Raw genomic sequence first — 55,850 nt, 5'->3', positions numbered from 1 at the left:
CCGCACAGGCTGGAAGTACATCAGCACGTCCGTCGAAGGAACCGTCGCCGTCGGCCCGATCACCGTCCCGCGAGTATGTTTCACGCAACGCCGCGCCGCGCCCCCGCCGACGTCTGACCGGTCGCCTCGGTCCCGCTGACCGCGACGGCCGCCAACGTACTGACACTCCTGATCCTGCCCACCCGGGACCGCGCTCTGCCGGGACGTCGTGCTCGCGCCGCGACAGCTCGACCGCGGCGATTCGGCTCGCCCCCGGAGGAAGAAGTCATCTCCTCATGCACCTTGTGTCACCAGTGATCGTCGGCATCATCTACTGCCTGCTGATGTCCCTGATCAAAGAACCGCACCGACGCCACTTCAACGCGATCATGGTGGGCGGAGCCGGCGCCGCCTACCTGAGCGGAGGCGGCTTCGGCCCGTGGGAGCTCCCATTCGTCGCACTCATGGCCTACGTCGCCTACCGCGGCCTGGACTCCTGGGCCTTCATCGGCGTCGGCTGGCTGCTCCACACGGCCTGGGACATGGCCCACCACCTCAAGGGCAATCCGATTCTGCCGTTCTACCACGACGCATCTCTGGCCTGCGCCATCTGTGATCCGGTCATCGCCCTGTGGTGCTTCCGCGGAGGACCTTCTCTGATCGCACTCGGTCGCCGCCGCTTCCGGCCCGGCCGGACAGCAGACCACGCGCGCGATCACGTCTCCGCCCCCTCCTGACAGGACCGCACCGACACCCGGCGGTCGGCCTTTGGGGGTGCACTGGCTGTAAGGACCGTCATAGATGACCTCGGCAGCCATCAGCGCCGCCGGGTCCACGGTGAAATAGCGGAACGCCGTGGCGGCCGAGGCGGTGTGCTGGCTCTGGCCGCCCGCGTACGCCCAAGTGGCTGCCGACAACCGGTAGACGCTGCCTGTGGAGAGAGTACGGTCGGTTCGGCGAGCAGGACGCGTTGGTCCGCTGCACCGCTCTGGGATTCCCGCGCTTCAGGCTGCGTACCGACGAGGACGGTTCGCGCTTCCGGGACGCGGAGCATGTGCGGGCGAGCTGCGCAGCCTTGCCCACACTGGCAAGCCGGAGTTCACGCGCGTCACCTGCTGGACAGCCGCTTCGGCCCGCTCCTGCGGCGCGGGGGCACCCTCCCGAAGGGACCGTCCGGGGACAGCACGGACCTTGTCACGAGCGACCGCGGTTGCGTCCTGGCCCACGAGACCCTGCTCGCGGTGGCCCGGCGGAAGTTCGGCCAGGACCTCGCGCTCCGCCGGGAACGGCTGCACAGCTGGCGGCTGGATACCCGGCAGGGGTGGCCGGCTACCACCCCGGCATACCTGCTGCAGCCCTACGGCCGCATGGCCGCGACGCTGACCCGTCCTGCGATGTGCACCGTGCCGTCGCGCTCGCCACGGACCCCGCGCGGCATGCGCGGCTGCAGGCGGCGACACGGAACGATGCGGCGTGCCTAGCCGAGATCGCCGCGGTCCACGACAACGTGCGCCGGTCAGGCACGGAGGACCTGTCCTCGCTGACGGCGCTGGCGGTGACGGGCGACCTGGTGGCCCGCCACAACGAGGTACTGCACCTGGACGTACCGGCGGTCCACGGACGACTGGGCAGGACCCGGTTCCGCGACAGGGCTGGCGCGCAGCGACTTCCACCCGCTGAACCGAGGCATCGCCCTGGCGACACTCGCCCGTGTCGTGGCCGAGTCGGGTGACCGGCGTGCGGTGGGTCTGGCGGAGGAAGCCGTACGGCTGATCGACGGGGAACGCGGCGGCCTCCACCCCGGTGCGGCAACGCACTCGTGGTGGAGGGCGAAGCGCATGGAGGCCGGCGCGCTCGCGGCGACCGGTCAGGAGGAGCGGGCTGTCCTCCTGCTCTCGGAACTGCCCCGCCCCTCGACCTCCGCCGAGGCGAAGGGTCTGGTCATGGCTGTGACCCTCGCAGCCGAACTCGACTGCGCCAGTCGCACGACCCGTCGATAGGCGGTGGCGATAACGGCTGGTACGCCATGCCGTGAGCACGGCTGAGGGGATTCGACACAGCAGTCGACGGCGTCGTCGGCCTCCGTCGGAGTACTGAGCAGACGGCATCCCGTGCAGAAGGTCGCGCCTCACCGCCCCAGGGCGGCCAGGTCTATGGCGTCGGCCATGGCCTGGTATCCGGCGGGATTGGGGTGGATGTTGTCGCCCGTGTGGAGGTCTTTCCTGATGCTGCCGGTGCCGTCGGGGTCCAGGGCGCACGCGAAGTCGACGACGGTGTCGTACTCGCCGCTGGTTCTCATCCACTGATTGACCTGGGCGCGGATCACCTCGCCCGCGGCGGACCAGCCGGCCGCGCCCCGGTAGGGGATGAGTGTGGCGCCGATGGCCCTGACGCCGCCGGCGTGGGCGGCGCGGATCAGTGTGCGGTGCCCGTCGATCAGCTGCTGCGCTGTGACCGGCGTGGCCTCATGGCCGGGGCCGGGCGCCGGGGCTTCGGTCTGCTGGATGTCGTTGACGCCCATCAGGACGATCACCGCGCCGACATTGGGTTGGTCGAGGACGTCCCGCGTGAAACGCGCGATTCCGGCATCACCGCCGAGAGCCGAGTCGGACAGCAGCTTGTTGGAGCCGATGCCGGCGTTCAGGACCGGGCGGGGTCGGCCGGCGGCGAGCAGGCGTTGGGCGAGGATGTCGGGGTAGCGGTCGTCGCCGTCGATGGTGGCACCGAAGCCGTCGGTGAGGGAGTCGCCGAAGGTGACAACCGCGCGGGGCAGGCGGTGCTTGCCGGAGGTCTCGACGCCTTCGAGGTAGTACCAGGATCCGTAGGCGGGCTGGACCATGTCGGTGTAGGCGGTGGCCGACGGGTCGCGGTGGTGGTCACCGGCTGCTCGGTAGGTGGTGGTCATGGACAGCTGGTGGTAAGTGGCCGGGCCGGTGGCTTCTTTGAAGTAGAGGCTGACGGTGAGGCGTTCGAGCGGTTCGGTGGGCAGGGTGACCGGGTCGCTGACGATACGTCCCTTCGCGGGGACGGTGGTGGAGGTGGAGCCGGCGAAGCGCAGTGTGCGCATGGTGTCCGGGTGTACGGCTGCGGAGGTGGCGGTGCGGCCGATGGTGGCGCCGGTGAGGTGCAGGGGTGTGGGGCCGTAGGCATTGGACAGCCGAATCCTGACCTGGGTGCCGCCGGAGTGGACGCGGACGACCTGCCGGAGCGACTGGTCGGTGAAGCCCTGCTCGGCCCACGTCTCGAACCAGGGCGCGGCGGAGGGCCGCATGACGGGGGTGGTCCAGGCGCCCTGCCAGACGGCGGGGCCGGACGTCGGGAACATGGCCTCGGCGGTGGGGGCGGGCGTGACGTGTGCGAGTACGGGCGGGCTGGATGGGGTTGAACTCATGGCTGGACGCTTCTCTTTCTGGACTGGTCAGGTGAGAGGGGGCAGAGACGCGGGCGGGCCCGGCGGCGATCGGCCTTGGCGGCGTGCCGGGCCCGCGGGGGCCGTGCCCAGGGCTAGTCGGTCGAGGACGTACGCCACTGCTCGGCCATGGAGACGCCGGGCAGTGGCTTGCCGATCAGTGCGAGGGGGATGAAGAAGTTGACCTGTCCGATCGCCATGGCGAGGGTGGCCAGCGCGGTGGCGTCGTAGTGCTCGGCCGCCCGCGCGTACAGGGCGTCCGGGACCCGCTGGCCGTGCCCGCCAGGCATGAGCACGGCTTCCACCAGTTCCAGTGCCACCCGCTCGGCCGGGGTGAAGTAGGGGGCGTCCTTCCAGGAGGCGACGGCGGCGATCTTCTCCTCCGGTACTCCCGCCCGGCGCGCATTGGCCGTGTGCATCACCGTCAGGTAGGTGTTCTCGACGAGTTGCCCGGCGCGCAGGTGGACCAGGGTGACGGTGCTGCGGGAGACCGCCCCGTTGCCGATGATCTTGAACAGGGCGGTGCTCACATCGCCGAGTTCGGGGACCAACTGCTGAGGGTCCGAGAACCGGGAGGTGAGGGTGTCGAGGTTGTTGGTCATCGTGTTCACGGAGAGTGTCCCTTCGTCGGTGCGGGCTGTTCGCCGGTCGGCTCGATCGGCTCGTTCACTGCACTGACGACGCCCGGGCGGCGAAGGTGACCGGCCGACGCGGGTTTCTTCGGCCGGTTGCGAGGCCGGGGCGGCGTGCGCGTGAACGACACAGGCCCCCGCCGCGAGGACGCACGGTCATCGGGGCGGGGGCCGGCAGTGAAGGAGGTCAGTCCTCGGCGGACGCCAGGTCGAGCCGGGCGAGCCGTGCCGGGTCGGACAGGATGTCGATAGCGGCGATCCTGCCACCGGCGACGGTGAAACTCATGACGGACAGCGGCTGCCCGTCGAGGGTGTTCACCAGGCCGGCGAAGCCGTTGACCAGGGCCGGGCGTGTGGTGGCGGCGGCGGCCATCCGCTGGAAGGTGCCGAGCTGCCCGGCGACCGCGGCGGCACCGCGAATTGTCCGCAGGCCACCGGTGAGTGCTCCACCGTCCGCGCGCAGCACCACGTCCGGGTCGAGAAGCGCCAGCAGCGCGTCGAAGTCGCCGCCGCGGGCGGCGGTCAGGAACGCGTCCACCACACGCCGCCCGGCGGACCGGTCCGGATCCGGAGGCGGCGTCGCGCCGCGGATCCGCAGCCGGGCCCGGCTGGCCAGCTTCTTGGCCGTCGCGGGTGTGCGGTCGACGATCGGCGCGATCTCCTCGAACGGCAGCCCGAACAGGTCGTGCAGCACGAACGCCAGCCGCTCCGCCGGACTGAGCGACTCCAGCACCACCAGCAGAGCCAGCCCCACCGAGTCCGCCAGCAACGCCTGCTGCTCGGGGTCGGCCCCGCCCACACCGTCGCGGCTGATCACCGGATCGGGCAGTCGCTGCTCCAACGGCTCCTCACCGCGCCGCTTCCGCGCGCGAAGCATGTCCAGACAGACACGGCCGACCACAGTCGTCAGCCAACCGCCCAGATTGTCGATCCGGCGGTCCTCGGAACCCGACAACCGCAGCCACGTCTCCTGGATCGCGTCGTCCGCCTCAGCCAGGGAACCAAGCATGCGATACGCCACCGCACGAAGATGCGGCCGGTGCTCCTCGAACCGCACGGCCAGAAACTCAGGTGGATGCACGATCACAATCCCTTCCTCGACGGCGTCGACTCCCTGACGTACCGCACCCCCGAAAGGTGACGCCGCATCCACCGGTCTCGTTGCCCGGCGACACAGAAGGACGCGGAGGCGTCTACTCCCGGCGACAGACAGCGCGATGCCTCGGACCACCTCCGGAGATGGACCAGGCCCAAGCGAATCTGTACCGGTCCTGGGAGCACCTCAGCCGTCTCGCCCCGGCTGACCCCGCCGCCACGGCATCAGTGCCGTCACCTGCCATGGAACGAGAACGTGAGAACCTCGCGGCGCAGGACCGCGTCCACCGGACGCAAGCGGTCACTTCCCCACGGCCGGACGGACAGACAGGGCCCCGCGGTCACATCCGAGGGAATGCGACCTCCGGACGGTCGGCCGCGGGGCCATCGAGCAGAGGGCGTGCCATACCGCGCAGGTGTGTGTCGAAGAAGGCAGCCGTGTAGTCCCGTGTGAGCTGCCACGAGCGCTCGCCCGAGAGCGGCGCCGCTGGATCAAAGAGGCCCAGCCGGTCGGCCAGGACCGGCAGATCCGTGAAGCTGAAGTGCTCGGCCCCGGCAACCGTCAACCAGCGCTTCCACCCGTCCAGGCGGGTCCAGGCACCTTGCCAGTCGCTGTCCGGGGCGGTAGGCCCGTGGGCGGCGGAGGTGCCCATCATCATGAACGGCCGCCCTTCCATGCCCGCCCCGGCCAGCGGAGTGAAGAAGTTGCCGTCCAGGTTCACGCCGGCGCGCACACGCGGATCACGCCGCATGACCGCGGCGGCCGCCGCACCCCCGATGGAGTGCCCTGCCACCCCGATCCGCCGGGAATCGATCATGCGGGCAAAGGGGAAACCGCTGTGCCCGTGGATCGTGCCGGACGATGCCCGCAACGCTGTCAACCGGTCGATGACGAAGGAGAGGTCATGGGCCCGGCCGACGGCCACCCGCGCCCGCTCCTGGTCGGTGTCGACCCGCTCGCACGCGAGACAGGTGAGCACACGCCCGCCGGGGAAGGCCGTGCCGACGGACTCGTACGCGTGGTCCACGGCGGCGACGACATAGCCGCGGCTCGCCAGGTCGTTCGCCAGCGTGGTGAGCGTGCTGCGCGGCATCGAGAAGCCCGGCGAGAGCAGCACCATCGGGAAACGGCCGTACGCGGGACGGGCGTCCACCCGCGCGTGGGTCCGTACACCGCTGACGGTCTCGGCGGGCACGACACCGGCCAGGCCCCGCGCCTCCAGCAGCAGCCGGGCTTCCTCCCGCGTCATGTAGGCCGCCGCAGCACCTGTTCCGGCACGGGCGGGATAATGGACCGAGACCATCAGCTCCCTGTGGGCCGAGGGCACCCACGGGTCGCGGCGCCGAGGATCGGACAGGCGCAGAATCTGTACCCCGACCGCGTACCGGCCCGCAGGCCGCGGCAGTTCGATCCCCGCCTCCGAGGTGCTCCGGACTGACGGGACGGGCACAGGGGCGGCCGAGGCGATACCGGGGGTGCCGGGCACCAGGGCGAACGACAGGACGAGCAGGGTGAAAACGGTGGCACGACGTCGTAGCTTCATGAGACCGAACCGTAGGCGTCCGCGCACCACAACTCGTCATTCGCAAGCGGTAGTTGCGTGTACCGCTACAGAAGGGGGCGGATAGGCCCCAGGTCTCATGTTCGGGGCCATGCACACCGCGAGGGCGGGGCCCGGCAGGGCAGGGCAGGGCAGGGCAGGGCAGGGCAGACAAGCGCACACCCCATCGCGCATCACCACGCGCTCGGACCACGCCACGACTCCCCCGGGAAATTGACGCGCCCCGATCATGAAACGCCCTCTGCGGTGGCGAGTTCGACATGGGCGAGGCCCTGCCTTGGGCCTGCGTTGGGCCTGCGTTGTGCGTTGGAGGGCTCTCCCGGGTGCGACGGTGGGGCAGAGGGTTCAGCCGCAGCACCGGCGGGCCCTGGTCGCGCTGGTGTACCCGCGCAGACTCGAGTCCGAAGGACTCACGACCAGGCCGCCGCCAACCGCGATCCAGCGGGCCGCAACCGCGTTCGCCTCCGTCCTGACGCTCGCAGCAACCGTGACCGCGCCCCTCGCCGCCGTGCTCCGGTGACAGGGCTGGAGACGCGGTAACGCGCGCGGTGCGAGCCGCTCTGGAACCTCACCGACCCGGCCCCGGCCTTCCTGCCGTGCGCACCGTGGAGGTCCGGATCCTCGCCGACCGCAACGGCAAGTCTTCCTCGTGGACGGAAAGGGCCCCGGCGGCCGTGCCGCCGGGGCCCTTTCCGTCGCGCTACCCGGCCGTTATCCGCAGCACGCCCGTGGTGGTGCCCTGGAGGACCACTTCGCCGGGCGCGATCGAGCCGACCATCTGCAGGGTGTCGAAGACGAAGCCGCTGCCCAGCCACTTGGTACGGGTCACCGCGCCCGTCTGCGGGTCGATCTCCGCGTAGTGGTAGGGGTCGAGGGCCGACGTGGAGGTGGTCCCCGGGATCACCGGCTCCCGCAGCACCGTGCGCAGCTTGCCGTCCGCCGTGGAGAGCCGGGGCACCGCCGCCGAACGGACCCGGTTGTCCCACTTCAGGTCGCAGCCCGTTCCGTCCGCGCGCACGTCCACCCGCGACAGGCCGCCCGCGAAGGCCCCGGACGCGGGCACGCTCTCCCCGGCCCCCTCCGGCAGTTGCGGATAGGGGTACCCGTACGTCGAGGCGATGAAGACACTGTTCCCCACCGCCACCGGCGAGTTCTCGCTGCCGCTGCCGCCCGCTCTCAGGACCGGCACCGAGCAGACCAGGGAGCCGTCGTTCACCCGGTACACCAGCAGGTTCACGGTGGGCGCGGCGTTGTCGACGACGGTCAGGTACTCGGTGCCGCTGCCGGGGCCGAAGAAGGTGGGCGTCGAGCCGGTGCCCCAGCTGAGCTGCCCCGGCTTGCGGCCGGGTCCGCGCTCGTAGGTCTTCCGCCAGGAGATCCGCGGCGTGCCGTCGGATGCGGCGGTCAGCAGGTAGGTGGCGTGCGTGGTCGACACGGCGGTGCCCGCGGGCACCGTGGAGATCGAGTTGGCCACCTGCTCGCCCGCGGGCAGGGCCAGCGAGCGCACCGTGCCCGTCCGGTCGTCGGCGGTGCCCACCACGCCCTTGCCGGTGGCGAACCAGACCCGGCCGTCCCAGTCGGGCGCGACGCCGGTCACCGCGTCGCCGTCCGGCACCGCGCCGGCGAGCGACAGGCGGCTCGCCACGTACAGTTCCCAGCCGCCGGAGGCAGTCCGGCGGTGGGCGACCCGCAGCAGGTCCCGGTTGCCGTCGACCGCGACCAGCCGGTCCTGGTGGTCGAGGTAGGCGTAGACACCGCCGAGCAGCGAACCCTTGGTGAGCGCCAGTTCCGCGAGCGAGTCACCGGTGGCCGGGTCGAGCAGGTGGACGGTGGGGGTGCGGCCGAAGATGGTGGTGCACAGCGCGACCGGGTAGCCGTCCGCGCCCACCAGCACGGTCGGGCAGGCGGACTGCAGGGCGGTGCGGTGCGAGGACAGGGTGCCCGCGGCCGGCCCCGGCAGGGGGGTGGCGTCCGAGGAGGCCGTGTCGCCGTGCATGCTGGCCGTGCCCAGCGGTCCGGCGTACGGGTTGGCCGGAGGCAGCGGCCCGGTCGGCGACGCCGCCTGGGCGGAGGTGGCGGAGGTCAGGGCCAGCAGCGTCGACGCTGCGACGACGGCGGCACGGGAGAGAGGCGCGAGGCGCATGGGTCATCCGTCCAGGGGTGGGAGCGGGAACACGCGGACAGCGGCGCGCACTCCGCCCGGCGGGAGGGGAGAGACCCGGCACGGCCGGGCGGGGAAACACCGCCCTCAGAGGGCGCGGTGACACATCGCCGAGCACACGTAGGCGAGGTCGACGTCGAGTCGACGGCTCAGGTGTGCGTGGCGATCCATGCGCCGAGTGTGACCAACGATGACCCGGCCGCGCAACACGCGTCTCATCCACCGGTCGCGCTCAGCTGCTCCCACAGGTCCCAGACGAGGGTCTGCGCGGCCATGGCAACGACCACGTCACCCGCCTGCTGTGGAAGCCCTTGGCATGCGGGCGCGCGAGCTGGCGATGAAGTCCACGCGGCCGGTGACCTGGTCGGAGCGGATGCCGTACTCTCCAGCCCTTCGTCCGGCCGCTGGTCCGTTTCCGGGACCGCCCGGCGAGCGCGAGCCGGTGTGCCGAGGCTCTGGCGATCAGACCGCTGGTCCACCCGGTCCACCCCTGAACACGCGCTGCGTACAGGTGGCATCCCGTACCGGACCCCCACCTTGACAGTGCCGCGCCCATGGATCCCTCCCTCTCAAGGCCCAAGGCCCAAGGCCGACCACGGCGCACAATTATTGACCGAACGGTCCAGTTAAGGTTACGGTCTTCGACGTGGCCAGGACCAAGGAATTCGATCCGGACGCCGCGCTGCAGTCGGCCCTTGAGCTGTTCTGGCGGCGTGGCTACGAAGCGACCTCGATGGCAGATCTCGTCGATCACCTCGGCATCGGCCGCGCAAGCATCTACGCGACCTTCGGCAACAAGCACGAGCTGTACCTGAAGGCCATGGACCGGTACACCGAGACGCGCGACCAGCTCCTCCTGGCCGAGCTGTCCCAGCCGGGCCCCGCACTGCCCGCGGTGCGGGCGATGGTGCGTCGCATCGCCGCGGAAGCCGCCTCCCCGCAAGGGCGGATGAACGGCTGCTTCGTCACCAACACCGCGGCCGAACTGGCCCCCCACGATCCTGCGGCGGCCCGCCGGGTCGAGATCAGCTGGGAGCACGTCGAGACCCCCCTGCACTCCGCACTCGTACGGGCCCAGGCCCAGGGCGAGCTTCCCGGGGACCGCGATCCGCGCGCGCTGGCCCGGATGCTGCTCGTCCTGCTGCAGGGTGTACGCGTCGTCGGCAAGGCGTCGAACGACCCTGCCCGGGTGCGGGACGCGGTCGAACAGGCACTGACCCTGCTGGACTGAACCACGCCGAGCAGAGTCGCCGGGCCGCTTTCGCGTACCCGAATAATGAACCGATCGGTCAAATATCGGGGGGAACATGACCACCACGGGCTCCGACCGCGCCACCGCCATGCAACACCGACGCGCATTCGTCCTCCTCGGCAGCATCCAGACCGTGCTGATCTTCACGCTCGCCGCGATCGCCGTACCACTGCCCCGCATCGCTCGCGAACTCGGCCTCGAGCGCGCCGACCTGATCCTGCTCAGCGCCGCCTACGGACTGACCTTCGCCGGGCTGCTGCTCTTCGGCGGACGGCTCGCCGACCGCTACGGCGGGCGCCGTGTCCTCACCGCGGGCCTCGTCCTCTTCGCCGCCGCCTCGGCCGCCGCCCCGCTCGCCCCCGGCTTCGGAACCCTGCTCGCGGCGCGCTTCGCACAGGGCGCGGGTGCGGCCCTCGTCGCACCCGCCGCCATGGCCGTGCTGCGCTCCGTCTTCCCCTCCCCCACCGCGTACGGCAGGGCGATGGCCACCTGGGGCGGACTGTCGGTGCTCGGCGCGACCGCGGGCAACCTGCTCTCCGGCGTCATCTCGGCGTTGCTTTCGTGGCGTTGGACCTTCGCGGTACCGCTCGCGGTGGCGATCGCGGCCCTCGCCCTCACACCCCGGCTGCTGCCGGGCGCCGCACCGGACCGGGACAGGGCCCTCGACCTGCCGGGCGCTCTGCTCGCCACCGCCGGGATCACCCTCACCAGTTACGGGCTCGTCGTCACCGACTCCCGGCCTTGGTCGTCGGCCGACGTGCTCGTGCCGCTGCTCGCCGGGATCGCGCTGCTGGCCTCGTTCTGGCACACCGAGCGCCGGGCCCGCGACCCCCTGTTGCCGCCCCGCTTCCTGCTCGACCGGCGGCGGGCCCTCGCCCTCACGGCCATCGCGCTGAGTGCCTGCGGGACCGCGATGACGTTCGTGGTGCTCTCGCTGCACCTGCAACAGGCCCGCGGCTGGTCACCGTTGCAGACCTCGGCCGCCTTCGTGCCGTTCGCCGTCGCACTGATCGCCTCGGGCCGGGCGGCGGGACCGCTCATCGGCCGGTACGGGGCCGGAGCCGTCACGACCGCCGGGCTGGGCACGGGCGCGGCCGGGCTCGCCCTCCTCGCGTGCACCGGGCTCGACGCGCACCTCTGGTACGGGTACGGACTGCTGCCGGGCCTGGTGCTGCTGCCGGCCGGCGCCGCGTCCGCGTTCGCGGGAGCCGCCGTTCTCGCCGCCGAAGGCGTACCGCGGCAGCAGACCGGGCTCGCGGGTGGGGTGCTGAACACCGCGATGGAATGCGGCCCGACCGCCCTCTTCGCCTGCCTGCTCACGCTCGGCGGGGACACCTCGTCCCTGGCCGCGACGGGGGCCGCCCTCGCCGTACTGGCCCTCCTGAACCACCGCACCAAGTAGTCCATCACTCAAGGGAGTCACCAGAATGAACCGCTTCACCGGCAAGACGGTCCTCGTCACCGGCGCGGGCACCGGCCTCGGCCGCGCCATCGCGCTCGCCTTCGCCGCCGAGGGCGCGTCCGTGGTCGCCGCGGGACGCACGGCGGCCTTCCTGGACGAGACGGTCGGTCTCATCGAGGCCACCGGCGGCACGGCCGCCGCCGTCACCGCCGATGTCACCGACTCCGGCCGGGTCCAGAACCTCGTACGCGAGAGCGTCGACCGCTTCGGCGGGCTGGACATCGCGGTCAACAACGCCGGGATACTCCGGGGCACCGTACCCGTCGGCGAGGTGAGCGAGGAGGACTGGGACATGGTCCTGCGGACCAACGTCACCGGCGTCTGGCTGGCCATGAAGCACGAGATCGCGCACATGAAGGAGAACGGCGGCGGCGCCATCGTCAACGTCTCCTCCAACCTGGGCGCGCACCTGCGGATCCCGAACGCCGCCGCGTACATCACCTCGAAGGCGGCGGTCTCCGCGCTGACCCGCGCCGCCGCTCTCGACCACATCCACCAGGGCGTCCGCATCAACGCGGTCAGCCCCGGCGCCGCCGCCGCTCCCATGTCACTGCGGCCCGGGGAGACCGAGGCCGACCGGGCCGAGCGGGTGAAGACAGAGAACCCGCTGGGCCGGGTCGCGGAGGCCGACGAAGTGGCGGCCGCGGTGCTCTACCTCGCCTCACCCGCGGCCGGCGCGGTCGTCGGCACCGACCTGGTCATCGACAGCGGAGCATCGGCCTGACGGCTCGTAGGCCGGGGTGCCGACTCCCTCGGGCCGGAGGGGGATGTCGGCGTCGCCGAGTTCCTGGTAGGTCGACGTTCCCGGTGCGCATGTGCCAGATCACCCCGGCTCGCCGTCTCGCCGTCCTGCGCGACCGGCTCCCGCAGTGGGAAGAGGCCGGGCGCCCCGCCGTCTACGATCTCCGCGAAGTTCATGGTCGCCGGGGTGTGCGCACGCCAGAGACCGACGACCAGCCGCGCGGAAGCTACCGGGGAGCTGCGGCAGCGTCGTCATGTCGCGTGAGTCCGCCAGGCCCGTCTCCGTCTGCCTCCCGACGAGATGAAGCACCTGCTGCCGTAACCGGCGGACAAGGCCGGGTCGCTGGAGCAGGTGTGAATCGGTTCCTCACGCGTGTGTCGCCATAAGGCGTTGGCGCTGCCGCGGCTTCTGCCAACGTGCCCGCCGACTCCGGGATCAGGCGCTAGGAGCGCTGAAGGCTGGCGGATCCCTTGAGACGGCCGTCCGCCACGTACTTCAGGTCGCGGTTCTGGCCTCGGCGGTCGGGCCGGGCCGGCCTCCCGACCGGTTCGCCGGGGACCGGTCTGCCGGAGCGTACGGCGCCGCGTCCACGTGCACCGCCCGGCACGGGTCAGTGAGCGGGTCGTGCTCAGCGGCGCCGGGAGGACGGATGGGCCACGCTCCACGCGCGGCGCGGCAGTCGTACGCGGTGAGCGCGGGCGCGGTCGGTCACCGCGGTCCGGGCGCTGACGCGGTCCGGCCCACGTCGATGGCTTCCACTGCTGCGGCGGCCGCCGCACCCCGGACCGTGTCGGGTAGGGCCTCGTGGGCGGCGAGTTGGTGGGCCACGGTTCGGCGGGCCATCTGTTCGGCTTCGCTGACGCCGCTGGGCGTGAACGGGAAGGTGGCGGCCACATACACGGCGATGCTCGCGACGACCGCGTCGGCCAGTCCCCCACTTCCGTGCCCCGCGCTGACGTCCGTCGGCTCACCGCCCGGTTCGGGGACGGACGTCGCCGCACGTCCAGCACCGACCGCACCAGCCGTCACGACCCAGGCCAAGCCTGTTCGAGCCCTTGTGCGCATGGGTATGCCCCGTCTTGCCGACCGCACGTCAGGGCTCGGACCAGATCCGGCTGATGGGGGAATCGTGCGCACTCGCGTGTCCGGACTGGGCCTCGGTCCGATCCGAGGGGACTACACCGTCATGACCCCGTTCGCGGGCACCTTGCTGCAGATGTTTCGGGGATTCCTGCTGATCTTCTGGGTCGTCATGGCCGGTCTCACCATCTTCACCCCCGACCAGGTCGACGGGAACCTCGCCTGGACGACGGCGGTGGTGGTCGCGGTGTACACCGTGACGTTCGGATGGCGTCTGCTGACCGCTCGGCTCGGCACGAACCGGTGCTACCTCCTGACGGAGGGGGTGGCCGTGACCAACCGCTTCGGGCGAGTGGTCGATTGCGTGGTGTGGAGCGACGTGACCGGTGTCCAGCAGACAACGGTCGTGGAGCTCTACATGGGAGCGCACCGCATGGAGATCCACCGGAACCAGTCCGCCAAACCGCTCGTCGTCCTGGCACCGGGCGTGAAGTCGCAACTGGTGGAAGCGCTGATCGCCGAGGGCCGCCGCGCGGGAGCCCTGCAGTGACACGGGACTCCTCGGTGTGGCGTGCGTCCGGGTCGCCGGCCCGCCGAAGCGGCGCGCCTGGCGAGTCGACCGCACTCCGGGGCCTCGTCCGGCTCACCGCCGACGAAGTCGTCGTCGAGACCGATACCGCCACCATGCCGGTCGGCATCGACGGGGAGTACGTCGACCTGCCAGTCCCGTGGTGTTCCGCAGCGCATCTGGAGCCCTGCGGGTCCGCGTGCCGCGCCACCGGCCCGGTGGATCGAGGCCCCAGAGGCCGGCGGCCGACTGGCCGCGCGTAGCCCGACTGGCACTGGGCCGGCCCCTGCCCCGTCAGGAAGAACCGGGCCCCGGGCAGGAAGCGAGACCGGAGCCGGACCCGGCAGACGTGGTCCTCTCAGTGGCGCGATCCGTGCCCCAAGGGAACGCTGGACGTGGGGGCGATGAGATGGAGAGGAACACCTCATGACTCAGGCAAGCACAGACAAGGCGCACAGGTCGTTTCTTTCCCGCCCCGCTGTCCGCCGCCTCATACCCTTCATCCTGATCACCGCGATCGCTCTGATCTTCATCTTCGAGAACCGTTCGAGTGTCGAGATCCGGCTCCTCATTCCCATGGTGACCATGCCGCTGTGGGGTGCCCTCCTGATTTCCTGGGCCCTCGGCATCCTCGCCTGCGTCTTCACCGTGCGCCGACGGTCCAGCCGGCACTCACGACGACAGGGGTGACGCCTCGGCCTCGCCGAGCTGGGCCGCCTGGTGTCCCTCAGCCGGCCTGCGGTCGAGGAGCGCGTCCGGCGGGCCTGGCCGGACGGGGCGAGACCACCTGGGTCGTCCTCTCCGAGCCCGTACAGCCACGTGACGTGGACATCCCCATATTCATCCCGTCAGCGGCAGTCGCATGATCGTCAGGTCCAGCCACCGGCCGAACTTGGTACCGACCTCCGGCACCGTGCCGACGTGGCGGAATCCGAACCGTTCGTGCAGCCGGACCGACGCCGTGTTCTCGGCTTCGATACCGGCGATCATGACGTGGTGGCCGGCCTCACGTGCCGAGGCGATGAGGGCGGTCAGCAGCGCGGAGCCGACGCCGAGCCCGTGGCGGCCTTCGCGGACGTATACGGAGTCCTCCACTGTGTGGCGGAATCCGTCCAGCTCCCGCCACGGGCCGTAGACCGCGAACCCGACCACCTCGCCCTCCGCCTCGGCCACGAACGCCGAGCCTCGTGCCAGGTGGGCGGCCAGCCAGGCGACCCCCTCGGCGGGTGACTGCGGGGTCCGCGTCCACAGGGCAGTGGAGTGCTCGATCGCGCGGTTGCGGATCGCGCGGATGACCTCCACGTCGCCCGGGTGCGCCAAACGCACCGTCACCGTCCGACCTCTCTCGTATATTGGATTCATGTCCAACATAGTAGACTCGCTGGTGGGGCAGATCGCTTCCCGAGTCCGTACCGAACGGGAACGGCGTCGGTGGACCCTGGCCCAGCTCGCCGACGCCTCTGGCGTCTCCCAAGCCATGATCAGCAGGATCGAGCGCGGTGAGAGCAGTCCCACCGCCGTCGTCCTCGGCAAGCTGTCCGCCGCCTTCCAACTCAGCGTCGCCTCCCTGCTCGCCCTCGCCGAAGGAACGCAGGACGGCACGGACACGCCCGCAGGAGTGCGCCGCCGGGCCGACGCGGCCGAGTGGCGCGACCCCGCGACCGGCTACCGGCGCCGCCAGATCACCGGCCCGCACTTCCCGGCGGAGATCGCCGAGATCCGCCTTCCCGCCGGCGCCCAAGTACCGTATCCGGCCGCCGCCTTCGCCTTCGTACGACAGGTCGTCTGGGTCCTCGACGGCCACCTGACCTTCCATGACGGCGACACGGTCCACGAACTCAACGCGGGCGACACCATCGAACTCGGCGAGCCCACCGAGCGCCTCTTCGCCAACACCGCCGACACCGAGTGCCGCTACGCCGTCATCCTCACTCGCGGCGCACAGCCATGACCGGCCCCCTTCGCCGAGGCGGCACGTTCCTCCTCGCCTCGACAGCCGGAACGGCGATCGCGAACAACTACGCCATCCAGCCCGCGCTCACCTCGGTCGCCGCGGACCTGGGTGTCCCCCTCTCCGTGGTCGGCCTCGTCCCCACCGCCGCGCTCGCCGGCTGCATGACCGGCTTCGTCCTCCTGCTCCCCCTCACCGACCGGCTCGCCCCCAACCGCCTGGTGGCCGCACAGCTCACCGCCCTGGCCGCGGCCCTCGTCCTCGCCGCGGCAGCACCCGGCGCGGTCGTGCTCCTGGCCGCCTACCTGCTCATCGGCGCGGCCGCCGGCGTCGCCGCCCAGGCCGGCAACATCGCGGGCCGCCACGCCCCGCCCGGGCGTCGCGCGACCGGCGTCGCCACCGTGGCCGCCGGAATGTCGGCCGGCATCCTGCTCAGTCGCCTGGTGGGAGGATCACTCACCGACATCCTCGGCTGGCGGTTGATGCTCGTCGCCTTCGCCGCCCTCGTCCTGCTCGGCGCGATCGCCGCCGCCGCACTCCTGCCCCGGCAGCGGCCCCGCCCCGACCGCACCTACCGCGCCGCCCTCATCTCACTTCCCCCGCTGCTGCGTCAGTTCCCGCAGCTGCGCCGGGCGGTGGCCACCGGCGGGCTGTGGTACTTCGCCTTCAATCTCATCTGGGTCGCCCTCGCCCTCACCTTGGCCGCGCCGCCGCATTCCCTCGGCCCGACGACCATCGGCCTGTACAGCCTGGCCGGACTCCTCGGCTTCGCCGCACTCCCGCTCACCGGCCGCCTCGCCGACCGGTACACCCCCCACACCGTGATCACCGTCAGCATGCTGGGCGCCGCGGCCGGAGCCACCCTGCTGGCCACCGGCCTGAACACCCCGCCGGCCACTGCACTGGGACTCGCCCTCTTCGACGCCGGCTGCTTCGCCGCCCAGGCCGCGAACCAGAGCCGCATCATCGCCCTCGACCCCCAGCGGTCCGGCAGCCTCAGCAGCATCTACCTCGTGCTGTACTTCACGACCGGCGCCATCGGCAGCGCCCTCGCCGCACCCCTGCTCCACATCCTCGGCTGGCACGGCACCGCCCTCACCGCCCTCGCCGCGCTGCTCCTCGCCGCCGCCCTCGGACGCATCGGAGCCCGGCAGGTACGGCGCGGGCCCACCCGTGTCACAGCCCGTCGCCTCGCCGCACGCTCGCAGAGATGACTTCCGGAACGCAGAACCCTGCGGAACCGGGACGACGGTCCTTCTTCATCCTCCATGCGCTCAGCGAGCGGTCCGGGAGGCGGAGCGTCGAACGAGCGTCAGCGAACCGCTACCGACGGCCGTCGCGTGCGGGTAGCACCCACGCATCGACCCTGCGGGGAGCTGTTCAACGCCGGCTTGGCGCCCCATCCGCCCCGAAGCGGCCCCTCACGAGAGGGTCTTCGAGCAGGCGCGGCGGGTAGCCAGGCCCGGTGCGCACGGTGACGTCCTCGTCGTTCAGGGGCTCACCGCACGAGGAGCACACCACCCGGGCCCGAGTGTCATGTCCGCACACGGTGTGCCGCATAACCACCGGTACACCCTCGTCCTCCGCCAGCCAGCGGTCGCCCCAGGCGTTGATGGCAGCAAGAACGCCGAAGAAGTCGCGCCCCTTCTCCGTGGGCAGGTACTCATGGCGGACCGGGTCCGACTGGTAGGCGCGGCGCTCCAGGAGCCCTGCGCCTTCCAAGCGGCGGAGACGATCGGTCAGGGTGTTGCGGGCGATTCCGAGGGAGTCGATGAAGCCGTCGAAGCGCGACTCGCCGTAGAAGATCTCACGCAGCACCAGCAGGGTCCATGCGTCGCCGAGCAGGTCGACCGTCCGGGCGATCGAGCAGGGCCAGTCGGCGAACGAGGTCCTTCTCATGACCCAGACCTTATCAGTTGCACCATGAGACGGACTTGCCCCGACGACCCTCAACCCCCTACCGTCAAGCAAGTCTCATCATGCAACTCACGAGGAGGGGCGATGAATCCTGCCCAGTCGCGCCCAGAAACGGTCACCGTCGAGCGCAAGGGTCATGTGCTGCTGATGGGCCTCGACCGCCCGGCCAAGCGCAACGCCTTCACCCGGGACATGCTCAGCGAGCTGGCAGCCGCCTACGGGCTCTTGGAAGCCGACGACGACCTGTGGTGCGGGGTCCTCTTCGCCCACGGTGACCACTTCACCGGCGGCCTGGACATGGTGGACGTCGGCGCCGAACTCGCCACGGGCGACTTCCCGCTCCCCGAGGGCGGCCGCGATCCCTGGCGGCTGGACGGCCCTTGGACCAAGCCCGTCGTCGCGGCCGCGCAGGGCTGGGTGATGACCCTGGGCATCGAACTGCTGCTCGCTGCCGACATCCGTGTGGCCTCACGCGACGCACGCTTCACCCAGTACGAGATCCGCCGCGGCATCTACCCGTTCGGCGGCGCCACCTTCCGCTTCCCGCAGCAGGCGAGCTGGGGCAACGCCATGCGCTGGGTCCTGACCGGCGAGGAATTCGACGTGGCGGAGGCCCACCGCATCGGCCTCGTCCAGGAGGTCACGGACGACGGGCCGGCGGCCGTCGCCCGGGCCACCGAGATCGCCGGCCTCATCGCGGAGAAATCCGCGCCTCTGGGCGTGCGTACCGCCCTGCGCTCTGCTCATCTGGCCCAGGAGCACGGCGACCGGGCGGCCATCGAGCGCCTGCGCCCCGACATCGCCCAGCTCCTGACCACGGCCGACGGCGCCGAGGGAATCCAGTCCTTCGTCGAGCGCCGTGACGCTGTTTTCACCGGCCGCTGACCACGGTCTCGCCTGCGCCGCACACGCCCGGATGCCCGCGCAGGCCCGACCCGATGCCCGCCCCTCACGGTCACGGGCCGCCGGCTGAAGGAACAGCGCCCCCCGGCCGGTTCCGGATGTGGTCGCACGGGATGTCGACGCCTCGTCCTCACCCGCGCCCGCCGCGCCCTGCGGCTCCTGTTCGGGTACGACCGCGATCTCTCCGTCGAGCGGGCGCCCGCCGGGTGGGCGAGGTTCCGCCAGGACGTCGTGACCACAGCGGGGCCGAGACCGGCAAGGACCAGGGGCGACAGTGCCGCACGGTGCTCGATCTCTGTCGCCACCTGGAGGACGAGACGCTGCTGCCCCAGAGCGGGCGTGGAGACTTTTCTCCTCCGGGAGCGGACCGCCGCGTGCCAGCAGACGGAGTTCAACGGCTCCGGTGCGCACCGCGTCGACGTCTCATGCGGTGAAGACCGCCTTCACGGCCACAGACCACGCCGGGGGTGGAGGTGGCTGAAGTCCCGGATCACTCGGCGCCCAGGTCGTGCTCCAGTGTCCGGACGGCCTGGGACAGCGAGGGCTGCGACACCTACAGGGCGGCGGTCCGGTTGAAGCCGCCGGAGTCAACGGCCGCCAGGAAGTACTCCAGCCGGCGGATGTCCCCTGCTCTTCCCACGTGGTGGTGACGGCCCCGGCGGCCGTGCATCATGCCGTGCGGACGCCTTCGCGGTCCTCCAGGGCGCTGATCGCGTTGGCGGTGAGGCTGTGGGTGATGTGGTCGCGCATCAGCTGAGCGGCCTCGGCGGCCCGGCCGTCCTCGATGAGGTCGACGAGCTGGTGGTGCTCCTGGAGGTCGCGGGTGCGGGGTTCGTCGCCGGGCGGGAGTTCGAGGCCGAGGCGCCGGTAGCGGTCGGACTTGTCCCACAGGTCGTCCAGCAGGCGGATGAGGACGTCGTTGTGCGAGGCGCGGTAGAGCGCCTGGTGGAAGCCGCGGTGGGCCGTGAGCGCCTCCTCGCCCCACTGGCGGGTGACGGGCAGCAGCCGCGCGACGGCGGACCGCATGACGGCGATGTCCTCGGCGGTGCGGCGCCCGGCGGCGAGTTCCGCGGCCGTGGGATCCAGGGACAGACGTACCTCGAACAGCTGCCGGGCCTCGTCGGAGCTCATGGTGGACACGCGGACGTCGCGATGCGTCTCGACGGTGACCAGGCCCTCGCTGCTGAGGCGGCGGATGGCCTCGCGCAGTGGCGTGATGCTCATGTTCAGCGACTCCGCAAGGTCGTACTGCGCGAGCCGCGTCCCGGCGGGAAGCGTCCCCGACAGGATCTGTCCGCGCAGTTCCGCGTAGGCGTAGTCACTCTTGCTGACGAAGAGGTTCGTGTCGGCCATCGCCCCCCGAAAGTCCTTCCCGGGTGCTCGCACCCCTCTTGACAGTGCCCATCGCGTCACCTCAGCCTAACACCGACGCAACTTATAAGATATGAGAAAGGCGCGGTCGTGAAGATCACCAACGTGTACGAGGGCGTCGTCCCGATCAGCTCCTCGATCCGCAACGCCTGGATCGACTTCAGCTCCATGGACTGCTCGATCGTGGCGATCGAGAGCGACGTCATCCGCGACGGCAAGCCCGTCGTCGGTTACGGCTTCAACTCCAACGGCCGCTACAGCGCCGGCGAGATCCTGCGTCGCCGGATCCTGCCCCGCCTGACCGCCGCCGAGCCCGGCAGCCTCCTGGACGAACAGGGCCGCTTCGACCACGCCAAGGCGTGGGACGTGATGATGAACAACGAGAAGCCCGGCGGCCACGGCGAGCGCTCGGTCGCCGTCGGCGTCGTCGACATGGCCCTGTTCGACCTCGCGTCCAAGATCGAGGGCAAGCCGCTGTACCGGTACCTGTCCGAGCGCTACGGCGACGGACAGCCCGACGACTCCGTGTTCGTCTACGCCGCCGGTGGTTACTACGCGCCCGGCAAGACCCTGACCGACCTCCAGGACGAGATGCGCGGCTTCCTCGACCTGGGCTACGACGTCGTCAAGATGAAGATCGGCGGTGCCGACCTGGCCGAGGACCTGCGCCGCATCGAGGCCGTCATCGACGTCCTCGGCGGTGACGGCTCCCGCCTCGCCGTCGACGTCAACGGCCGCTTCGACCTCAGCACGGCGCTGGAGTACGGCCGGGCGATCGAGCCCTACGGCCTGTTCTGGTACGAGGAGATCGGCGACCCGCTCGACTACCACCTCAACGCCACCGTCGCCGAGCACTACGCCGGCCCCATCGCCACCGGCGAGAACCTCTTCTCCCTCCAGGACGCCCGCAACCTGATCCGCTACGGCGGCATGCGCCCCGACCGCGACACCCTCCAGTTCGACCCCGCGCTCTCCTACGGCCTGGTGGAGTACCTGCGCATCCAGGACATGCTCAAGCAGCACGGCTGGTCCTCCCGGCGCTGCATCCCGCACGGCGGGCACCAGTTCTCCCTGCACATCGCCGCCGCCCTCAAGCTCGGCGGCAACGAGTCCTACCCGGGCGAGTTCCAGCCCACCGGGGGCTTCGCCGACGACGCCGTGGTGGAGAAGAGCCGCGTCGGCCTGACCGACATCCCCGGCATCGGCTTCGAGGGCAAGGCCGCCTTCTACAAGGTGCTGCGCGACCTGCACAGCTGACCGTCACCGCACTCACACACCGCACCGTGACGCGCCCGCCGTCGGCGAGCGCCGTCCGCCGGCGCAGTTCCATCGAAGCGCCACGTACGACCACGGGGGACGCGAACCGCTTCGCGTCCCCCGCGCACACCCCCCACGGGACAGGGCCAGACACGATCGTCGTGCAAGGGAGCACCCTCGATGACATCCGCTACTACTGCCGCCGGCCGCCCGCAGCGGTCACGGCTGAACCGTCTGATACGTGAGCTGTGGTTCCAGGTCGTGCTGGGCGCGGTCCTCGGCATCGCCGTCGGCATCCTCGCCCCCGGGCTCGGCAAGGAACTCAAGCCGCTCAACGACTGGTTCATCGACCTGGTCAAGATGATCGTCGTCCCGGTCGTCTTCTGCGTGGTCACCACCGGCATCGCCTCCATGGACAACCTGCGCAAGGCAGGCCGGATCGGCGTGAAAGCGATCGGCTACTTCCTGGTGCTGTCGCTGCTGTCCATGCTGATCGGACTGGTGGTCGCCAACATCTTCCAGCCCGGCTCCGGCCTCCACGTCGATCCCTCCTCGCTCAACGCGGACGACGTACCGGAGACCGCCACCGAGCACGCCACCTTCACCGGCTTCATCTCCTCACTGATCCCCACCTCACTGCTGGGCGCGATCACCGGTGACGCCATCCTCGCCGCGCTCATGGTCTCCATCGTCTTCGGCGTCGCCCTGAACATGGCCGGCGAGGACGGCGCACCCCTGACCCGCGGGATCAAGGCCCTCTCCGACGTCGTGTTCCGCATCGTGGGCTGGGTGATGTGGCTGGCGCCGCTGGGCACCTTCGGCGCCCTGGCCACCGTGGTCTCCACCTACGGCGCCGAGAGCCTCAAGCAGCTCGGCTACCTCATCATCCTGTTCACCGCGACCTGCATCGTTTACGTCCTGGTCGTCCTCGGCGCCATCATGCGCGCCTGCCGCCTGAGCCTGTTCGGCCTCATGCGCTTCCTCAAGGCCGAACTCCTCGTCGCCCTGAGCACCTGCTCCAGCGAAGCCGTCCTGCCCCAACTGGTGCGCAAGCTGGAAACCCTCGGCATCGGCCGCCCGGTCGTCGGCATCGTCATCCCCTCCGGCTTCTCCTTCAACCTGGACGGCTCCGCGGTCTACCTCACCATGGCCTCCCTCTTCCTGGCCCAGGCCATGGGCATCGACCTCTCCTGGCAGCAACAGCTGATCATGGTCGGCGTCATGATGCTCACCAGCAAGGGCACCGCGGGCATCGCGGGCGGCGCGTTCATCGTCCTCGCCAGCACCGTCACCGCCGTCGGCCACGTTCCCCTGGCCGCCCTCTCGCTGATCGTCGGCATCGACCGCATCCTCAACGAGGGTCGCGTCTTCATCAACGTCCTCGGCAACGCCGTCGCCACCATCGTGATCGGCAAATGGGAAAAGGACCTCGACATCGACAAAGCCCGCTCGATCCTGCAGTCCCGCACCCCAGAGACGACCGCACCCGCCGACACCGAAGCCGGCAACAAAACCGGTACCGATGCCACCACCAAGGTCGGCGCCGACACCTGACCTCCCCCACCGCCGCATCCGCCGACGGTGCACCACCAACCCCGCCGCTCCACAGAAGAAGAGGACATTCCGCATGAGCGCGCCCAGCGTCTCCTACTCGATCACCGTCCGGCTCGAAGTGCCCGCGGGCGGCAGTGCCGTCTCACAGCTGACGGCCACCATGGAGGCGCTGGGCGGCTCGGTCACCGCCCTCGACGTGATCCACTCCGATGCCGACCGCCTGGGCATCGACGTCACCCTCTCGGCCTCCTCCACCTCGCACGCCGACGAGATCGCCGAGAAGCTGCGCGGCATCGAGGGCGTCAGCCTGGGCAAGGTCTCCGACCGTACCTTCCTCATGCACCTCGGCGGCAAGATCGAGATGGCGTCGAAGCACCCCATCCGCAACCGCGACGACCTGTCCATGATCTACACGCCGGGCGTGGCCCGCGTCTGCATGGCGATCGCCGAGAACCCCGAGGACGCCCGCCGCCTCACCATCAAGCGCAACTCCGTTGCGGTCGTGACGGACGGCTCGGCGGTGCTGGGCCTGGGCAACATCGGCCCCAAGGCCGCGCTGCCGGTCATGGAGGGCAAGGCGGCCCTCTTCAAGCGGTTCGCCGGCATCGACGCCTGGCCGCTCTGCCTGGACACGCAGGACACCGACGCGATCGTCGAGATCGTCAAGGCCATCGCCCCGGGCTTCGCCGGCATCAACCTGGAGGACATCTCCGCGCCGCGCTGCTTCGAGATCGAGGCCCGGCTGCGCGAGGCCCTGGACATCCCGGTCTTCCACGACGACCAGCACGGCACCGCGATCGTCGTCCTCGCGGCCCTGACCAACGCCCTGCGCGTGGTCGACAAGCCGATCGAGAACGTCCGGGTCGTCATGTCCGGCGCCGGCGCCGCCGGTACGGCCATCCTCAAGCTGCTGCTGGCCGCCGGTGTGAAGAACGCCGTCGTCGCCGACATCCACGGCGTCGTGCACGCCGGCCGCGCCGACCTGGTCGACGCCGCCCCGGAGTCGGCGCTGCGCTGGATCGCCGACAACACCAACCCCGAGGGCCTCACCGGCACCCTGAAGGAGGCCGTGCACGGCGCGGACGTCTTCATCGGCGTCTCGGCCCCGAACGTCCTGGACGGCGACGACGTGACCGCCATGGCGGACGGCGCGATCGTGTTCGCGCTCGCGAACCCCGACCCCGAGGTCGACCCGGCGATCGCCCGCCAGACCGCGGCGGTCGTCGCCACGGGCCGCTCGGACTTCCCGAACCAGATCAACAACGTGCTGGTCTTCCCGGGCGTGTTCCGCGGCCTGCTGGACGCCCAGTCCCGCACCGTCAACACCGAGATGATGCTCGCCGCCGCGCACGCCCTCGCGGACGTGGTGACCGAGGACGAGATCAACCCGAACTACATCATCCCCAGCGTCTTCAACGACAAGGTCGCCGGTGCCGTCGCGGGCGCCGTGCGCGAGGCGGCCAAGGCCGCCGGAGCCACGGCACTCTACTCCACCTCCCCACGCTGACCCACCTCCCGCGCCGCCGGTCGGGCACCGTGGTGCCCGGCCGACGGCAGCCGTCGAAAGACCTCCCCATGCAGTTGATGCGTATCGGCCCGTCCGGCCACGAGCGGCCCGTCGTCAGGGTCGACGAACACACCTACATCGACGTCTCCGACCTGGTCGAGGACTACAACCAGGCGTTCTTCGCAGCTGGCGGCCCCCGTCTCCTGGACGAAGCCGTCTCCGCCCGCCGCGTCTCGGGAGCAATCCACCGCTTCGGCACCGAGCGGGTCGGCGCACCCATCGTCCGACCCCACCAGATCCTCGGCGTCGGAGCCAACTACCGCGGCCCCGGCACACACGCCCCGCCTCCCCGGGAACCGCTCGTCTTCTCCAAGGCACCCAACTCACTGTGCGGGCCGCACGACCCCCTCTGTATTCCGCGGGGCTCCACGCAGACTGATTGGGAAGTCGAACTGGGTATCGTCATCGGCACCCGCAGTCTCTACCTGGCCGACGACGACGCGGCCACCGCGGCCATCGCCGGATACGTCCTCGTCAACGACATCACCGAGCGCTCCTTCCAGAAGGAACGCGGAGGCCAGTGGCTCAAGGGAAAGTCCGCCCCCACGTTCAACCCCTGCGGCCCCTGGCTGGCCACTCCCGACGATCTCGGCGACATCTCAAACCTGCGCCTGTGGCTGGACCACAACGGCACCCGCTGCCAGGACGGCACCACCGCGGACATCACCTTCGGCCCGGCTCACATCGTCCGCCATCTGAGCCAGTTCATGATCCTTGAGCCCGGAGACCTGATCAACACCGGCACCCCGTTCGGCGCGGGCAAGGACCTCAACCCACCGCACTACCTTTCCGCAGGTGACACCCTCACCTGCGGCGGGGACGGACTGGGCAGCCAGCACCAGACCGTCACAGCAGCTCCCTGACCGAACCGGTCAGTCCACGGCTACGCGCGGTCCGAGCGCGATAAACACGGTCCCGGTGCTGCTCACCTGATGCGGCAGGTCACAAGCAAGGAGCCGATCGCATCATCGGCCGTGGGAACGCCCGGCAGCATTTCCTGTGCAGCGCTCAGCCTTCGATGTGGTAACGGCTCTGGGACACGACGGCTTGGCGGATCTTGTTCGTGAAGTCGGAGGTACGGGCGAGGCAGGTGCCGCCCTCCGCCAACGCTTCGATGCCGCCGACTGTTGGGTGGACTGCATGACTGACGCTTTCGACTGACCGTCTCCTCGGCGAGTGCTCAGAGCTCGTAAGGGTGCGTCGTGCTGACGGTGGAGGACGACGGCGTGACGGAGCGGACCGGGGAGGGCCCCTCGTCGGGCTCGGGCGGCTCCGGGCTCGCGGGACTGCGTGAACGGCTCTCCGCGGTGGACGGGACCCTGGAGGCGGGGCCCGTCGGCAAGGGCATGTTCCTGCTGACGGCCGAGGTGCCGCTGCCGGCCGCCGGGACCGGGACCGCACTGGGGGTCGCCTCATAACGACGACCGTCGAGATTCCCCCTCGGCGCTCCTGAGAGGTACCACTCAACCGAGTTGCGGCTTCAGCCACCGTAGGACCTCAGGGGTGACCGGGTCGGTGATGTCGGCGAACTCGTCGTGCCGCTTGAGGAACTTGGCGACGTAGGGGCAGACCGGAACGATCCGCATCCCGGATGCGCGCACATCGGCGAGAGCCTGCCGGACCAGATGCCGGGCCAGTCCCTGGCCGGCGAACGCCTCGTCGATCTCCGTGTGGAAGAAGACACGCTGCACGCCCGCGTCACGGTAGGCGGTCAGACCGGCGCGTTGACCGTCGACCAGGATCTCGTACCGGCGCTCGGCGTCCGCCCGTTCGACGACCGCGGGGGTGGTGGACTCGCTCATGCTGGGCCTTTCCTGGGGGACGTGAACGGGGACGTGAACCGGGACATAGACGGGGACATCAGCGGGTCGGCGGGTTCCGGCGCGGCGTGATCACGGCGTTCGGCAGGGCCGGAGCGGGAAGGCGCCCGCCGGGGAAGTCCTCGATCACGCCGAAGCGTTCGGAGGATGCCTCCCAGTCCTCGCGGGCCTTCACCACGTCCTCGTGGCTGCGGCCTATGAAGTTCCACCACATGACGATCGCCTCTCCGAAGGGAGGCCCTCCGAGGAGGATGGTCCGCGCCGGGGCGTCGGTCTCGTTCACCATCGTCAGGGTTTCCGCGCCCCGCGGGACGTAGCCGAGGTCGGCGGGCCGCAGCACGGTGTCGAACAGGCGGACGTCCCCGCTGTCCACGAGGAGACCGTGCTCGAAAACCCCGTCCACACCGATGGTGAGGGTCGCACGGGGTGCGAGGACGATCTCGGCGCCGAGCAGCGGCGTGAAGGTCCGGACCGGAGAGGTGCGGCCCACCAACGACCCCAGGAAGACCCTGATCTCGGCTCCGTCGACCTGTACGGCTTCGGGCACGTGATGCTGGAAGTCCCGGGCGGCGTCGCGGTGTTCCTCGGGCAGCGCTACCCACAACTGGACGCCGTGCAGCACGGTGGTGTGCGGGGTGGAGACCTCCGAGTGGGCGATGCCGTGCCCGCCGGTCATGAGGTTCATCTCGCCGGGCCGGATCAGGGCGTGGGTGCCGAGGGTGTCGCGATGCTCGATCTCTCCGCCGAACAGCCAACTCACCGTCTGCAGACCCGTGTGCGGATGTGGAGCCATGACCATGCCGCCCGACTCGGCGACCTCGAGCGGACCGTAGTGATCGGCGAAGCACCAGGCGCCGATGAGCGTGCGCGCCCGCTGGGGCAGCGTGCGCCGCACCCGCATCGCGCGTGGTCCGCCGAGCGGGACCTCACGCGCCGACAGGACATCGACCCGGGGGGAACCGGCCGGCCGGTCGCCTTCGACGAGCGAGCCACCGCTCGGGGCCTCGGTATCACCTTCCGGACTGACCATCGAGAGCACCTCTTCCGTTCTGTAGTTGTCATGTCAACTCTGGTACCGCGGAGCCGTAGGGGCAGAGCCGCACGATCGCCGCCGGGCGCCCGGCTCCTCAGTCAGTGACCTTGCTGCGGGACTGGTACAGCAGGTCCTGGTACTCGGGATGCCGGCTGATCCAGCCCGCGAAGAAGGGGCAGGTGGCCAGCACCCGGAGACGCGCGGCACGGGCCTCGTCGAGGGCCGTGCGGACCAGCGCGGACCCGACCCCCGCACCCTCGTACTCCGCCTCGACCTCGGTGTGCACGAACGCGACGAGTTCCGCCGTACGGATGTACTCCGCGACGCCCGCCACCTTGGATTCGCCGTCGACACGGGCTTCGTAGCGCTTCGCTTCGGGTACGTCGCTCACTTCGATGGTCATGTGTGCGTCCTCCTCGTGCATTCGATCCCGCTCGACCCGGCGGAATCCCGTGGGCCAGGGCGTCACCCTAACCCCGTAAGGTTGATGCATCAACATGTCCAGGGCGAGAGCGGCCCCGGGCGAAGGGCGCGTCACCGACGCCGGTAGATGAGGTGTCAACGACCTCGTTAGACTGCCGCCATGGACGCACAGCCGCGCTGGCTCGACCCGGAAGAGAAGGCCGCCTGGGACAGCTTCATCCGCATGCAGGAGAAACTCATCGGACGGCTGTCCCGACGCGTCCAGATCGACTCCGGATTGTCGGCGGCGGACTACGTGGTCCTCGTCAGCCTCACGGAGAGGGGCAACGGGCGGATGCGCTTCCTCGATCTGGCCAAACTCGTGGAGTGGGAGAAGAGCCGGATGTCCCACCAGGTCACGCGGATGGCGAAACGCGGGCTCGTGGCGAGGGAGGAATGCCCCGACGACGGACGGGGAGCGTTCATCGTCGCCACCCCGGCTGGCTACGAGGCGATCGAGGAGGCCGCGCCGCAGCACGTCGAGCACGTCCGCCGCCTCTTCATCGACGCGCTCACCCCGAACCAGCTCAACACGCTCGGCCGGCTCTCCCAGCGCGTCCTGGACCACATGGAGAAGCAGCCGGACTGACCGGAGCCCCACGACGGCGTGGTCGACGCGCCGACCACGCACGCGAGGGCGCAAGCAGCCGCACCTCATCCCCATGTGGCCCAACCGGGCGTCGACACACCCGACCGGGATGGATCGCCCCTCGGTTCCGACCGCCCAACCGCCCACACCACACCGGCCGGCCCGCCCGCACGCCCGCACGCCCGCGACGCGCGGTCCCGCCCATCGCGCCACGACTTGGTTGACACGTAAACCACCGGGTGTCATGGTTGTCGCGTCAACTAGATCGTCGGCGGTGGTGCGGTCGCGGTACCTGACCGACGGGGACTCCCCCGATGCCGCCCGGGACGGACGTCCCGCCCGGTCGTCACGAACCACGCATCGCCACACCCCGACCCGACGGAAGCGTTGAGCGAGTGAACACGATGGATGCTTCGCAGATCGAGTTCGGTATCGACAGCTTCGGAGACCGGCCCCGAAACGACCAGGGTGTGATCGTCTCGCACGCGCAGGCCATCCGCGCCGCGGTGACCGAAGCGGTCCTCGCCGATCAAGTCGGGATCGACGTCATCGCGCTGGGCGAGCACCACCGGCCCGAGTACGCGATCTCCAGCCCAGAGACGGTGCTGGCGGGCATCGCGACGGCCACGCGGCGCATCCGGCTCGCCTCGGGCGTGACCGTGCTGTCCTCGGACGACCCGGTGCGCGTGTTCCAGCGGTTCGCCACGGTCGACGCACTCTCCGACGGCCGCGCCGAGGTGATCCTCGGACGAGGTTCCTTCACCGAGTCGTTCCCCCTGTTCGGGTACGACCTCAAGGACTACGAGGTGTTGTTCGAGGAGAAGATCGACCTGTTCCATCGGCTCCTCGACGAGAAGCCGGTCACCTGGGAAGGCACCACGCGTGCCGCCCTGCACGAGGCTGACGTCTACCCGAAGACGGAGGCGGGACGTCTCCGCACCTGGGTGGGGGTGGGCGGGACACCGCAGTCCGTGATCCGCACCGCGCGCTACGGCTTCCGGCTCATGCTCGCCGTCATCGGCGGCGCTCCCGACCGGTTCGCTCCCTACGTGGATCTGTACCGGCGTGCGAGCGAGGAGTTCGGCACGCTCGCACGACCGGTCGGCACGCACTCGCCCGGCTTCGTCGCCTCCACCGACGAAGAGGCGAAGGAGCTGTTCTACCCCGGGTACAAGGAGATCCGCGACCGGATCGGAAGGCAGCGTGGCTGGCCGCCGCTCCGCCGGGAGGAGTTCGACGCCGAGGTGGACCACGGGTCGCTGTACGTCGGCTCGGCCGAGACGGTCGCGGCCAGGATCGCCCATGCCGTCCGGGTTCTGAACGCGGGCCGGTTCGACATGATCTACTCCGCCGCGGGCACTGTTTCGGCCTCCGCACGTCTGCGCTCGGTCGAGCTGTACGGGACCCAGGTCATCCCTCGGGTCCGTGAGCTTCTGGCCGAGCGGCCCGCGGTCACGGCGGGTGCGACGCGATGACCGCCCCCGTCACCACGATCGGGGTCCTGGGCGCCGGGAAGGTCGGCACCGTCCTGGCGCGACTGGCGGTCGCCGCCGGGTACCGAGTCCTGATCTCCGGGTCCGGTGACCCCGCCAAGATCGCGCTCACCACCGGGATCCTCACTCCCGGAGCAACCGCCGTACGGCCTGACCGGGCCGCGGACGCCGCCGATGTGGTGATCCTGGCCCTCCCGCTCGGCAGACACCGCGAGCTGCCGGTCCCGAGTCTGGAGGGGCGGCTGGTCATCGACGCGATGAACCACTGGTGGGAGGTCGACGGTCCCCGCGACGCGATCCTCCCGCCCGACACCTCTTCGAGCGAAGCCGTCCAGCGGTTCCTGACGGGCGCACGGGTCGTCAAGGCCCTCAACCACATGGGCTACCACGACCTCGAGGACGGGGTTCGTCCAGCCGGCGCCCCTGGACGCAAGGCCGTGGCCATCGCCGGTGACTCGCCCGAGGATCTCGCTGTCGTGTCCGCGCTGATCGACACGCTCGGATTCGACCCCCTCGTCATCGGCGACCTCGCGGCAGGCGTCCGGCTCGAGCCCGGAACCCCCGCCTTCGGAGCCAACGTCGACACCGACCGGCTCCGTGCACTCACCGCCGCCTCCGGTCCGACGAACCTGCTTGAGTACGCGTGACAGAAGCTCGCGTACGCGTGACAGAAGACAGCCGGACGAACCGTCGTGCCCTGGTGCCCGATGGGACTCGTGCATGGAGGACTCAGTGCGACCGATCATCCCCGACTATCTGGCAGAGGTACTGCGAGATGTGGAGTCGGACACGTCAGGAGAGCCGGCGGGATACATCCCCGAGCTGGCGGCAGCGGACCCCGAGCGCCTCGGCGCGGCCTTCGCCATGCTCGACGGAGAGGTCTACGGCTCCGGTGACATCGATATCGAGTTCACCATCCAGTCGATCTCCAAGCCGTTCGTCTACGCGTTGGCCCTGGCCGATCACGGGTTCGGCCCCGTCCTCGCCAAGGTCGGCGTCGAGCCGTCCGGAGAGGCGTTCAACGAGATCTCTCTCGAAACCGGGACGGGGCGCCCACGCAATCCCATGATCAACGCTGGTGCGATCACCGTGCACGCGCTGGCCGGCGCGGAGGACCTCACTCCGGAGCAGCGTGTGGAACGCGTGCGCCAGGGACTCTCGGCGTTCGCCGGTCGCGCGCTCACGATGGACGAGGCGGTATGTGCCTCGGAGATGGAGCACGCGCACCGCAACCTCGCCATCGCCCACATGCTCCGCAGCCACGACGTCCTCACCAAGGACCCCGAGGCCGTGGTGGAGGGCTACACCCGCCAGTGTGCCGTGCTCGTCACCACGCGCGATCTGGCCATCATGGCCGCGACCCTGGCCAACCGCGGGACGAACCCTCTCACGGGTGACCAGGTGGTGCCGGAACCGGTGGTGCGCCAGGTGTTGAGCGTCATGTTCAGCTGCGGAATGTACGACGCCGCCGGTGACTGGGCGACCCAGGTCGGCATTCCGGCGAAGAGCGGGGTGGCGGGCGGCCTGATCGGCGCGCTCCCCGGACAGATCGGCATCGCGACGTTCTCACCGCGACTGGATCGTCACGGGAACAGCGTGCGCGGGGTGTCCCTGTTCGAACGCTTCTCCTCGGACATGGGGCTGCATGTGATGGAGACCCCCGCCGCCGCGCGTGCCGTCGTGCGGTCCCACCATGTCGTGGGCGACGGACCGGACGCGCTGCGGGTCCTGCAGCTCCAAGGCGGCATCGGCTTCGCCGGAGCCGAGAGAGTCCTTCAGGGAGCCATGACCATCCCCCCTTCGGGCACAAGGGTGGCTCTGGACCTGACCATGGTCCATTCGATCGACGACGTGGCACGGCGCATGCTGCTGGAGGTCGCACGCCGGCTGACACTGAACGGCCACGAGGTCTATCTCGTCGACCCGGAGTCGGTCATGCCCGATCCCGACCCGGGAGACGGTGGCCGAGTCACGGTCGTGGACGCCGTGGATCAGGTCGTGAACCCGGCGCGGAACGGCCCGGCACAGGAGCCGCCCGGAGGCGGAACGGCGAATCCTCCGACTCGCCCCCGTTGACAGCGAGTTCACGCACACAGACAGCACACGGACATGGGTCGGCGTGCGTGTCGTCGACCGAAAGGCAGGAGATCATGGGTTACATCACCGTCGGCGCGGAGGCTATCCGCTGAACGGGCACAGCTGGGAACGCCAGACCCGCGAACTGCTGGCCCAGGGCCCGGGTCATCACCTATGACCGTCGCGGCTTCGGCCAGTCGTCGAAGGTGAACTCCGGTTACGACTACGACACCTTCGCCGCCGACCTCAACACAATCCTCGAGACCCTGGACCTGCGGGACGTCGTCCTCGTCGGTTTCTCGATGGGCACCGGGGAACTCGCCCGCTACGTGAGCCGCCACGGACATGAGCGTGTCGCGAAGCTCGCCTTCCTCGCCTCACTCGAACCGTTCCTCGTAGCCCGCGACGACAACCCCGACGGCGTGCCGCAGGAGGTGTTCGACGGCATCGCCGAGACCGCGAAGGCGGACCGGTACGCCTGGTTCAAGCAGTTCTACGCGGACTTCTACAACCTCGACGAGAACCTCGGCTCCCGTATCAGCTAGGAGGCCGTGTCCGGCAGCTGGAGCGTCGCGATCCGCAGCGCTCCGGTCGCCGCGTACGCCGTGGTCCCGGCGTGGATCGAGGACTTCCGCACCGACGTCGAGGCGGTCCGGGCGAGCGGCAAGCCCGCACTGATCCTGCACGGAACGAAGGACAACATCCTCCCGATCGACGCCACCGGGCGCCGATTCCACGAAGCCCTTCCCGAGGCGGACTACGTCGAGGTCGAAGGAGCACCGCACGGCCTGCTCTGGACCCACGCTGACGAGGTCAACACCGCGCTGCCCGACTTCCTCGCGAAGTGACGGCGGATCGACCCGCTGCTCCCCCTAAAACTTCGCCCGACAACTCCCGCTGACGGCTTCACCCGGCGGGCAACCGCGTCTTGGCCGCGACGGAGGGGCTCATGCGGCACCGAAACAGCGGTGAAGAGGCGCTGCACGGGCCCCTCGGCGACGGGATCACAGGAGGAAAGCGACAGTTCAACGGCACGGCCCACAGCAGAGGTCGACGCCGTGGCCGCTGTTGCCGGGATCGTCGCCTCGCCCTCCGATCAGCCGCTGTGTCAGGCCTCGTCGCCGGTGGGCGTGGCCAGGAGCTGCGTCTCCCAGGCGAAGGCCACACCGCTGGCGCCGCCGTGCTGCGCCTGGACCTCGGCGACTCCCCCCCACGGTCTCCTCGCGGGCCCAGTCGCGCTGCCACTCGCCCAGTACGGCCATCCAGGTGATCGGCACCACGCCGGCCTGGATCATGCGCTGCACCGCCATGTCGTGGGCCTCCCTGGAGACACCGCCCGACGCGTCGGTGACGACGAAGACCTCGAAGCCCTCCCCCACCGCCTGTATCGCCGGCATGGCCACACAGATCTCCGTCCAGAGGCCGGCGATGATCAGCTTCTTGCGTCCCGTCGCCTTGACGGCGTCCACGACACGCTCGTCCTGCCAGGTGTTGATGAAGGTCCTGTTGATCGGCTTCTGCTCCGGGAACACCTCCTGCAGCCCCGGCAGGATGAGGCCGCCGCGCTCCTCCAGGACGGTGGTCAGAATGGTCGGAACGTCGAACACCTTGGCGGCCTTGGCGAGCCCCACGGCGTTGTTGATGACCATCGTCGGTTCGTGGCTGTGCAGGTTGGCGACCTGGAACGGCTGGTGGTCGATGAGGGTGAGCACACTCTCCTCGGGCGTCAGCAGCGCGCCGAGTCCGGCCTTGTTCCCAGTAGTCACGACATTCCCCTTCAGGCACTTCGCGCCCGTGGGTCTCCGGCAGTGCACCGACATCCCGACGCCCCGAGTGAGGCGGATACGGGATGACCGGGCCGGCGCCCACACACCCATGTGGTTGACGCATCACCTACGCTAGAGGGCGTTGGTTGACGGGTCAACCAGACTCGGCCTTGGAGGCGCGAACGAGCCGGCCGGCCAGACCACTCGGGATTCAGCAAGCGCCGGCCGTCGCCCACCAGTCGGTGGGCGCGCATGTGCACGCGCTGCCGTGGGGACTCCTGAGCCGCGTGCGGCGGCCCAGGCATACGGAAGGGCGGTTCGGGGAGTCCCCGGACCGCCCTCAGCCCGTGACGGGGCACGTCGCGACAGCGGGCGGCTAGCGGGTCACCGCCACGCCGCCGAAGGTCACCACCAGGCGTCCGTCCGCCGCGAAGGACCAGCGCAGGGCTCCGGCGTACGAGGAACAGCGGGAGCCGTTCGAGCCCGACCAGAACTGGTTCGAGCCGTCGGCGTTACCGATGATCCGGTCGTTCGATCCGCTGTCGCACGAGGTGTTGTTCCGGAACACCGAGTCGCCGTCGTCGAAGTTGAAGTTGCGCTGCTCGTTGCCGACGCTGATGTTGTCCGACACCTGCATCGTGCCCGGATTGCTGTTGTAGGTGAAGCCGTGCTTGCCGTTCTGGTAGGCGATGCTCCGGCGGACGACGTGGTCGACCTCGATGTCCTCGCCACCGAGCTTGTAGCCGTTGCGGTCGCCGTTGCCGGCCTGGGAGCCGTCGCTGAGGGTGCCGTTGGCGAGCGCGAGGGAGTCCTCGATGGTCACCGCGCCGATCGCGCCGGTGTCGGACTTGGTGTACAGGTCCCAGCCGTCGTCGATGTTGTTGTGGGCGACGGCGTAGCGGAAGACGTTGCCGGGGCCGGAGGTGAGCTTCGCGGCGAAGCCGTCGGCGTCCTCGCCGTCGGAGTCGGCGTTGTCGTGCGAGACCGCGCCGAGGATGAGGTTGTTCGACGGCCACTGGGCCTTGGGCGTGCTGGAGAGCATCCGGGAGAGCTGGAGACCGGTGTCGCGGTTGTAGCGGGTCACCGTGCGTTCGAAGACGTTGTTGCTGCCTCCGACGAATATGCCGTTGTCCCCGGCGCGTTCGACGACGACGCCCTTGACGTGCCAGTACGACCCGTTCACCGCGAGTCCGCGGTTGGCCGGGTCCTCGCTCTGGGCCGAGAAGCTCAGCACCGGGGTCTCACCCGGGTAGGCGGCCAGGGTCTTGCGGGCGGCGGAACTGCCGTCGTTGCCCTGCGGGATGGTGACCGTCTGGGAGTGGCGGTAGGTGCCGCCCCGCAGGTAGATCGTGCCGCCGGGGGCGACGCGGGAGATCGCCGAGGCGAGCGTCGTCGGGTCGGACTCCGCGCCGGTGGCGCCGTCGGTGCCGGTCGGGGACACGTGGAGGGTGCCGGTGACGGGGGGCGGGGTGGTGGTGCCGCCGTCCGTCTCGACCTCCACGTAGTCGATGTTCGGCAGCCCGGCCGACGTCGTCGGGGTGAGGCGGACGGTGTTGCCGCCCGCGTTCAGCGTCACCGTGAGCGTCCGGGTCGCCCAGGTGCCCCAGGCGCCGGTGCCGTCGAAGGGGGCGGAGGCGGCCGCGGCACCATTCACGAGTATGTTCGCCGGACGTGCCGTGCCGGATCCGTTGGCGTAGCGGATCCGGAGGGTCGCCGTGCCCGCCGCGGGGGCGTTCACGGTGAACTGGGCGTGGGCCCCGGTCGCGTTGGTGCCGTTGCAGAATCCGCTGCCCGAGTAGCCGGACCAGTCGGAGTCGATGGTGCCCGTGCAACTCGCAGGGGAGGACTCGGCCTCGTACCGGACGGTGGCGGCCTGTACCGGATTGCCGGACAGCGCGACGAGCGTGCCGGCCAGAAGGCCGGCGCCGGCGATGGCGGGTCTGCGAAGCATCGGTTGGTCTCCGAATCGTCGATGAGCCACGGGTCGGGCCACCGCACGACGGAGGGAGCGGTCGGCCCACAGGACGGAGAAAGCGCTTTCCCGAAGTTAAGACCGTGTTGCGGACACGTCAATGGTTGTGTCCGTGATCATTGTTCATAATGTTGAACACTGCGCGACCCTGGCTCTGAGAACCTCTCGCAACGTCACGGACGGCTTGCTCACCGACTGGTTCCTCGACGGTCTCGACTACCGGATCGAGCACCACCTGCTCCCGGCACGCCCCGGCCGCGCCTGAGGCTCGCCCAGGCCATGGTGCGGGCCCGCTCCCGCGACGTGGGCACCCCCTGTTCGGAAACCGGCCTCGTCGACTCCCGTCGTCAAACTCTGCGGCACATGTACGAAGTGGGAGAACCGCTGCGGGCCGACGTCTGAGGGGCCATCGCCTTGAGCCTCTTCGGACGCGCAGCGCGCACGTGGGCTGGTGCGCATGACCCCAGTGAAGGAGGAACGTCCGCGCGCGCTGCTCGCCGGGGCCTCGCGTCGGTGGGTGCGGCTGCTGCCGTGGGCCGTGGCGTTCGTGCTGTGCGTCGCCCTGCTGCCCACGCCCTTCGTCGTTCTCACCGCCCCACGCTGCCGCAGAGTGTGCGGGAGGAGTTCACCTCCATCGCGGCGACCGCGCGCCAGTCGCTCGGCGAGATGCGTCGCCTCCTCGGCGCGCTGCGCAACGAGGAGGCACGCGGCGAGTTGGTGCCCCAGCCGGGCCTGGCGCAGATCAGGCAGCTGGTGTAGGCGACGGCCCTGCGAGATCAAGCGCTTCTTCCGTGACACCTCCTGGGCCGTGCACGTGCCCCGGCGCCTCCAGGAGGCCCGCGTCCAGCTGGCCCGCGCCACCGAGGAGCTGCGCAGCCAGCTGGGCCACAGCCCCACCGCCAAGGAACTGTCCGAGCTGGTGAGCCTGCCCGAGGACGAGGTCGTCGAGGCCCGACTCGCGGCCAACGGGTACCACTCCACCTCGCTGGACGCGGCCATCGATGGCAGCGAGGACGGCGAGTCGGCCCTCGCCGACTTCATCGGCACCGACAACGCCGCCCTCGCGCTCGTCGACGACTTCCACGCGCTCGCCCCGATGATCGCCGAACTGGACGAACGCGACCGCCAGACCATCCACTGGCGGTTCGACGACGAACTCACCCAGAAGGACATCGGCGAACGCCTCGGCGTCTCCCAGATGCACGTGTCCCGCCTGATCTCGCGTCTGCTGGCCCGCCTGAGCGAAGGCATGCTCAGCACGGCCTGAGGCCCGCACCAGGACCTCCGCCACCGCTTCCTCACCGGACGACGAGTACGGTGACCGGCTGAAAGCAGAACCATCGCAGGAACACATGAGATGTTCTCGTCGCGCGGGAAGCGCTGCGCATCGCCGGCGCCCGTCACTTCGCCACCGAATACCTCACCGGCTCACAGCGGGGCCTTCGGCCGCCGCTGCCGGAGAGTGCGACGGAGGCCGTCCACCTGGTGGTGAGTGAGCTGATCACGAACGCCGTCAAGTACGGGGCCGACCCCATAGAACTCACCCTGAGCCTCACGGACGACGCGGTGACCGTCACCGTCCGGGACGGTGACACCACCCTGCCGGCTCCCAGGCCCGCCGATCCCGCCCGGGTGGGTCAGCACGGTCTGGAGATCGTCGCGGCGTTGAGCCAGACCGTCGACGTCCGGCGGGAGCCGTCCGGCAAGCGCATCTCCGCGCAGATCGCCCTCGGTTGACCCGCGGCCACCGTTGTACTGCCGAGCACGCGAACCCCGCATCGGTGCTGGGGTGGAACGTGCTGTACGCCACCGGGTTCACGCGGCCAGAGCCTCGTCCTCCACGGGGACGGCGGTTCGCTCGGCGAACTGTTCGAGAAGCCTGTCCGCTGTGCACAGAGCCTGTTCGGCGGTACGGGCACCGGTCATCACGCACAACGTGTACGTGGCGTCCTCGAGAAGCCTGCTCGTGCAGCCGCTGGGACGTACGTCGTGGTCGATGCGCGCCTGAGCGAACCGAGCCAGCACGGCACGCAGTTCCTTCTCCGCCGGCAGAATCATGGACACCTTCCCTCTCCCGTCAACCGCCCCTCCACTCGACGTGATCGACCACGTCACGAGGCAGAACGTCGCATGCCCGGGATTCCCAGTTCTAACCCACACGGCTTGCGTTCAGCCGGGGCCCGGCACGCGGTGGCCCCTAATCGGCAGCGGCTTCTTCCACCGTCGCCCGCACCTTCAAGAAGGCGTCGACACCCGTCAGTTGCATGAGCCGCACAACCTGCCACGTCGGCGCGGCCACCCGGAAGTCGGTCGCCTGGTGGGTGAGAATCAGCAGACTCAGCAGGGTGGAGTCGGCGAAGGTGATGCCGGACGCGTCCAGAACCACCTTCGGACACTTCTCGGCCGCGCCTTTCAGGGCATCGGCCAACGGCTCGACCGAGGACATGTCGTATGCGCCCCGTGCGCTGACGACCCAGGCGCCGTGCGCTTCGTACTGCGCTTGCGTGGGTCGCTCCGCAGCCGGGAGCCGACTCTGGTCGGTGTGGTGCGAGCACCCTGCGACCGCTTCATCCAAAGACACCCTCGGGTCCCTTCTGTGTTGCTCACGGGACGGAACACGCCACGCTTAACGCGAAAAGTATGTCATGTATTAGCTGTCAGGCAAAGATGGTCCCTACAATGCTGTGCATGGTTGCAGTGCCTGAATCTCACTCCGGATGGACGTTCGTCACCAACCACGCGCGTGTACTGGCGGCCATCGCCGACAATCCGAACGTGCGGATCCGTGATATCGCCGCCCACTGCCGGCTCACCGAGCGCGCCGTCCAGCGGATCATCTCGGACCTGGAGCAGGACGGCTATCTCTCCCACACCCGCGACGGGCGCAGCAACATCTACCGTGTCGAACCGGACAAGGTTCTGCGCCACCCAGCGGAAGCGGGCCTGACCGTCGCCGCTCTGCTGTCCCTGCTCGTTCGGGACGAGACCGACCACGGGCGGTCGGCCGGCTCCGCCTCCCGTGCGGCCCACTCCAGCGCCGCCCGGTAAGCCCGGGGCTCTCGTCCCCCCTCTGCCCGGTATCCACAAGGGCGTCCCGTCCACCGCGTGGGCGGTTGTGACGCCGCAGGCCCCGGGCGCGGCGCGGTACCCCCGTTCTTGGAGGTCAGCGCGCCCTTCGCCGTGGCTTCAACGGTGCGTTCGGCAGCTCCGGCGCGGGCAGGGGCGCCCCGTCGTAGCCGTGCACCTCGCCGAAACGGTCGCCCTTCATCCAGTCCTCGCGAGCCCGCACGATCTCGTCGTGCGAGCGGCCGATGAAGTTCCACCACATGATGATCTCCTCGGGGAACGGGGGGCCTCCGAGGAGGATCAGCCGGGCGGGAGCGGCCGACTCGTTGGCCAGGGTCAGCGTCGCGCGGCCCGGCGTGACGTAGCCCAGTTCGGTCGGTCGCACGACGACGCCCTCGACGCGTACGTCACCGCTGTCGACGAGGACGCCGTGCTCGAAGCCCGGGTCGACGTCCAGGGTGGCGGTGCCGCCCGGCACCAGCCTCAACTCGGCGCCCAGCAGCGGCGTGAAGGTGCTCACGGGCGAGGTGTCCCCGGCGAGCGAGCCGAGGAAGACGCGTGCCGTGCCGCCGTCCATGGTGACCGGCGCGGGAGCGTGGTGCTGGAAGTCGCGGTCGGTTTCGCGGTGCTCCTCCGGCAGCGCCACCCAGAGCTGCACGCCGTGCAGGACGGTGGTGTCGGGGGTCGAGACCTCGGAGTGGGCGATGCCGAAGCCGCCGGTCATCAGGTTGAGTTCGCCGGGCCTGACGAAGGCGTGGGTGCCCAGGCTGTCCCGGTGTTCGATCTCCCCGCTGAACAGCCAGCTGACCGTCTGCAGGCCGATGTGCGGGTGCGGGGCGACGTCCATGCCGCCCGACGCGGCCACGTCGTCGGGACCGTAGTGGTCGGCGAAGCACCAGGCTCCGATCAGCGTCCGGGCCCGTTGGGGCAGCGTGCGCCGCACGTTCATGGCGCGCGGGCCGCCGAGGGGGACGTCACGGGCGGTGAGGACCTCGACGCCCGCGGCGGGCACCTCGTCCTCGAGGGCGCCGCACCGCGTCTCCGCGGGCCGTGTCTCCGTGTTGCTCACTGCGCGCCCCCGTCCGACCCCATGAAAGTTTCACTTTCAACATCCATGGGGGTGATGATAGGACCTGTCGGAAGCGATCGCGACGAAGGAGACCACGTGACACAGCAGGCGCCGGTGGCGACGGACGAGCGGCGGGTCTTCGTCGACAAGCAGACCCCCGGCGCGTACAAGGCGTTCGTGGCTGCGGCGGAAGCGGTGCGGGAGGCCGCCGCGGCGGCCGGCCTGGACCGCGTCCTCGTGGAACTGGTGAACATCCGCGTCTCCCAGCTCAATGCCTGTGCCTACTGTCTCAGTCTGCACACCAGGGCGGCACTGCGGGCCGGCGAGACGACCCAGCGCCTGGCCGTGCTGCCTGCCTGGCGGGACACCGAGCTGTTCACCGCTCGGGAGCGGGCGGCGCTCGCCCTCGCGGAGGCGACCACCCGTCCGGCGGACGCCGCCGCGCAGAGCGCCGCCTACGCGCAGGCACGGGGCGTCCTGTCGGACGACGAGGTCTCCGCCGTGATCTGGGTGGCGATCAGCATCAACGCCTTCAACCGGGTCTCCGTCCTGAGCAAGCACCCGGTGCGCGGTGCCGCACCCGCTCCCGCGTCGTCGGCGTGAGCGCCGGCTAAGACCTCACGAAGTCCAGGAGGTCGGGGTTGACCACCTCCGGGTGGGTGGAGAGCATGCCGTGCGGGAGCCCTTCGTACGACTTGAGGGTGCCGTTCTTCAGGAGCTTCACCGACAGCGGCGCCGAGTCCTCGTAGGGCACGACCTGGTCGTCGGTGCCGTGCGCGACCAGTACCGGCACGTCGATCGCCTTGAGGTCCTCGGTGAAGTCGGTCTCGGAGAACGCCTTGATGCACTCGTAGTGGGCGTTGGCCGCGCCCGACATGCCCTGCCGCCACCAGTTGTCGATCAGACCCTGGGAGACCTTCGCACCCTCCCGGTTGAACCCGTAGAAGGGGCCGGAGGGCACGTCGATGTAGAACTGGGCGCGGTTGGCGGCCAGGGCCGTGCGGAATCCGTCGAAGACCTCGATCGGGGTGCCGCCGGGGTTGGCGTCGGACTTGACCATCACCGGCGGCACGGCGCCGACCAGCACGGCCTTGGCTACCCGGCCCGGTTCGGCGCGCGCCACGTAGCGCGCGACCTCGCCGCCGCCGGTCGAATGCCCGATGTGGACGGCGTCCCGCAGGTCGAGCGCCTCGGTCAGCGCCGCGACGTCGGCGGCGTAGGTGTCCATCTCGTGGCCCGTGGAGGGCTGGCCCGAACGGCCGTGCCCGCGCCGGTCGTGGGCGATCACGCGGTAGCCGTGGGAGAGGAAGAACAGCATCTGGTTGTCCCAGTCGTCCGCCGTGAGCGGCCAGCCGTGGTGGAAGACGATCGGCGGGGCGTCGCGCGAGCCCCAGTCCTTGTAGAAGATGCTCGTGCCGTCGGAGGTGGTGACCGTACCCATCGCTGTTCCTTCCGCGTGCCTGCCTGCCAAAGGTCCTGCGTTCCGCGGTCTCCGGGACCGCGGCCGAACACACGCTCGCCACCCTACGCCGATGTCCGGCGCGCCTCATTCCGACCGCCGACCGCCGACGCAGCCGGACAGTGACGTACGCGGACGGTGACGTACGCGGGCGGCGGGACAATGGCGCTCAGGGGCCCGCCGGGCCGCGGAGAGGGAGACATGACACCGAGAGCGCACAGCGTGGGCATCCTCGTCTTCGACGGCATGAAGATGCTCGACCTGTCGGGACCGGCGGAGGTCTTCGCGGAGGCCAACCGGTTCGGGGCCAGGTACCGGCTCGTCGTCGTCTCGCCGGACGGGGCGCCGGTGCGTTCGTCCATCGGCATGCTGGCCCCGGCCGAGGCGGACGCGCGTTCCGCCGGCGCACCGGACACGCTTGTCGTCGTCGGCGGTGACGCGCTGCCCGGCTCGCCCGTCGACCCACGGCTCATCGACGCCGCGCAGGCGCTGGCGGCCGGGGCGGGACGCGTCGCCTCGGTGTGCACCGGCGCCTTCGTGCTGGGTGCCGCGGGTCTGCTGGAGGGCAGGCGGGCGACGACGCACTGGCAGCACACCGCCGCGCTGGCCCGCCGCTGTCCGTCGACACGGGTGGAGCCCGACGCGATCTTCGTCAAGGACGGGGCGACCTACACGTCCGCGGGCGTGACGGCGGGCATCGACCTGGCCCTCGCGCTGCTGGAGGAGGACCACGGGCCCGATCTGGCCCGGAAGGTCGCGCGCTCGCTGGTGGTGTACCTGCAGCGGGCGGGCGGCCAGTCGCAGTTCTCCGCCTCGCTGCGGGGCCCGGCGCCGCGGACACCCGTGCTGCGGCAGGTCCAGGACGCCGTACAGGCCGATCCGGCCGCCGATCACAGTCTGGCGGCGCTGGCGGCGCGGGTGCGGGTCAGCCCTCGGCATCTGACCCGGATGTTCCGGGCCGAGCTGGACGTCACGCCCGTGAAGTACGTGGAGCTGATCCGTTTCGACATCGCCAAGGCGCTGCTCGACTCCGGGCACAACGCCACCGAGGCCGCCGCGCTGTCGGGTTTCCCCAGCTACGAGAGCCTGCGCCGGGCCTTCGCCCGTCATCTGGGACTGTCGCCCACCCGCTACCGGCAGCGCTTCGCCACCACCGTGCCGGACGCCGGCCCGCGCCCGGACGACGGATGAGTCGGCGGCGCGGGGCCCATGGCCGCTTGTGAGGGGTTGTCGGCCATCAGGTAGCGGACGCCGGGGCCGCGCCGGGCGGAGGGTGGAGGCAGCAACGACGGCACCGATCCCCCGGAGGGCAGCCATGGCCGAGCAGATCGCCGGCATCGAGATTCCCGACAGCGAGCTGGCACGGGAGGCGACCGACCTGATCCGCGACACCACACCGCCGCTGATCTTCCACCACTCACGCCGCGTGTACCTCTTCGGCAGCCTCCAGGCCGCCGCCCTGGGCATCCGTCCCGACCCGGAGCTGCTGTACGTCGCCGCCCTCTTCCACGACACGGGTCTGGTGCCGCCCTACCGCGGTGACGACCAGCGCTTCGAGATGGACGGTGCCGACCAGGCCCGCGCCTTCCTGCTCGCCCACGGCTTCCGCGAGGCCGACGCGGACACCGTGTGGACGGCCGTCGCCCTGCACACCACTCCGGAGGTGCCGTACCGGATGGCCCCCGAGATCGCGGCGACCACCGCGGGCGTGGAGACCGACGTGCTCGGCCTGCGGCTGGGCAACCTCACCCGGACCCAGATCGACGCGGTCACCGCCGCACATCCCCGCCCGGACTTCAAGAGGCAGATCCTGCGGGCGTTCACCGAGGGGTTCGAGCACCGGCCCGCGACGACCTTCGGCACGGTGAACGCGGATGTGCTGGAGCACTTCGTGCCCGGCTTCCGGCGTACGGACTTCGTCGAGGTCATCGAGGACTCCGCCTGGCCGGAGTGACCGGCCCGCCCCCGGCCCGCCCCCACGGCACGGGTTCAGCCCAGCTCGGCGACCAGGTCCCCGGCGGTCACGCGGTCAGGCTCGGCGAGGCGTCCCTGGCCCGGGGAAGAGCCGGTAGGACGTGCCCGACGCCCGCGGCGGCCGGACGTCACCGTGGACCGTCGCGTAGAAGACCCGCCGGCCGGCGGCGAGCCCGGCCGCGGCCGAGTCGGGGTCGGCGTGCGCGAGTCGTTCCTCGGCGTCCTTGTGGGACGCCACTTAGATGATGGCCGCGAAGAGCGGCTCATCAGGCGTGTCTCGCGTCCCACCACCCTGCGGCCGCACCCTTGACGGAGGGATCAGCGGCTTCGCGATCTCCCACAGGCCGTCCGGAACAGTCCAACTCCACCTACCTCGCCCCATGCCGGACTCAACGACGCCTCACCACGTAGGACGTGGTCTTACGCCGAACTTCGGGTCGGCTGGAAAAGCACCAGACGTGTCGGCAGCTCCGTCGCAGGATCGTGCTCGCAGTGTTGCGCGGACGGGACGAAGGGGGAGATATGCAAGTTGTCAGAGATCCCGAGGGAACATGGGAGTGGGCCGAGGCTGTACCGGATGAGCCGCTGCTTCCGGGTGTGCTCCGGTATCGGGGGTATCGGCTGGCCCTGGGCGCGTGGCGTCAGCGTTTGGAGATGCCCACCGACACGGTCACGCTTGTGATCAACTTCGACGGCGATCTGTGGCTGTCGGACGTCCCGACCGCTGGCGCTGCGACTACACACCGCTGCCTGGCCTCAGGGCTGCAGACGACGGCAACGCTGGGCGAACACAGCGGAAGCCTGTACGGCATGGAGGTCATCCTCACCCCTTGGGCGGCCTTCACCCTGTTCGGGGTGGCCGTGCAAGAGTGGGCGAAGGATGTGGTCGACGCCAGTGAGCTGCTCGGTCGACGTGTCGACGAACTCGCCGAGTCCCTGGCCGCCCTTGACCGCTGGGAGGAACGCTTTCGGCTGCTGGACACGACGCTGATCCAGTGGACCCGTGGCGGCCCCCTCTGCCCGCCGCAGATCATCTGGGCGTGGCAGGCCCTCGCGCACGCGTCGGGAAACATACGCATCCAACAAGTGGCCGACGGCAGCGGATGGGGCCGTCGGCAGTTCGAGGACCGCTTCCGGAGACATATTGGCGTGTCGGCGAAGTACGCAGCGCGCATCATGCGCCTCCAGCAAGCCCTACGACTGTTGATCGCCGGGCATGCACCGGCCGTGGTAGCGACGAGCGCCGGCTTCTTCGACCAGGCCCATCTCACGCGCGAGGTGTCAGCCATGACCGGCCGTCCGCCCACCCGGCTACTGGCTTCGCGTCGTGGCGCCGCATCCGGAGCTGGGACACGCGATCGTCTGGATGACCTGATCACCAGCATCCTGCTCCCCCGGTGACGGCGCGCCTTCTCTCCTGCCGACGCCAGCGATACGCGTTTTTCTACAAGACGCCACAGGCCACGGCGGGGCACGGTTGCGGTGTTTGACACCTATCCGCACTGCAAGCGGGGTGGCGCCTGAAGGACGCCATCTGCAATCCGCCCATGCTGACCCGGAAAAGCCAGAAAGGTGCAAAAATGAAGACGGTCCGGCGTAACGCGGCCCTGGTCGGCACGGTGCTGCTTCTCGCTCTGGGAAGCGCTCCGTCATACGCCTCCGAACCTGCGTCTGCCCAGCAAACCTGTTACGGCCAAGCATTCCCCTACCAGTCGTGGCCGGGGGGAGACGGCTACTCCTACACCGACTGGAACCAGGTGCTGGGCGCGTGCGACGACATCAACATAAGGACCAACCACTCCCGTTATGTCCAGGTGTGCGGAACGACCTGGTGCGGTGACTGGAAGGCAGCATATGAGGGAAAGTGGACCGTGATCCACTGGAACAGTGATCAGGATGCCTGGTACTACGTACGGTTCCGGGGCGAGAATTCAAGCACAGGCTTGATCGCGGACTGACTCAACACTAGTTGTCGGCCCGGCCACGAAAGAGGGAAAAGGGTAGGCGTCATCCCCGGATCCGCCACCCCTCCTGCTCCGTGCGCCGGGTCGGCCGCGCAGCTGGGCGAGTAGTTCAGCCAGGGCAGCCGGGGCGGGAGATGTACGGCGTGCCAGGTGCATGGTCGGACTGCTGACCCTCCCGGCAGGTGGGACAGCCACAGCGTCTGGCCCCTCAAGAGTGAGTCAGGTCCTTCAGCGTAGCCACTGATTGGGTGACGGGATCGATGCCGCAACGCACGAGCTCCCGTGCCGTTGGGAGATGTGCTCGAAGTCTCAACCCGCAGGCACAGGAGCCGCGTTGGTTCCGTATTCTGCCGCACTCGACCTGCCCCACGCCCTGGTCGAGTGGTTCACCATGCTCATCGTCACCCGCGAGGGTGACCGCCGCTGCAAGCTCCGGCCGCACCAGCGTGCCCTGGTCGGGCTGGTGTACCTGCGCCGGCACGACACCCTCGCCCAGATCGCTGCCGGGTTCGGTATCTCCGTCGGCACCGCCCACGCCTACGACAGCCGTCGTCGCCAGGCTGACTTCTCCCACAAACACCGCCGACTCGGGGTGAACGTGCAGGTGGTGACGGACCCAGTTGAGCAGCTGCTGTGGATCTCGCCGACGCTGCCCGGCCGCGCGCACGACCTCGCTGCGGCGCGCACCCACCGGATCATCCGAATCTGCGAACGCCAGGGCGTCCCTGCCGACCGCGCCTACATGGGAGCTGGCCTCTGGGTGACAACGCCCCTCAGACGCTCGCCGGGCCGCGACCGCACACCGACCCAGCAAACCGTCAACCGAGCGCTGTCCACAGTACGGGCGCCGGTCGAGCGCGGCGTCGCGCGACTGAAGTCGTGGCGGATCTTCCGCAGGGCCCGATGCAGCCCGAATCGCATGTCGTCGATCGCCACCGTCGTCCTCACGCTGGAGCGGCAACGTTGAAGAGGCTCAGTGTCTGCGACAGTTTTCCGTTGCTGGGAGGGCTTGGCGTATGGCTCAGAGGCGCTAACAAAGCCGTTGGACGTGGCGGTGGGTGATCAGGCAGACGCCGAGTCCGAGGAATGCTTCGTGGATGTCGTCGCGTCTCTCCCAGCGGATGCGCAGGCGGCGGAAGCCGTGGAGCCAGGCGATCGTTCGCTCGACGACGTACCGGAAGATGCCCAGGCCAGTGCCGTGTGGCTCGCCCCGTTTCGCGATCACGGGGCGGATGCCTCGTCGCCAGAGCAGGCGGCGGTATTTGTCGTGGTCGTAGCCGCGGTCGGCCAGCAGGGCATCCGGGCGCCAGCGCGGCGGCCTGCCGACCTGGCCTGCGACGGCCGGGATCTTGTCGAGCAGGGGCAGTAGTTGGGTGACGTCGCCCGCGGTTGCCGCCGGTCAGGGACACCGCGAGTGGGATGCCCTGGCCGTCGACGATGAGGTGGTGTTTGCTGCCCGGTCGTGCGCGGTCGACCGGGCTCGGTCCGCTTTTGGGCCCCGTCGGGCGGCCCGCACGTGCGAGGAGTCGATCACCGCCCGCTCCCAGTCCAGCTGGTTCTTCGACCGCAACTGGTTCAGCAGCAGCTGGTGGAGCTGGTCCCAGACACCGGCCTCGTTCCAGGCAGCCAGGCGCCGCCAGCACGTCATGCCCGAGCCGAAGCCGAGCTCCTGGGGCGGGTACTCCCATTGGATGCCGGTGTGCAGGACGAACAGGATCCCGGACAGGGCCTGCCGGTCCGGCACCCGCGGTCTGCCCACGGCCTGCTTCGGACCCGGCTTCGGCAGCAACGGTTCGACCAGCGACCACAGTTCATCCGACACGATCCGCGGTCGCGACTGACGGTTTCCCATACCCAGACCTACGAGCAGAGAGGCCGACAGCCTCATGATCAGCAGCTTTTGTTAGAGCCAGTAAGACACCCTGCCCCCGCTGCGCGCCGCCAGCGCCGAGCTCCCGGACCAGGTGACCGAACTGCTGTGGGACCTCACCCACACCGAGTTCATGGACGTCGCCGGTCTCCACCTGCTCTTCACCACCCCGGCCGCTGAAGCGCGGCGCCGCACCAGTGTGACCGGCCTGCGCCGCCAGCGGCTGCGGGTGCTGCACCTGGCCGCGGGTATAGATCCCACCGTCTTCGACCTCACCCGCGTGTGCCCGCCAAGCCCCACGACGCACGCCGGCAACGACGCCTGAGCTGCACTCGTGTGCCGGAAGCGGCAAGGAAGAGGCCCCCGCTCGGCGAGGGGCTCTCCCGAGGGCCTCTTCCACTTCGATGAGCAGCCAGCTCGCCGGCCACCCCGGCTTCCAGGGCGTGTCGGCGACAACACCGCACGCGAGCAGATGACGGGGCGGGGGCGCATTAGTTTGTGCGTACCGTGGAGGTTCGGGGGTAAAAGGGCGACCCCATGGCGTGACGCTTCGGATGTGAGGCGAATGTATGGAACCGGCTGGGCAGGGCGAGGGCCAGCAGCCGCTCGTGGAGCGCTGCATTTCGGTGTCTGCCGCGTTCGAGGGCAGTGAGGAGATCGCCCTCGCGCGGGATCTCGCCCGGTCATTCCTGACCGAGGTGCAGGCCGTGCACGGGCTGCCGGTGTCCGCGCGGGCCATGGCCATGGTGCAGCTGGTCGTCAGCGAGATGGTCACCAATGCCCGCAAGTACGCGCCCGGCCCCTGTCTGCTGACCCTGGCCGTCAACGAGGGTGCCGTCGAGGTGAGCGTGTGGGACAGCAGCACCACCCTGCCCGCGGTCCGGTCGATGGATCCCGGCCGTGTCGGACAGCACGGTCTGGAGATCGTCATGGCTGTGTGCCGGACGTTTTGCGTGCAGCGGGAACCGGTGGGCAAGCGCATCACCGCGGCGATCGAACTGGCCGATGACCCGGGCGGTAACCCGGCCGGCCGGCAACCCGTCTGACGTCCGGTGTGTAACGGGTGCCTTGGAGCCCACCCCGGCCCAGCCCGCTGGCCGCATCGGCGTCCGGCTCACGGGCCTCTGTGGGAACTGCTGCGGGCCGGGCCGGGCCGCCCCGCGCCGGCCCACCTCGTTGAGCTGAGCCACCGTCCGCTTGAGCTTCAGGCGGATGTTGTTGTCGGGGCGCGATCTCCACGCGCATCGCCTCGCACACCGCCCGCGCCCGCAACGGTGCGTCGGCCGCGGTGAACACCGCCATGATCTGCTGTCAGGCCGGTTGGCGCGACGTGGGGTCGGGCCGACCGGCCTGATCTCGTTCCCTCCTGCCGCTACCTGCTGGCGGGCTGAGGAGTGCCGGGGTGCCGGCTGTAGGTGAGGAAGGCCGCTCCGCCCTTGAGGACGGTGTGGTCGGTGAGCTCCCAGGCGTTGGGCACGAAGGCCGCGGTCCGCCCGAAGAGGGGTATGCCGGCACCGATGGTGAGCGGGCTGAACTTGACGATCACGCGGTCGATCTCTCCGTACAGTGCGCCGGCCAGTTCCCCGCCGCCTACGAGCCAGATGTCCTTGCCGCCGTCGCGCTTCAGCTCCCGCACCTTTGACACCGGGTCGTCGGCGACGAGTTCGACGCCGGGGTCCGGGCTTTCGATCAGTGTCCGGGAGAAGACCAGGTGCCTGAGGTGGGGGTAGGCGTTGGTCACACCGGCCGCAAGGCCGATCTCATAGCTCTTGCGGCCTTCCAGGACGGTGTCGAAGCGGGTCCCTTCGGCAGTGACACCGAGCGCGGCCCGCGCCGGCCCCGGCAGGGTCTCGGGGTACTCCTCGGTGATGTGCTGGATGTAGTCGGCGGACGGGGACCAGAAGCCGCCGGGGCCGGTGGGGTCGGAGCCGTCGGGACCGGCGATGAAACCGTCGAGCGTGGAGGCGATGAAGTACACGAGCTTGCGCAAAATGAGTCCTTTGCCGATCGGTCGCAGTGGACGGTGGCGGGATGCGCCACGCGGGGGTGGGCTATCGGGGTGTCATTTCGTGGCATTGAGGAACGGGCCGACGATGCGCTCCACCGCCTGTGTGACCAGTTGGTCGCGCTCGGCGTCCGTGAAGACCTCCGGCAGCGTGAGTTGCTCAACGGTCAGCCAGTTCATGGCCGCGTACATCAGCAGGACGGCGGCCGCCCCGCCGGGAAGGCCGGCGGCCTCGTGTCGGGTGACGTTCTCGTCGATGTCGGCGCGGACCCGCTCGGTGAGCAGCGTCCGCAGCTCCGGCCTTCTGGTGGCCTCCAGCCGGAGTTCCAGCAGCGCCAGGTGCCCGGACGGGAAGGCCGCGGCCCTGCCGACGCTCTCCCGCAGCATCACGCTGTACGACGCGGCGTCCTGTGCCTGGTCGAACATCTCGGTGAGCGCGTTCTCTTCGGGCCTGAGTCGCTCGTAGACGCGGGCGCCGGCCTGGACGAGCAGATCGTCGCGGTTGCGGAAGTAATTGGACGTGGTGCCGATGGGCACCCCCGCTTCCTTGTCGACAGCGCGCTGGGTCAGGCCGCGCGCGCCCTCGCGGGCGAGAACCTCGATGGCGCCGTCGAGCAGCGCGGCCCGACGGGTGTGGTTCTGACGCATCTCGTGTTCCCTCCTCGCTCTGAACGACCCCAAGTAAACCACTGTGACTGAAGTGCGTCAACTGAAGTGGTTACGTGGGCGAGTCCAACCGTCCGCCAAGTGCCAGGGGGTAGCGGCATGTGATGGCGGATCTCCACAACTCGCAGACCGGCTTGGTCTGCACCAGCGAGGAACGCCGTGTGCGGCCGCCGGTGACGGTCCCATGGGAGCGCGCCCCCGGGCCAGTCAGGGCGGCATGGCATGTCGCCCTGGCTGGCCGGGCGAGATGGTGATCTCGCACGTTCTGCGGGAGATCTATCCGATGAGGAGCGTGTCGGTCGAACAGGAGTCTCGATCGGGTGATCGCGGCCGGTGCAGGGAATGGAGTCAGGGCCTCGTGGCAGCTCGGAGGGTGTCTACGGCTGACGCAGTTCTGTGGGGCGACGGGCCGGTCGCGACGCCCACCTGGAGCGCCTCGCCGACGAGCAGCCCCGTGTCGCCTGAGCACGCACCGCGCCGGTCCCAGGTCGCCCTGGTGGAGCCCGGCGCTGGCCCGGCGGCCGCGCGCTGTACGACCCTCACCCCGACGACCCGCGCCTGCCGGACGGGCCGGGTGTGGCGTGCCGCTTCCACACTATTGCGCGGCAAAAAGGCGCGTGCCTACGGGAGATGGGTGGCAGCCCTGACCGCGTCGTCCACGGTCGGGTGGAGAGCGTGCGGCCCGAGTCGGATGGTGAGTGGGTGGCGGTCGAGGTCGGTGGCGGCGCGGGCGCGGACGTGGGCGAGGTGCAGGGCGATGCCGTGGCGGTGGAGTTCGTCGCGGAGTTCGTCGAGGGTGTCGAGGACGGGTGCGCCGAGGTGGTAGCTGTCGGCCAGGTCGAGTACGACGGCGTGCGGCGGCGGATCGGCTGCCCGGACCTGGTCGCGGACAGCGAGCCGTACCCGGCTGATGTTGCCGAAGAACAGGCTGCCGTCGGGGCGCACGACGAGTACACCGGGGACGGGCTTGGCGTCGGGGTGCATGGTGGTGTCGCCGTAGAGGGTTGCGCGCCGGGCGTCTGACCGGTCACGGCCCGGCAGCCGGCCCAGGACGGCCACGTGGCGGCGGCTGGCGGCGCCGATGAACAGCACGAGGGAGAGGGCCACCGCCAGCAACAGGCCCGGCAGCAGGTCGAAGAGGAGGACGCCGAGGAGAGCGGTGAGCGCGACCCACAGGCTGTTCCGGTCCAGGCGGGCGTACCGCCGCAGTTCCCCCACCCGCAGGAAGCCTCGCACCGCGACGATGACGATGGCGCCGAGCACCGCCTCGGGCAGGTCGGTGAACAGGGGGGTGAGGAACGCGCCGGTCAGCAGGATGAGTACGGCCGCGATCAGCGAGACCATGGGCGTACGTCCGCCCGCGCCGGCCGCGGCGGCGGACCGCGAGGCGCTGCCGGAGACCGCGAACCCGCGGACGAGGCCGGCGGCGATGTTCGCGGCTCCCACGGCGATCATCTCCCGGTCGGCGTCGACCTCCTGGCCGTGCTCGCGGGCGAACAGGCCGGCGATGCTGTACGCCTCCGCGAAGACGACGAGGGCCACGCCCAGCGCGCCCCCGACGAGGGCGAGCCAGTCGGCGGCGGGGATGCCCGGCAGGCGCGGCACCGGGACCGCCGACGGGATCGCCCCGACCACCTCCACCCCGTGCTTTTCCAGCCCGGCACCGGCGGACACCGCGAGCCCCACGACCAGGACCAGCAGGGCGGCGGGCAGTCGGGGCAGGAACCGTTCCAGGGCGAGCAGCGCCGCCAGAGCGGCCAGACCGACGGTGAGGGTCGTGAGGGACCAGTCGGGAACGTGCCGGACGAGGCCCCAGAGCCGCTCGAAGAAGTCGCCGTCACCGCTCTCGGCACCGGTGATCTTGGACAGCTGGCGGACGATGATCGTCAGGGCCATGCCGAACAGGAAGCCGACCAGCGCGGGTTCGGCGAGGAAGTTGGTGAGGAAGCCGAGCCGTGCGAGCCCGGCCGCCACCAGTACGGCGCCCGAGACGACCGCGACGGCCGCCGACAGGCCCGCGGCGTCTTCGGGGGAGCCGACGCCGGCGATGGCGGAGCCGGACAGTACGGAGGTCGCCGAGGTGGCGCCGACGACCAGGAAGTTCGAGCGGCCGAGCAGCCCGTAGACGAGGAGGGCGACGGGAGCGGCGTAGAAGGCGTTCTGCGGCGGTACGCCGGCGATCTGCGCGTAGGCCACGCACTCGGGCACGATCAGCGCCCACGCCGTCAGCGCGCCCAGTCCGTCGCCGCGCAGCCCGGACCGGCGGTAGTGGTGCAGCCATCCCATGAGCGGCTGTCCCTTGATCACTGTGTCGCTCGTGTCGGTGTGTTCCCGTTCGGGACGGCTCACCTTCGCTCCGGTCAGTTCGACGAGAGTCCGCTGACCGCGTCGCCGACGTACTTGGCGCCGAGGACGACGAGCAGCGTGGTCATGATGGCCGCGTTGTGGCGGGCCATCCACGCCTTCCACCCGGACAGCACCCCGGCGGCCCGCGCGCCGCCCACCAGGTAGATGGTGAGCGGAGCCAGCGCGCACAGCGAGGCGATGAGCACCATCAGCACGGCGGCGCCGGTCTTGCCGCCCGCCGAGGCGCCGCTGCCGGCGATGGAGACGGCGCCCCCGACGGCCAGGACCAGGTTCTTGGGGTTGGCGACCGCGAGGACGGCGGCGAGGCCGGCCGCCTTGCCCGGCGTGAACCGGTCGACCGCGCTCATCCAGCCGGGCTGGGCGGCCTCGTGGTCCTCGCGCGGCCGGCCCGCCCATTGCTTGGCGCCCAGCAGCAAGAACAGCACGCCGAGGACCAGTTTCACCCACAGCGTCCAGTCGGCCGGTCCGCCGTCGCCGGCGGCGTCCGCGCCCGAGCCGAGGAGGACGACCGCCGTCACCACGGCCGCGACGCACACGACCCAGCTCAGGGCGAACGCCGTGCCGTTGACGCGTGCGCGCGGCGTGGCCAGCATCAGCACGACGGCGATGACCGGGATCGGGCTGATCGCGATACCGACCGCCGAGGCCAGCATCTGTCCGAAGGCGTCACCCATGTACGTCACCCATGTAGTCGCCCATGTGCATCCTCCTCGGCTCGGGTCGGGTCCGGCGCGGTCCTGTTCCGGTGGGGCTCAGGGCGTGACGATGGGGAAGTTCGGGCCGGGTCCGTCCAGGACCGACAGCAGCGTCCGCAGCGCGCCCGGGTCCCCGCTGTGCTCGACGCCATCGAGCCCGGCCCGCCCCGCCAGCAGGGCCGCCAGCTGGGGCTTGGTCAGGGTGAGGGCCAGGTCGGTGCCCCCGTCGGGGCGCTCGGTGGCGTAGTGGACGAGGACGCCGTTGCGCAGGACCACCTGACGGCGCTCGCCGAGGTCGGTGAGGTGCCAGTGCGTGGACACGGTGTGCTCCCACGCATGCGGGCCGTTGACCCGGATGGCGAGCGAGTCGAGGATCTGGTCCACGCCGAGCGCGGACGCCATGCTGCCCGCGGAGATCGGCACCTGCTTCACGCCCTCGCGCAACTCCCGCGCGCCCATGAGGTAGTTGTTGCGCCAGGTCCCGCACTCGGCGCCGTAGCCGAGCCGCTCGAAGACCCGCGCCAGCAGCTCCTTGGCCTCGGTGCTGTCCGGCGCGGCGAAGGTGGCGTGCTTGAGGAGCTCGGCGGTGAAGCGCAGGTCGCCATCGTCGGCGTAGGAGCGGGCCTTGTCCAGTACGGCGTCCAGGCCGCCCATGCAGTCGACGTACCGCTCGGCGCTCGCGGTCGGCGGGTGCTCCCACAGGGAGGACGGGTGGCCGTCGTACCAGCCCATGTAGCGTTGGTAGATCGCCTTGACGTTGTGGCTGACCGACCCGTAGTAGCCGCGCGCGTGCCACGCCTTCGCGAGCACGGGCGGCAGTTCGAGCATCTCCGCGATCTCCGTGCCGGTGTGGCCCTGGTTGGTCAGCCGCAGGGTCTGGTCGTGCAGGTAGGCGTAGAGGTCGCGCTGCTCGGACAGGAACCGCTTGATCCGGCCGGTGCCCCAGGTCGGCCAGTGGTGGGAGGCGAACAGGACGTCGGAGTCGTCGCCGAAGAGCTGCAGCGCCTCGGTGAGGTAGCGCGACCAGACGCGGGCGTCTCGGACCACCGCGCCGCGCAGGGTCAGGATGTTGTGCAGGTTGTGGGTGGCGTTCTCGGCCATGCACAGCGCACGCCGCTCGGGCAGGTGGAAGTTCATCTCCGAGGGCGCCTCGGTGTCCGGCGTGAGCTGGAAGCGGAAGAGCACGCCGTCCAGCCGCTCCTCCTGCCCGGTCCGGGTGACCTCCAGCGTCGGCGGCAGCAGACTCGGCAGCCCGTGCGAGGCGGTGAAGCCCAGCCCCACACCGATCAGGCCGTCCGCGCCCGGCGGCAGGTCACCGCCGGTGTGGTAGACGCCGCGCCGCAGCATGGCCGTCCCCGCGTACACGTTCTCCGCGACGGCGTTCTCCATCAGCCCCTCGGGGGCGACGATCGGTACGTCCGAGCCCTCGTCGACGACGCCGAGGGTGCCGCCGAAGTGGTCGATGTGCGAGTGGGTGAACACGACCGCCGTGACCGGCCGCTCCCCACGGTGCGCCCGGTACAGCGCCAGCGCCTCGCGCGCACTCCGCCGACACCAGCGGGTCGACCACGACGACGCCGCGCTCGCCCTCGATCAGCGACATGTTGGACAGGTCGAAGCCCCGCACCTGGTAGACCCCGTCGGTCACCTCGTACAGCCCCGCGCGGGCGCACAGCTGGGACTGCCGCCACAGACTCGGGTGCGCGGTCTCGGGGCAGTCTCCGTCGAGGAAGTCGGTGGCCCGGAAGTCCCAGACCACCCGCCCGTCCTCCCCGGTCACGGTCGGGGCAGCCGGCGGTGCGACCAGTCCGCGGTCGGCGTCCTCGAAGTCGGTACGGTCCGCGAAGTCGGGCAGATCGGGGGCGGTCGGCCGGTCGGAAACACTCACGTGGGTCTCCTGGACGCGTGGGCGGCTACCGTCGCCATCGTCCGCACCATCTTCGATACGACGGTCGGGCCCGGCCCGTCGGATTGAGCCGTTCGGCTGCATCAGCGCATCATCGTCAGTGCCCGCCAACGAGGTCCGGCCGATGTCGCACCTGTCTCAGTCCAAGCGCGCGACCGCCGAGGTACGAGATGGCTCTCGCTACGCCTTCGCGCCGTCTGCATTTGGTTGAGCTGCCCCGGAGAGCTTGTTCGCCGATGCGGGGCTGTGCACGCCGTTCACGCCGTGCCCGTCGACCATCGACCCGGCAACCGCCCGCGAGTGGCTCACCTGGACGAGTGCCGGCCTTGAGGACCCGTGCTTCAAAAGACTGGCGGAGCCGTACTGGCCCGGGGACCGACGAGGGTGGAGCAAGTCCAAGGTCCGTGCCACCGCCGACGCCACCGCCGACGCCATCGTCGGCGCCTTCACGGTCCCGCCAACGCGCCCCGCACGCTGCTGCTCGGACGCCACGATCACACGGGCGCCCCGCGCCACACCGGCCGGCCCCCCCCTCTCACCCGCGACGCAGCCGTCGCGCTCGCGGAGGTCCTGGCACCAGCGGCGGGCAGTCATCCGGTAGCCGGCGAGCGATGACATTCGCATCCCGGCTCGGGACCGCTTGCCGCCCGGCGGGCGCCTGAGAAAGTTCGGCCGCTGCTCCCGCCTGGCGGGACGTGATGCTGATCGGCCTTTCCTTGCGGGTCAGAGGTGTGTGGCGTGGTCTGTATGACAGTGGATATCAGGGTGATCCGGGCCGGTCAGATGTACCGCAGGAGCTGCGCGACCGGTCGCCACGCGCAGCGCAGGCTTCACGTGCGCTTGGGGCCGTCGTAGACGCGGGATCGGGAGACCCACGCGATCCCGGTCAGCGTGGCAGCACCGGCCACTGATGCCGCTGCAGTCTTCCGCACCGCCTGCGGTACGTCCTCCACGGTTCTGCGCTCACCGGTCTCCATGACGCATACGGTGCGCAGGGTGAAGAAGCGGACGTCGTACCCCACCGCTCCCCGCATATTGGACCGGCATGGATGGTCGTAGGGGAACGGAGCCGAGTCTGCCCCGCCGTCCTGCGCCACGGCCACAGTCGAGATCAACCCGATGGCCCCAAGTGAGTA

The 55,850-nt window shown here is 70.2% G+C and carries 50 protein-coding genes and 10 pseudogenes (1 of these 60 running past the window's edge); 34 read left to right on the top strand and 26 right to left on the bottom strand.

The window, feature by feature from the left end; all coding sequences use genetic code 11:
• From ACFIF2_RS33475 to ACFIF2_RS33465, 3 genes are all read left to right on the top strand, one after another.
• Positions 1–117, top strand: partial view of a DJ-1/PfpI family protein gene (locus ACFIF2_RS33475; protein WP_395577042.1) — the 3' portion only. It extends 612 nt beyond the left edge of the window; 117 of the gene's 729 nt are visible here — the last part of the coding sequence; its start codon lies beyond the left edge, outside the window; its stop codon occupies positions 115–117.
• 158 nt (positions 118–275) lie between these two features.
• Positions 276–716: a DUF6010 family protein gene (locus tag ACFIF2_RS33470; protein ID WP_395577041.1), complete on the top strand. Its 441-nt coding sequence runs from the start codon at positions 276–278 to the stop codon at positions 714–716.
• Positions 717–1,694: 978 nt separating this feature from the next.
• Positions 1,695–1,979 (top strand): hypothetical protein, encoded by a 285-nt coding sequence (locus tag ACFIF2_RS33465; RefSeq protein WP_395577040.1) that lies wholly within the window; start codon positions 1,695–1,697, stop codon positions 1,977–1,979.
• A gap of 128 nt (positions 1,980–2,107) precedes the next feature.
• On the opposite strand, the gene ACFIF2_RS33460 is transcribed toward ACFIF2_RS33465, so the two are convergent.
• From ACFIF2_RS33460 to ACFIF2_RS33440, 5 genes are all read right to left on the bottom strand, one after another.
• Positions 2,108–3,370, bottom strand: coding sequence for an SGNH/GDSL hydrolase family protein (locus tag ACFIF2_RS33460; protein WP_395577039.1), 1,263 nt, complete (start codon positions 3,368–3,370; stop codon positions 2,108–2,110).
• Positions 3,371–3,483: 113 nt separating this feature from the next.
• The gene (locus ACFIF2_RS33455; RefSeq protein WP_395577049.1) at positions 3,484–3,990 is read right to left on the bottom strand and encodes a carboxymuconolactone decarboxylase family protein; all 507 of its coding nucleotides are present in this window, start codon (positions 3,988–3,990) and stop codon (positions 3,484–3,486) included.
• A 217-nt stretch (positions 3,991–4,207) separates the two neighbouring features.
• Positions 4,208–5,107, bottom strand: a complete 900-nt coding sequence (locus ACFIF2_RS33450) for a sigma-70 family RNA polymerase sigma factor (protein WP_395577038.1) — start codon at positions 5,105–5,107, stop codon at positions 4,208–4,210.
• Positions 5,108–5,456: 349 nt separating this feature from the next.
• On the bottom strand, positions 5,457–6,659 hold the full coding sequence (locus ACFIF2_RS33445) for an alpha/beta hydrolase family protein (RefSeq protein WP_395577037.1): 1,203 nt from the start codon (positions 6,657–6,659) through the stop codon (positions 5,457–5,459).
• A 718-nt stretch (positions 6,660–7,377) separates the two neighbouring features.
• Positions 7,378–8,820, bottom strand: coding sequence for a hypothetical protein (locus tag ACFIF2_RS33440; RefSeq protein ID WP_395577036.1), 1,443 nt, complete (start codon positions 8,818–8,820; stop codon positions 7,378–7,380).
• 664 nt (positions 8,821–9,484) lie between these two features.
• Between ACFIF2_RS33440 and ACFIF2_RS33435 the strand changes: the two genes are divergently transcribed.
• From ACFIF2_RS33435 to ACFIF2_RS33415, 5 genes are all read left to right on the top strand, one after another.
• Positions 9,485–10,069 (top strand): TetR/AcrR family transcriptional regulator, encoded by a 585-nt coding sequence (locus tag ACFIF2_RS33435; protein WP_395577035.1) that lies wholly within the window; start codon positions 9,485–9,487, stop codon positions 10,067–10,069.
• 76 nt (positions 10,070–10,145) lie between these two features.
• Positions 10,146–11,492: an MFS transporter gene (locus ACFIF2_RS33430; protein WP_395577034.1), complete on the top strand. Its 1,347-nt coding sequence runs from the start codon at positions 10,146–10,148 to the stop codon at positions 11,490–11,492.
• A 25-nt stretch (positions 11,493–11,517) separates the two neighbouring features.
• Complete coding sequence (locus ACFIF2_RS33425) at positions 11,518–12,276, top strand: SDR family NAD(P)-dependent oxidoreductase (protein ID WP_395577033.1); 759 nt, start codon at positions 11,518–11,520, stop codon at positions 12,274–12,276.
• A 1,204-nt stretch (positions 12,277–13,480) separates the two neighbouring features.
• Positions 13,481–13,924 (top strand): hypothetical protein, encoded by a 444-nt coding sequence (locus ACFIF2_RS33420; RefSeq protein ID WP_395577032.1) that lies wholly within the window; start codon positions 13,481–13,483, stop codon positions 13,922–13,924.
• Positions 13,925–14,368: 444 nt separating this feature from the next.
• Positions 14,369–14,632, top strand: a complete 264-nt coding sequence (locus tag ACFIF2_RS33415; RefSeq protein WP_395577031.1) for a hypothetical protein — start codon at positions 14,369–14,371, stop codon at positions 14,630–14,632.
• Positions 14,633–14,782: 150 nt separating this feature from the next.
• Here the strand turns inward: ACFIF2_RS33415 and ACFIF2_RS33410 are convergent, their stop codons facing one another.
• Positions 14,783–15,304: a GNAT family N-acetyltransferase gene (locus ACFIF2_RS33410; RefSeq protein ID WP_395577030.1), complete on the bottom strand. Its 522-nt coding sequence runs from the start codon at positions 15,302–15,304 to the stop codon at positions 14,783–14,785.
• Between ACFIF2_RS33410 and ACFIF2_RS33405 the strand changes: the two genes are divergently transcribed.
• A complete protein-coding gene (locus tag ACFIF2_RS33405; protein ID WP_395577029.1) occupies positions 15,303–15,893 on the top strand; it encodes a helix-turn-helix domain-containing protein in 591 nt (196 codons plus the stop codon). The two genes, ACFIF2_RS33410 and ACFIF2_RS33405, sit on opposite strands and share 2 nt — an antisense overlap.
• Entirely contained in the window at positions 15,890–17,107 is a 1,218-nt protein-coding gene (locus tag ACFIF2_RS33400; RefSeq protein ID WP_395577028.1) for an MFS transporter, read from the top strand. Before ACFIF2_RS33405 ends, ACFIF2_RS33400 begins: the two co-directional genes overlap by 4 nt.
• A 166-nt stretch (positions 17,108–17,273) precedes the next feature.
• Here the strand turns inward: ACFIF2_RS33400 and ACFIF2_RS33395 are convergent, their stop codons facing one another.
• A complete protein-coding gene (locus ACFIF2_RS33395) occupies positions 17,274–17,792 on the bottom strand; it encodes a winged helix-turn-helix transcriptional regulator (RefSeq protein ID WP_395577027.1) in 519 nt (172 codons plus the stop codon).
• 102 nt (positions 17,793–17,894) lie between these two features.
• Here ACFIF2_RS33395 and ACFIF2_RS33390 point away from each other — a divergent pair, with 102 nt between their 5' ends.
• Positions 17,895–18,695, top strand: a complete 801-nt coding sequence (locus tag ACFIF2_RS33390) for a crotonase/enoyl-CoA hydratase family protein (protein ID WP_395577026.1) — start codon at positions 17,895–17,897, stop codon at positions 18,693–18,695.
• A 687-nt stretch (positions 18,696–19,382) separates the two neighbouring features.
• Here ACFIF2_RS33390 and ACFIF2_RS33385 read toward each other — a convergent pair.
• Positions 19,383–20,066, bottom strand: a complete 684-nt coding sequence (locus ACFIF2_RS33385) for a GntR family transcriptional regulator (protein ID WP_395577025.1) — start codon at positions 20,064–20,066, stop codon at positions 19,383–19,385.
• A gap of 108 nt (positions 20,067–20,174) precedes the next feature.
• Here ACFIF2_RS33385 and ACFIF2_RS33380 point away from each other — a divergent pair, with 108 nt between their 5' ends.
• The 5 genes and pseudogenes from ACFIF2_RS33380 to ACFIF2_RS33360 all read left to right on the top strand — a co-directional run.
• Positions 20,175–21,341, top strand: coding sequence for a mandelate racemase/muconate lactonizing enzyme family protein (locus ACFIF2_RS33380; protein ID WP_395577024.1), 1,167 nt, complete (start codon positions 20,175–20,177; stop codon positions 21,339–21,341).
• 180 nt (positions 21,342–21,521) lie between these two features.
• On the top strand, positions 21,522–22,895 hold the full coding sequence (locus tag ACFIF2_RS33375) for a cation:dicarboxylate symporter family transporter (RefSeq protein ID WP_395577023.1): 1,374 nt from the start codon (positions 21,522–21,524) through the stop codon (positions 22,893–22,895).
• A gap of 73 nt (positions 22,896–22,968) precedes the next feature.
• Positions 22,969–24,402, top strand: coding sequence for an NAD-dependent malic enzyme (locus ACFIF2_RS33370; RefSeq protein WP_395577022.1), 1,434 nt, complete (start codon positions 22,969–22,971; stop codon positions 24,400–24,402).
• Positions 24,403–24,470: 68 nt separating this feature from the next.
• On the top strand, positions 24,471–25,325 hold the full coding sequence (locus ACFIF2_RS33365; RefSeq protein WP_395577021.1) for a fumarylacetoacetate hydrolase family protein: 855 nt from the start codon (positions 24,471–24,473) through the stop codon (positions 25,323–25,325).
• A 330-nt stretch (positions 25,326–25,655) separates the two neighbouring features.
• Positions 25,656–25,880, top strand: a pseudogene (locus ACFIF2_RS33360) (sensor histidine kinase); the annotation flags it as partial.
• A 45-nt stretch (positions 25,881–25,925) separates the two neighbouring features.
• On the opposite strand, the gene ACFIF2_RS33355 reads toward ACFIF2_RS33360, so the two are convergent.
• The 3 genes from ACFIF2_RS33355 to ACFIF2_RS33345 form a co-directional block, all read right to left on the bottom strand.
• On the bottom strand, positions 25,926–26,264 hold the full coding sequence (locus ACFIF2_RS33355; RefSeq protein WP_395577020.1) for a GNAT family N-acetyltransferase: 339 nt from the start codon (positions 26,262–26,264) through the stop codon (positions 25,926–25,928).
• Positions 26,265–26,322: 58 nt separating this feature from the next.
• Entirely contained in the window at positions 26,323–27,312 is a 990-nt protein-coding gene (locus ACFIF2_RS33350; RefSeq protein WP_395577019.1) for a pirin family protein, read from the bottom strand.
• Between the two features lie 97 nt (positions 27,313–27,409).
• Entirely contained in the window at positions 27,410–27,718 is a 309-nt protein-coding gene (locus tag ACFIF2_RS33345; RefSeq protein WP_395577018.1) for a GNAT family N-acetyltransferase, read from the bottom strand.
• A 180-nt stretch (positions 27,719–27,898) separates the two neighbouring features.
• Between ACFIF2_RS33345 and ACFIF2_RS33340 the strand changes: the two genes are divergently transcribed.
• From ACFIF2_RS33340 to ACFIF2_RS33320, 5 genes and pseudogenes are all read left to right on the top strand, one after another.
• Positions 27,899–28,366: a MarR family winged helix-turn-helix transcriptional regulator gene (locus ACFIF2_RS33340; protein ID WP_395577017.1), complete on the top strand. Its 468-nt coding sequence runs from the start codon at positions 27,899–27,901 to the stop codon at positions 28,364–28,366.
• Positions 28,367–28,770: 404 nt separating this feature from the next.
• On the top strand, positions 28,771–29,841 hold the full coding sequence (locus ACFIF2_RS33335; RefSeq protein WP_395577016.1) for an LLM class flavin-dependent oxidoreductase: 1,071 nt from the start codon (positions 28,771–28,773) through the stop codon (positions 29,839–29,841).
• Entirely contained in the window at positions 29,838–30,506 is a 669-nt protein-coding gene (locus tag ACFIF2_RS33330) for an NADPH-dependent F420 reductase (protein ID WP_395577015.1), read from the top strand. The genes ACFIF2_RS33335 and ACFIF2_RS33330 overlap by 4 nt, the downstream gene beginning before the upstream one ends.
• A gap of 85 nt (positions 30,507–30,591) precedes the next feature.
• Positions 30,592–31,935, top strand: a complete 1,344-nt coding sequence (locus tag ACFIF2_RS33325; protein ID WP_395577048.1) for a glutaminase — start codon at positions 30,592–30,594, stop codon at positions 31,933–31,935.
• 100 nt (positions 31,936–32,035) lie between these two features.
• Positions 32,036–32,783, top strand: a pseudogene (locus tag ACFIF2_RS33320) (alpha/beta fold hydrolase); the annotation flags it as partial.
• Between the two features lie 260 nt (positions 32,784–33,043).
• Here the strand turns inward: ACFIF2_RS33320 and ACFIF2_RS33315 are convergent.
• Positions 33,044–33,701 (bottom strand): annotated as a pseudogene (locus tag ACFIF2_RS33315) (hydrolase).
• A 376-nt stretch (positions 33,702–34,077) separates the two neighbouring features.
• Positions 34,078–35,652 carry a carbohydrate-binding protein gene (locus tag ACFIF2_RS33310; protein ID WP_395577014.1) on the bottom strand — a complete coding sequence of 525 codons (1,575 nt, stop codon included), beginning with the start codon at positions 35,650–35,652 and terminating at the stop codon, positions 34,078–34,080.
• A gap of 181 nt (positions 35,653–35,833) precedes the next feature.
• On the opposite strand from ACFIF2_RS33310, the pseudogene ACFIF2_RS33305 reads away from it, so the two are divergent.
• The 4 genes and pseudogenes from ACFIF2_RS33305 to ACFIF2_RS33290 form a co-directional block, all read left to right on the top strand.
• A pseudogene (locus ACFIF2_RS33305) lies at positions 35,834–36,075 on the top strand (acyl-CoA desaturase); the annotation flags it as partial.
• A 198-nt stretch (positions 36,076–36,273) separates the two neighbouring features.
• A pseudogene (locus ACFIF2_RS33300) lies at positions 36,274–36,429 on the top strand (histidine kinase); the annotation flags it as partial.
• A 16-nt stretch (positions 36,430–36,445) separates the two neighbouring features.
• Positions 36,446–36,940 (top strand): annotated as a pseudogene (locus ACFIF2_RS33295) (sigma-70 family RNA polymerase sigma factor); the annotation flags it as partial.
• A 113-nt stretch (positions 36,941–37,053) separates the two neighbouring features.
• Complete coding sequence (locus ACFIF2_RS33290) at positions 37,054–37,410, top strand: ATP-binding protein (protein WP_395577047.1); 357 nt, start codon at positions 37,054–37,056, stop codon at positions 37,408–37,410.
• 78 nt (positions 37,411–37,488) lie between these two features.
• Here the strand turns inward: ACFIF2_RS33290 and ACFIF2_RS33285 are convergent, their stop codons facing one another.
• Both ACFIF2_RS33285 and ACFIF2_RS33280 read right to left on the bottom strand, forming a co-directional pair.
• Positions 37,489–37,731, bottom strand: a complete 243-nt coding sequence (locus tag ACFIF2_RS33285) for a DUF5133 domain-containing protein (RefSeq protein WP_395577013.1) — start codon at positions 37,729–37,731, stop codon at positions 37,489–37,491.
• Positions 37,732–37,870: 139 nt separating this feature from the next.
• Positions 37,871–38,254, bottom strand: a complete 384-nt coding sequence (locus tag ACFIF2_RS33280) for an STAS domain-containing protein (RefSeq protein WP_395577012.1) — start codon at positions 38,252–38,254, stop codon at positions 37,871–37,873.
• A 107-nt stretch (positions 38,255–38,361) separates the two neighbouring features.
• Here ACFIF2_RS33280 and ACFIF2_RS33275 point away from each other — a divergent pair, with 107 nt between their 5' ends.
• Positions 38,362–38,721, top strand: coding sequence for a helix-turn-helix transcriptional regulator (locus ACFIF2_RS33275; RefSeq protein WP_395577011.1), 360 nt, complete (start codon positions 38,362–38,364; stop codon positions 38,719–38,721).
• Between the two features lie 115 nt (positions 38,722–38,836).
• Here ACFIF2_RS33275 and ACFIF2_RS33270 read toward each other — a convergent pair whose 3' ends face one another.
• On the bottom strand, positions 38,837–39,808 hold the full coding sequence (locus tag ACFIF2_RS33270) for a pirin family protein (protein WP_395577010.1): 972 nt from the start codon (positions 39,806–39,808) through the stop codon (positions 38,837–38,839).
• 96 nt (positions 39,809–39,904) lie between these two features.
• Between ACFIF2_RS33270 and ACFIF2_RS33265 the strand changes: the two genes are divergently transcribed.
• Positions 39,905–40,411, top strand: a complete 507-nt coding sequence (locus tag ACFIF2_RS33265) for a carboxymuconolactone decarboxylase family protein (protein ID WP_395577009.1) — start codon at positions 39,905–39,907, stop codon at positions 40,409–40,411.
• A gap of 7 nt (positions 40,412–40,418) precedes the next feature.
• On the opposite strand, the gene ACFIF2_RS33260 is transcribed toward ACFIF2_RS33265, so the two are convergent.
• On the bottom strand, positions 40,419–41,249 hold the full coding sequence (locus ACFIF2_RS33260; protein ID WP_395577008.1) for an alpha/beta fold hydrolase: 831 nt from the start codon (positions 41,247–41,249) through the stop codon (positions 40,419–40,421).
• Between the two features lie 219 nt (positions 41,250–41,468).
• Here ACFIF2_RS33260 and ACFIF2_RS33255 point away from each other — a divergent pair, with 219 nt between their 5' ends.
• Together ACFIF2_RS33255 and ACFIF2_RS33250 are read left to right on the top strand one after the other, a co-directional pair.
• Positions 41,469–42,458, top strand: a complete 990-nt coding sequence (locus ACFIF2_RS33255) for a GlxA family transcriptional regulator (RefSeq protein ID WP_395577007.1) — start codon at positions 41,469–41,471, stop codon at positions 42,456–42,458.
• A gap of 124 nt (positions 42,459–42,582) precedes the next feature.
• Complete coding sequence (locus ACFIF2_RS33250) at positions 42,583–43,221, top strand: HD domain-containing protein (RefSeq protein WP_395577006.1); 639 nt, start codon at positions 42,583–42,585, stop codon at positions 43,219–43,221.
• A 75-nt stretch (positions 43,222–43,296) separates the two neighbouring features.
• On the opposite strand, the gene ACFIF2_RS33245 is transcribed toward ACFIF2_RS33250, so the two are convergent.
• Positions 43,297–43,479 carry a hypothetical protein gene (locus ACFIF2_RS33245; protein ID WP_395577005.1) on the bottom strand — a complete coding sequence of 61 codons (183 nt, stop codon included), beginning with the start codon at positions 43,477–43,479 and terminating at the stop codon, positions 43,297–43,299.
• Positions 43,480–43,482: 3 nt separating this feature from the next.
• Positions 43,483–43,623, bottom strand: a pseudogene (locus ACFIF2_RS33240) (IS5/IS1182 family transposase); the annotation flags it as partial.
• Positions 43,624–43,895: 272 nt separating this feature from the next.
• Between ACFIF2_RS33240 and ACFIF2_RS33235 the strand changes: the two are divergent.
• The 3 genes from ACFIF2_RS33235 to ACFIF2_RS33225 all read left to right on the top strand — a co-directional run bounded on the left by ACFIF2_RS33235 (position 43,896) and on the right by ACFIF2_RS33225 (position 46,172).
• Entirely contained in the window at positions 43,896–44,642 is a 747-nt protein-coding gene (locus ACFIF2_RS33235) for a helix-turn-helix domain-containing protein (RefSeq protein WP_395577004.1), read from the top strand.
• A gap of 146 nt (positions 44,643–44,788) precedes the next feature.
• A complete protein-coding gene (locus ACFIF2_RS33230) occupies positions 44,789–45,199 on the top strand; it encodes a hypothetical protein (RefSeq protein ID WP_395577003.1) in 411 nt (136 codons plus the stop codon).
• Positions 45,200–45,539: 340 nt separating this feature from the next.
• On the top strand, positions 45,540–46,172 hold the full coding sequence (locus tag ACFIF2_RS33225) for a transposase family protein (protein ID WP_395577002.1): 633 nt from the start codon (positions 45,540–45,542) through the stop codon (positions 46,170–46,172).
• 63 nt (positions 46,173–46,235) lie between these two features.
• Here ACFIF2_RS33225 and ACFIF2_RS33220 read toward each other — a convergent pair.
• Positions 46,236–47,057, bottom strand: a pseudogene (locus ACFIF2_RS33220) (IS5 family transposase).
• Between the two features lie 112 nt (positions 47,058–47,169).
• Here ACFIF2_RS33220 and ACFIF2_RS33215 point away from each other — a divergent pair.
• Both ACFIF2_RS33215 and ACFIF2_RS33210 read left to right on the top strand, forming a co-directional pair.
• Entirely contained in the window at positions 47,170–47,400 is a 231-nt protein-coding gene (locus ACFIF2_RS33215) for a hypothetical protein (protein WP_395577001.1), read from the top strand.
• Between the two features lie 244 nt (positions 47,401–47,644).
• Positions 47,645–48,121 (top strand): ATP-binding protein, encoded by a 477-nt coding sequence (locus tag ACFIF2_RS33210; protein WP_395577000.1) that lies wholly within the window; start codon positions 47,645–47,647, stop codon positions 48,119–48,121.
• A gap of 326 nt (positions 48,122–48,447) precedes the next feature.
• Here ACFIF2_RS33210 and ACFIF2_RS33205 read toward each other — a convergent pair whose 3' ends face one another.
• The 6 genes and pseudogenes from ACFIF2_RS33205 to ACFIF2_RS33180 all read right to left on the bottom strand — a co-directional run.
• Positions 48,448–49,065, bottom strand: a complete 618-nt coding sequence (locus tag ACFIF2_RS33205) for a dihydrofolate reductase family protein (RefSeq protein WP_395576999.1) — start codon at positions 49,063–49,065, stop codon at positions 48,448–48,450.
• A gap of 72 nt (positions 49,066–49,137) precedes the next feature.
• Positions 49,138–49,728, bottom strand: coding sequence for a TetR/AcrR family transcriptional regulator (locus tag ACFIF2_RS33200; protein ID WP_395576998.1), 591 nt, complete (start codon positions 49,726–49,728; stop codon positions 49,138–49,140).
• Positions 49,729–50,367: 639 nt separating this feature from the next.
• Entirely contained in the window at positions 50,368–52,095 is a 1,728-nt protein-coding gene (locus ACFIF2_RS33195) for a SulP family inorganic anion transporter (protein WP_395576997.1), read from the bottom strand.
• An 11-nt stretch (positions 52,096–52,106) separates the two neighbouring features.
• A complete protein-coding gene (locus ACFIF2_RS33190; protein WP_395576996.1) occupies positions 52,107–52,787 on the bottom strand; it encodes a GAP family protein in 681 nt (226 codons plus the stop codon).
• Between the two features lie 78 nt (positions 52,788–52,865).
• Positions 52,866–54,411 (bottom strand): annotated as a pseudogene (locus tag ACFIF2_RS33185) (alkyl/aryl-sulfatase).
• A gap of 1,133 nt (positions 54,412–55,544) precedes the next feature.
• A pseudogene (locus ACFIF2_RS33180) lies at positions 55,545–55,850 on the bottom strand (hypothetical protein); the annotation flags it as partial.

Source organism: Streptomyces sp. BK79, from assembly GCF_044142145.1.
Taxonomy (GTDB): domain Bacteria; phylum Actinomycetota; class Actinomycetes; order Streptomycetales; family Streptomycetaceae; genus Streptomyces.
Note: the sequence above shows the minus strand (reverse complement) of the source record. Positions and strands in the feature narration are given on the sequence as shown.

Bases quoted from the DNA above. Each gene is read 5' to 3' on its own strand.
- ACFIF2_RS33470 (WP_395577041.1), top strand. From the start codon at position 276: ATGCACCTTGTGTCACCAGTGATCGTCGGCATCATCTACTGCCTGCTG.
- ACFIF2_RS33460 (WP_395577039.1), bottom strand. From the start codon at position 3,370: ATGAGTTCAACCCCATCCAGCCCGCCCGTACTCGCACACGTCACGCCC.
- ACFIF2_RS33455 (WP_395577049.1), bottom strand. From the start codon at position 3,990: ATGACCAACAACCTCGACACCCTCACCTCCCGGTTCTCGGACCCTCAG.
- ACFIF2_RS33445 (WP_395577037.1), bottom strand. From the start codon at position 6,659: ATGAAGCTACGACGTCGTGCCACCGTTTTCACCCTGCTCGTCCTGTCG.
- ACFIF2_RS33440 (WP_395577036.1), bottom strand. From the start codon at position 8,820: ATGCGCCTCGCGCCTCTCTCCCGTGCCGCCGTCGTCGCAGCGTCGACG.
- ACFIF2_RS33430 (WP_395577034.1), top strand. From the start codon at position 10,146: ATGACCACCACGGGCTCCGACCGCGCCACCGCCATGCAACACCGACGC.
- ACFIF2_RS33425 (WP_395577033.1), top strand. From the start codon at position 11,518: ATGAACCGCTTCACCGGCAAGACGGTCCTCGTCACCGGCGCGGGCACC.
- ACFIF2_RS33420 (WP_395577032.1), top strand. From the start codon at position 13,481: ATGACCCCGTTCGCGGGCACCTTGCTGCAGATGTTTCGGGGATTCCTG.
- ACFIF2_RS33415 (WP_395577031.1), top strand. From the start codon at position 14,369: ATGACTCAGGCAAGCACAGACAAGGCGCACAGGTCGTTTCTTTCCCGC.
- ACFIF2_RS33405 (WP_395577029.1), top strand. From the start codon at position 15,303: ATGTCCAACATAGTAGACTCGCTGGTGGGGCAGATCGCTTCCCGAGTC.
- ACFIF2_RS33410 (WP_395577030.1), bottom strand. From the start codon at position 15,304: ATGAATCCAATATACGAGAGAGGTCGGACGGTGACGGTGCGTTTGGCG.
- ACFIF2_RS33400 (WP_395577028.1), top strand. From the start codon at position 15,890: ATGACCGGCCCCCTTCGCCGAGGCGGCACGTTCCTCCTCGCCTCGACA.
- ACFIF2_RS33395 (WP_395577027.1), bottom strand. From the start codon at position 17,792: ATGAGAAGGACCTCGTTCGCCGACTGGCCCTGCTCGATCGCCCGGACG.
- ACFIF2_RS33390 (WP_395577026.1), top strand. From the start codon at position 17,895: ATGAATCCTGCCCAGTCGCGCCCAGAAACGGTCACCGTCGAGCGCAAG.
- ACFIF2_RS33385 (WP_395577025.1), bottom strand. From the start codon at position 20,066: ATGGCCGACACGAACCTCTTCGTCAGCAAGAGTGACTACGCCTACGCG.
- ACFIF2_RS33375 (WP_395577023.1), top strand. From the start codon at position 21,522: ATGACATCCGCTACTACTGCCGCCGGCCGCCCGCAGCGGTCACGGCTG.
- ACFIF2_RS33370 (WP_395577022.1), top strand. From the start codon at position 22,969: ATGAGCGCGCCCAGCGTCTCCTACTCGATCACCGTCCGGCTCGAAGTG.
- ACFIF2_RS33365 (WP_395577021.1), top strand. From the start codon at position 24,471: ATGCAGTTGATGCGTATCGGCCCGTCCGGCCACGAGCGGCCCGTCGTC.
- ACFIF2_RS33355 (WP_395577020.1), bottom strand. From the start codon at position 26,264: ATGAGCGAGTCCACCACCCCCGCGGTCGTCGAACGGGCGGACGCCGAG.
- ACFIF2_RS33350 (WP_395577019.1), bottom strand. From the start codon at position 27,312: ATGGTCAGTCCGGAAGGTGATACCGAGGCCCCGAGCGGTGGCTCGCTC.
- ACFIF2_RS33345 (WP_395577018.1), bottom strand. From the start codon at position 27,718: ATGACCATCGAAGTGAGCGACGTACCCGAAGCGAAGCGCTACGAAGCC.
- ACFIF2_RS33340 (WP_395577017.1), top strand. From the start codon at position 27,899: ATGGACGCACAGCCGCGCTGGCTCGACCCGGAAGAGAAGGCCGCCTGG.
- ACFIF2_RS33335 (WP_395577016.1), top strand. From the start codon at position 28,771: ATGGATGCTTCGCAGATCGAGTTCGGTATCGACAGCTTCGGAGACCGG.
- ACFIF2_RS33330 (WP_395577015.1), top strand. From the start codon at position 29,838: ATGACCGCCCCCGTCACCACGATCGGGGTCCTGGGCGCCGGGAAGGTC.
- ACFIF2_RS33310 (WP_395577014.1), bottom strand. From the start codon at position 35,652: ATGCTTCGCAGACCCGCCATCGCCGGCGCCGGCCTTCTGGCCGGCACG.
- ACFIF2_RS33285 (WP_395577013.1), bottom strand. From the start codon at position 37,731: ATGATTCTGCCGGCGGAGAAGGAACTGCGTGCCGTGCTGGCTCGGTTC.
- ACFIF2_RS33275 (WP_395577011.1), top strand. From the start codon at position 38,362: ATGGTTGCAGTGCCTGAATCTCACTCCGGATGGACGTTCGTCACCAAC.
- ACFIF2_RS33260 (WP_395577008.1), bottom strand. From the start codon at position 41,249: ATGGGTACGGTCACCACCTCCGACGGCACGAGCATCTTCTACAAGGAC.
- ACFIF2_RS33255 (WP_395577007.1), top strand. From the start codon at position 41,469: ATGACACCGAGAGCGCACAGCGTGGGCATCCTCGTCTTCGACGGCATG.
- ACFIF2_RS33250 (WP_395577006.1), top strand. From the start codon at position 42,583: ATGGCCGAGCAGATCGCCGGCATCGAGATTCCCGACAGCGAGCTGGCA.
- ACFIF2_RS33235 (WP_395577004.1), top strand. From the start codon at position 43,896: ATGCCCACCGACACGGTCACGCTTGTGATCAACTTCGACGGCGATCTG.
- ACFIF2_RS33230 (WP_395577003.1), top strand. From the start codon at position 44,789: ATGCTGACCCGGAAAAGCCAGAAAGGTGCAAAAATGAAGACGGTCCGG.
- ACFIF2_RS33210 (WP_395577000.1), top strand. From the start codon at position 47,645: ATGGAACCGGCTGGGCAGGGCGAGGGCCAGCAGCCGCTCGTGGAGCGC.
- ACFIF2_RS33200 (WP_395576998.1), bottom strand. From the start codon at position 49,728: ATGCGTCAGAACCACACCCGTCGGGCCGCGCTGCTCGACGGCGCCATC.
- ACFIF2_RS33190 (WP_395576996.1), bottom strand. From the start codon at position 52,787: ATGGGTGACGCCTTCGGACAGATGCTGGCCTCGGCGGTCGGTATCGCG.